General features: G+C 71.7%; 52 protein-coding genes and 1 pseudogene. 34 read left to right on the top strand and 19 right to left on the bottom strand.

Annotation, left to right across the window (positions count from 1 at the left end; translation table 11 throughout):
- Nucleotides 1–52: 52 nt before the first annotated feature.
- The 3 genes and pseudogenes from AB0H64_RS41060 to AB0H64_RS41050 all read right to left on the bottom strand — a co-directional run.
- Nucleotides 53–259, bottom strand: a pseudogene (locus AB0H64_RS41060) (transposase); the annotation flags it as partial.
- Nucleotides 260–394: 135 nt separating this feature from the next.
- A complete protein-coding gene (locus AB0H64_RS41055) occupies nucleotides 395–592 on the bottom strand; it encodes a hypothetical protein (RefSeq protein WP_357636255.1) in 198 nt (65 codons plus the stop codon).
- Between the two features lie 90 nt (nucleotides 593–682).
- Nucleotides 683–1,555, bottom strand: coding sequence for a helix-turn-helix transcriptional regulator (locus AB0H64_RS41050; RefSeq protein WP_357636260.1), 873 nt, complete (start codon nucleotides 1,553–1,555; stop codon nucleotides 683–685).
- Nucleotides 1,556–1,696: 141 nt separating this feature from the next.
- On the opposite strand from AB0H64_RS41050, the gene AB0H64_RS41045 reads away from it, so the two are divergent.
- A complete protein-coding gene (locus AB0H64_RS41045) occupies nucleotides 1,697–2,461 on the top strand; it encodes an SDR family oxidoreductase (RefSeq protein ID WP_357636252.1) in 765 nt (254 codons plus the stop codon).
- Between the two features lie 5 nt (nucleotides 2,462–2,466).
- Here AB0H64_RS41045 and AB0H64_RS41040 read toward each other — a convergent pair whose 3' ends face one another.
- Nucleotides 2,467–4,317, bottom strand: a complete 1,851-nt coding sequence (locus tag AB0H64_RS41040; RefSeq protein WP_357636250.1) for a serine hydrolase domain-containing protein — start codon at nucleotides 4,315–4,317, stop codon at nucleotides 2,467–2,469.
- Between the two features lie 133 nt (nucleotides 4,318–4,450).
- Nucleotides 4,451–5,068, bottom strand: a complete 618-nt coding sequence (locus tag AB0H64_RS41035) for a DinB family protein (RefSeq protein ID WP_357636248.1) — start codon at nucleotides 5,066–5,068, stop codon at nucleotides 4,451–4,453.
- A gap of 62 nt (nucleotides 5,069–5,130) precedes the next feature.
- Here AB0H64_RS41035 and AB0H64_RS41030 point away from each other — a divergent pair, with 62 nt between their 5' ends.
- Nucleotides 5,131–6,147, top strand: a complete 1,017-nt coding sequence (locus tag AB0H64_RS41030) for a WYL domain-containing protein (RefSeq protein ID WP_357636246.1) — start codon at nucleotides 5,131–5,133, stop codon at nucleotides 6,145–6,147.
- Nucleotides 6,148–6,158: 11 nt separating this feature from the next.
- On the top strand, nucleotides 6,159–6,293 hold the full coding sequence (locus tag AB0H64_RS41025) for a hypothetical protein (RefSeq protein WP_357636244.1): 135 nt from the start codon (nucleotides 6,159–6,161) through the stop codon (nucleotides 6,291–6,293).
- A 31-nt stretch (nucleotides 6,294–6,324) separates the two neighbouring features.
- On the opposite strand, the gene AB0H64_RS41020 is transcribed toward AB0H64_RS41025, so the two are convergent.
- Both AB0H64_RS41020 and AB0H64_RS41015 read right to left on the bottom strand, forming a co-directional pair.
- Complete coding sequence (locus tag AB0H64_RS41020; protein ID WP_357636242.1) at nucleotides 6,325–7,605, bottom strand: MFS transporter; 1,281 nt, start codon at nucleotides 7,603–7,605, stop codon at nucleotides 6,325–6,327.
- The gene (locus tag AB0H64_RS41015) at nucleotides 7,602–8,174 is read right to left on the bottom strand and encodes a helix-turn-helix domain-containing protein (protein ID WP_357636240.1); all 573 of its coding nucleotides are present in this window, start codon (nucleotides 8,172–8,174) and stop codon (nucleotides 7,602–7,604) included. Before AB0H64_RS41015 ends, AB0H64_RS41020 begins: the two co-directional genes overlap by 4 nt.
- A 212-nt stretch (nucleotides 8,175–8,386) precedes the next feature.
- Here AB0H64_RS41015 and AB0H64_RS41010 point away from each other — a divergent pair, with 212 nt between their 5' ends.
- Nucleotides 8,387–9,049 (top strand): tetratricopeptide repeat protein, encoded by a 663-nt coding sequence (locus AB0H64_RS41010; protein ID WP_357636238.1) that lies wholly within the window; start codon nucleotides 8,387–8,389, stop codon nucleotides 9,047–9,049.
- 342 nt (nucleotides 9,050–9,391) lie between these two features.
- On the opposite strand, the gene AB0H64_RS41005 is transcribed toward AB0H64_RS41010, so the two are convergent.
- Nucleotides 9,392–9,955 carry an endonuclease/exonuclease/phosphatase family protein gene (locus AB0H64_RS41005; RefSeq protein ID WP_357636236.1) on the bottom strand — a complete coding sequence of 188 codons (564 nt, stop codon included), beginning with the start codon at nucleotides 9,953–9,955 and terminating at the stop codon, nucleotides 9,392–9,394.
- On the opposite strand from AB0H64_RS41005, the gene AB0H64_RS41000 reads away from it, so the two are divergent.
- The 3 genes from AB0H64_RS41000 to AB0H64_RS40990 all read left to right on the top strand — a co-directional run bounded on the left by AB0H64_RS41000 (nucleotide 9,894) and on the right by AB0H64_RS40990 (nucleotide 13,165).
- Nucleotides 9,894–10,949, top strand: coding sequence for an NADPH:quinone reductase (locus AB0H64_RS41000; RefSeq protein WP_357636234.1), 1,056 nt, complete (start codon nucleotides 9,894–9,896; stop codon nucleotides 10,947–10,949). The genes AB0H64_RS41005 and AB0H64_RS41000 overlap by 62 nt on opposite strands.
- 134 nt (nucleotides 10,950–11,083) lie before the next feature.
- Nucleotides 11,084–11,956 (top strand): RNA polymerase sigma factor SigJ, encoded by an 873-nt coding sequence (gene sigJ, locus AB0H64_RS40995; RefSeq protein ID WP_357636232.1) that lies wholly within the window; start codon nucleotides 11,084–11,086, stop codon nucleotides 11,954–11,956.
- A gap of 54 nt (nucleotides 11,957–12,010) precedes the next feature.
- Nucleotides 12,011–13,165: an FAD-dependent oxidoreductase gene (locus AB0H64_RS40990; protein ID WP_357636229.1), complete on the top strand. Its 1,155-nt coding sequence runs from the start codon at nucleotides 12,011–12,013 to the stop codon at nucleotides 13,163–13,165.
- On the opposite strand, the gene AB0H64_RS40985 is transcribed toward AB0H64_RS40990, so the two are convergent.
- The gene (locus tag AB0H64_RS40985; RefSeq protein WP_357636226.1) at nucleotides 13,108–13,548 is read right to left on the bottom strand and encodes a helix-turn-helix domain-containing protein; all 441 of its coding nucleotides are present in this window, start codon (nucleotides 13,546–13,548) and stop codon (nucleotides 13,108–13,110) included. The genes AB0H64_RS40990 and AB0H64_RS40985 overlap by 58 nt on opposite strands.
- 131 nt (nucleotides 13,549–13,679) lie before the next feature.
- On the opposite strand from AB0H64_RS40985, the gene AB0H64_RS40980 reads away from it, so the two are divergent.
- Both AB0H64_RS40980 and AB0H64_RS40975 read left to right on the top strand, forming a co-directional pair.
- Entirely contained in the window at nucleotides 13,680–14,045 is a 366-nt protein-coding gene (locus tag AB0H64_RS40980) for a DoxX family protein (RefSeq protein WP_357636224.1), read from the top strand.
- Between the two features lie 127 nt (nucleotides 14,046–14,172).
- Complete coding sequence (locus tag AB0H64_RS40975; protein WP_357636221.1) at nucleotides 14,173–14,610, top strand: hypothetical protein; 438 nt, start codon at nucleotides 14,173–14,175, stop codon at nucleotides 14,608–14,610.
- A gap of 70 nt (nucleotides 14,611–14,680) precedes the next feature.
- Here AB0H64_RS40975 and AB0H64_RS40970 read toward each other — a convergent pair whose 3' ends face one another.
- Together AB0H64_RS40970 and AB0H64_RS40965 are read right to left on the bottom strand one after the other, a co-directional pair.
- Entirely contained in the window at nucleotides 14,681–16,288 is a 1,608-nt protein-coding gene (locus AB0H64_RS40970; protein ID WP_357636219.1) for a multicopper oxidase family protein, read from the bottom strand.
- Complete coding sequence (locus AB0H64_RS40965; RefSeq protein ID WP_357636216.1) at nucleotides 16,281–16,688, bottom strand: hypothetical protein; 408 nt, start codon at nucleotides 16,686–16,688, stop codon at nucleotides 16,281–16,283. Before AB0H64_RS40965 ends, AB0H64_RS40970 begins: the two co-directional genes overlap by 8 nt.
- Nucleotides 16,689–16,795: 107 nt before the next feature.
- On the opposite strand from AB0H64_RS40965, the gene AB0H64_RS40960 reads away from it, so the two are divergent.
- Nucleotides 16,796–17,695, top strand: coding sequence for a LysR substrate-binding domain-containing protein (locus AB0H64_RS40960; protein ID WP_357636214.1), 900 nt, complete (start codon nucleotides 16,796–16,798; stop codon nucleotides 17,693–17,695).
- A gap of 130 nt (nucleotides 17,696–17,825) precedes the next feature.
- Nucleotides 17,826–18,260: an ester cyclase gene (locus AB0H64_RS40955; protein ID WP_357636211.1), complete on the top strand. Its 435-nt coding sequence runs from the start codon at nucleotides 17,826–17,828 to the stop codon at nucleotides 18,258–18,260.
- Nucleotides 18,261–18,378: 118 nt separating this feature from the next.
- On the opposite strand, the gene AB0H64_RS40950 is transcribed toward AB0H64_RS40955, so the two are convergent.
- Nucleotides 18,379–18,858 (bottom strand): MarR family transcriptional regulator, encoded by a 480-nt coding sequence (locus tag AB0H64_RS40950; RefSeq protein WP_357636208.1) that lies wholly within the window; start codon nucleotides 18,856–18,858, stop codon nucleotides 18,379–18,381.
- A 103-nt stretch (nucleotides 18,859–18,961) separates the two neighbouring features.
- Between AB0H64_RS40950 and AB0H64_RS40945 the strand changes: the two genes are divergently transcribed.
- The 3 genes from AB0H64_RS40945 (at nucleotide 18,962) to AB0H64_RS40935 (ending at nucleotide 21,816) form a co-directional block, all read left to right on the top strand.
- Nucleotides 18,962–19,843 (top strand): NmrA/HSCARG family protein, encoded by an 882-nt coding sequence (locus tag AB0H64_RS40945; RefSeq protein ID WP_357636206.1) that lies wholly within the window; start codon nucleotides 18,962–18,964, stop codon nucleotides 19,841–19,843.
- Between the two features lie 28 nt (nucleotides 19,844–19,871).
- Nucleotides 19,872–20,339, top strand: coding sequence for a MarR family winged helix-turn-helix transcriptional regulator (locus AB0H64_RS40940; RefSeq protein WP_357636203.1), 468 nt, complete (start codon nucleotides 19,872–19,874; stop codon nucleotides 20,337–20,339).
- Between the two features lie 139 nt (nucleotides 20,340–20,478).
- Nucleotides 20,479–21,816, top strand: coding sequence for an FAD-binding oxidoreductase (locus AB0H64_RS40935; protein WP_357636201.1), 1,338 nt, complete (start codon nucleotides 20,479–20,481; stop codon nucleotides 21,814–21,816).
- A 65-nt stretch (nucleotides 21,817–21,881) separates the two neighbouring features.
- On the opposite strand, the gene larC is transcribed toward AB0H64_RS40935, so the two are convergent.
- Genes larC through AB0H64_RS40920 form a run of 3 tightly spaced genes read right to left on the bottom strand, consistent with a single transcriptional unit; the run spans nucleotide 21,882 to nucleotide 25,846 of the window.
- The gene (gene larC / locus AB0H64_RS40930; RefSeq protein ID WP_357636198.1) at nucleotides 21,882–23,108 is read right to left on the bottom strand and encodes a nickel pincer cofactor biosynthesis protein LarC; all 1,227 of its coding nucleotides are present in this window, start codon (nucleotides 23,106–23,108) and stop codon (nucleotides 21,882–21,884) included.
- Nucleotides 23,105–24,334: a lactate racemase domain-containing protein gene (locus AB0H64_RS40925; RefSeq protein ID WP_357636195.1), complete on the bottom strand. Its 1,230-nt coding sequence runs from the start codon at nucleotides 24,332–24,334 to the stop codon at nucleotides 23,105–23,107. Before AB0H64_RS40925 ends, larC begins: the two co-directional genes overlap by 4 nt.
- Nucleotides 24,335–24,385: 51 nt before the next feature.
- Nucleotides 24,386–25,846 (bottom strand): serine hydrolase domain-containing protein, encoded by a 1,461-nt coding sequence (locus AB0H64_RS40920; RefSeq protein ID WP_357636192.1) that lies wholly within the window; start codon nucleotides 25,844–25,846, stop codon nucleotides 24,386–24,388.
- Between the two features lie 221 nt (nucleotides 25,847–26,067).
- Here AB0H64_RS40920 and AB0H64_RS40915 point away from each other — a divergent pair, with 221 nt between their 5' ends.
- The 4 genes from AB0H64_RS40915 to AB0H64_RS40900 all read left to right on the top strand — a co-directional run bounded on the left by AB0H64_RS40915 (nucleotide 26,068) and on the right by AB0H64_RS40900 (nucleotide 28,687).
- On the top strand, nucleotides 26,068–26,205 hold the full coding sequence (locus AB0H64_RS40915; RefSeq protein WP_357636189.1) for an HTH domain-containing protein: 138 nt from the start codon (nucleotides 26,068–26,070) through the stop codon (nucleotides 26,203–26,205).
- Nucleotides 26,206–26,387: 182 nt separating this feature from the next.
- Nucleotides 26,388–26,951, top strand: coding sequence for an RNA polymerase sigma factor (locus tag AB0H64_RS40910; RefSeq protein ID WP_357636187.1), 564 nt, complete (start codon nucleotides 26,388–26,390; stop codon nucleotides 26,949–26,951).
- The gene (locus tag AB0H64_RS40905; protein ID WP_357636184.1) at nucleotides 26,951–27,901 is read left to right on the top strand and encodes a CU044_5270 family protein; all 951 of its coding nucleotides are present in this window, start codon (nucleotides 26,951–26,953) and stop codon (nucleotides 27,899–27,901) included. The genes AB0H64_RS40910 and AB0H64_RS40905 overlap by 1 nt, the downstream gene beginning before the upstream one ends.
- A gap of 255 nt (nucleotides 27,902–28,156) precedes the next feature.
- Entirely contained in the window at nucleotides 28,157–28,687 is a 531-nt protein-coding gene (locus AB0H64_RS40900; protein ID WP_357636181.1) for a hypothetical protein, read from the top strand.
- Nucleotides 28,688–28,913: 226 nt separating this feature from the next.
- On the opposite strand, the gene AB0H64_RS40895 is transcribed toward AB0H64_RS40900, so the two are convergent.
- Complete coding sequence (locus AB0H64_RS40895; RefSeq protein ID WP_357636178.1) at nucleotides 28,914–29,930, bottom strand: LacI family DNA-binding transcriptional regulator; 1,017 nt, start codon at nucleotides 29,928–29,930, stop codon at nucleotides 28,914–28,916.
- A 271-nt stretch (nucleotides 29,931–30,201) separates the two neighbouring features.
- Between AB0H64_RS40895 and AB0H64_RS40890 the strand changes: the two genes are divergently transcribed.
- The 6 genes from AB0H64_RS40890 (at nucleotide 30,202) to AB0H64_RS40865 (ending at nucleotide 37,456) form a co-directional block, all read left to right on the top strand.
- A complete protein-coding gene (locus AB0H64_RS40890; protein ID WP_357636174.1) occupies nucleotides 30,202–31,446 on the top strand; it encodes an extracellular solute-binding protein in 1,245 nt (414 codons plus the stop codon).
- A 5-nt stretch (nucleotides 31,447–31,451) separates the two neighbouring features.
- Nucleotides 31,452–32,396: a sugar ABC transporter permease gene (locus tag AB0H64_RS40885; protein WP_357636172.1), complete on the top strand. Its 945-nt coding sequence runs from the start codon at nucleotides 31,452–31,454 to the stop codon at nucleotides 32,394–32,396.
- A 26-nt stretch (nucleotides 32,397–32,422) separates the two neighbouring features.
- Entirely contained in the window at nucleotides 32,423–33,229 is an 807-nt protein-coding gene (locus AB0H64_RS40880) for a carbohydrate ABC transporter permease (RefSeq protein ID WP_357636170.1), read from the top strand.
- Nucleotides 33,230–33,232: 3 nt separating this feature from the next.
- Nucleotides 33,233–34,933, top strand: a complete 1,701-nt coding sequence (locus AB0H64_RS40875; protein ID WP_357636168.1) for a hypothetical protein — start codon at nucleotides 33,233–33,235, stop codon at nucleotides 34,931–34,933.
- A 67-nt stretch (nucleotides 34,934–35,000) separates the two neighbouring features.
- On the top strand, nucleotides 35,001–35,129 hold the full coding sequence (locus tag AB0H64_RS40870) for a hypothetical protein (RefSeq protein WP_357636165.1): 129 nt from the start codon (nucleotides 35,001–35,003) through the stop codon (nucleotides 35,127–35,129).
- 50 nt (nucleotides 35,130–35,179) lie between these two features.
- The gene (locus AB0H64_RS40865) at nucleotides 35,180–37,456 is read left to right on the top strand and encodes a DMT family transporter (protein WP_357636163.1); all 2,277 of its coding nucleotides are present in this window, start codon (nucleotides 35,180–35,182) and stop codon (nucleotides 37,454–37,456) included.
- Here the strand turns inward: AB0H64_RS40865 and AB0H64_RS40860 are convergent.
- A complete protein-coding gene (locus AB0H64_RS40860; RefSeq protein WP_357636160.1) occupies nucleotides 37,425–40,691 on the bottom strand; it encodes a BTAD domain-containing putative transcriptional regulator in 3,267 nt (1,088 codons plus the stop codon). The genes AB0H64_RS40865 and AB0H64_RS40860 overlap by 32 nt on opposite strands.
- 102 nt (nucleotides 40,692–40,793) lie before the next feature.
- Between AB0H64_RS40860 and AB0H64_RS40855 the strand changes: the two genes are divergently transcribed.
- The 6 genes from AB0H64_RS40855 (at nucleotide 40,794) to AB0H64_RS40830 (ending at nucleotide 46,869) form a co-directional block, all read left to right on the top strand.
- Nucleotides 40,794–41,432, top strand: coding sequence for a hemerythrin domain-containing protein (locus AB0H64_RS40855; RefSeq protein WP_357636158.1), 639 nt, complete (start codon nucleotides 40,794–40,796; stop codon nucleotides 41,430–41,432).
- Between the two features lie 34 nt (nucleotides 41,433–41,466).
- Entirely contained in the window at nucleotides 41,467–41,871 is a 405-nt protein-coding gene (locus tag AB0H64_RS40850) for a DUF4267 domain-containing protein (protein ID WP_357636156.1), read from the top strand.
- 38 nt (nucleotides 41,872–41,909) lie between these two features.
- The gene (locus AB0H64_RS40845) at nucleotides 41,910–43,220 is read left to right on the top strand and encodes an FAD-binding protein (protein ID WP_357636155.1); all 1,311 of its coding nucleotides are present in this window, start codon (nucleotides 41,910–41,912) and stop codon (nucleotides 43,218–43,220) included.
- 263 nt (nucleotides 43,221–43,483) lie between these two features.
- Nucleotides 43,484–44,269, top strand: coding sequence for a helix-turn-helix domain-containing protein (locus AB0H64_RS40840; protein WP_357636152.1), 786 nt, complete (start codon nucleotides 43,484–43,486; stop codon nucleotides 44,267–44,269).
- A gap of 423 nt (nucleotides 44,270–44,692) precedes the next feature.
- Complete coding sequence (locus AB0H64_RS40835) at nucleotides 44,693–45,868, top strand: macrolide family glycosyltransferase (protein ID WP_357636149.1); 1,176 nt, start codon at nucleotides 44,693–44,695, stop codon at nucleotides 45,866–45,868.
- A gap of 86 nt (nucleotides 45,869–45,954) precedes the next feature.
- Nucleotides 45,955–46,869, top strand: a complete 915-nt coding sequence (locus tag AB0H64_RS40830) for an acyl-CoA thioester hydrolase/BAAT C-terminal domain-containing protein (RefSeq protein ID WP_357636146.1) — start codon at nucleotides 45,955–45,957, stop codon at nucleotides 46,867–46,869.
- Between the two features lie 5 nt (nucleotides 46,870–46,874).
- Here AB0H64_RS40830 and AB0H64_RS40825 read toward each other — a convergent pair whose 3' ends face one another.
- Nucleotides 46,875–47,276, bottom strand: coding sequence for a LysR substrate-binding domain-containing protein (locus AB0H64_RS40825; protein ID WP_357636257.1), 402 nt, complete (start codon nucleotides 47,274–47,276; stop codon nucleotides 46,875–46,877).
- Nucleotides 47,185–47,643 (bottom strand): LysR family transcriptional regulator, encoded by a 459-nt coding sequence (locus tag AB0H64_RS40820; RefSeq protein WP_357636143.1) that lies wholly within the window; start codon nucleotides 47,641–47,643, stop codon nucleotides 47,185–47,187. The genes AB0H64_RS40825 and AB0H64_RS40820 overlap by 92 nt, the downstream gene beginning before the upstream one ends.
- Before the next feature lie 121 nt (nucleotides 47,644–47,764).
- Between AB0H64_RS40820 and AB0H64_RS40815 the strand changes: the two genes are divergently transcribed.
- The 4 genes from AB0H64_RS40815 (at nucleotide 47,765) to AB0H64_RS40800 (ending at nucleotide 52,423) form a co-directional block, all read left to right on the top strand.
- A complete protein-coding gene (locus tag AB0H64_RS40815) occupies nucleotides 47,765–48,913 on the top strand; it encodes an FAD-dependent monooxygenase (RefSeq protein ID WP_357636141.1) in 1,149 nt (382 codons plus the stop codon).
- 135 nt (nucleotides 48,914–49,048) lie between these two features.
- Nucleotides 49,049–50,278 carry a serine hydrolase domain-containing protein gene (locus tag AB0H64_RS40810; RefSeq protein WP_357636139.1) on the top strand — a complete coding sequence of 410 codons (1,230 nt, stop codon included), beginning with the start codon at nucleotides 49,049–49,051 and terminating at the stop codon, nucleotides 50,276–50,278.
- A 212-nt stretch (nucleotides 50,279–50,490) separates the two neighbouring features.
- Nucleotides 50,491–52,014, top strand: coding sequence for an FAD-dependent monooxygenase (locus AB0H64_RS40805; protein WP_357636136.1), 1,524 nt, complete (start codon nucleotides 50,491–50,493; stop codon nucleotides 52,012–52,014).
- A 7-nt stretch (nucleotides 52,015–52,021) separates the two neighbouring features.
- Nucleotides 52,022–52,423, top strand: coding sequence for a VOC family protein (locus AB0H64_RS40800; protein ID WP_357636133.1), 402 nt, complete (start codon nucleotides 52,022–52,024; stop codon nucleotides 52,421–52,423).
- The last annotated feature ends 429 nt before the right edge of the window (nucleotides 52,424–52,852 follow it).

The following is a 52,852-nucleotide window of genomic DNA, read 5'->3' as shown; positions in this document are numbered from 1 at the left end:
CGTCAGCGTGATCTCCTGGTGCCGGGTCGGCCGCAGCAGGAACTTGAACGACCTACGCATCCTCGCCCCCGCTCTTGGCCTTGGGGGCGCGCTCGTACTGGGTCTGGATGTAGCGCTGGACCGTGGCCGCGCCGACTGCGCCCACACTCGCCACAAAGTACGAGCGCGACCACAAGGTCGGCAGCCGGGAGGGCAGGTGCGCAAACTCGGCCCGCAGGTGGTGGGAGGTACAGCCCTTGAACTGGTTGGCCACGTATGACACCTGACCAGACACACGATCAGTATGACCATCGAGTTCTCAGAACACCCAGTATTCGCCGGAACCCGCACGAGCCTGCGACTTAAGGCACACTCAGGCGCTGGAGCGCCTTCCCGCTCGGCATTCCCCCGCTCCCTAAAGGGAGCGGTCCCCTGCCTTCGACCTGATGGACGACGGCTGCGGCAGGTGCACCGTGGACGACGGCTGTTGCGGGGATGCCGTTGGCTGGGGCGCGCTGACGAGCGACACCCGGTCGGCGGCCGGATCGGAGCACCCGGCGACCAGGACGGCCAGGACCAAGCCCGCCAGCGTGGCGGACGCGCGGGAGGACATGCAGCGATCATCGTATGAAACAGCCGCTGCGGCGACCCCGGCTGAGGTCAGGACCCTCGTCGACGTACAGCACCTTCGGCGAGGAACCCCTCAGCTCCCAGCCGACCTCGTCACCGGGCTCTCCGATGGTGCCGGGTGCTCGCCGTGCCAGCTGGCCAGGAAGCGGAGTGCCGCGTCGCTGGGCGAGTCCGGCTCCGCCAGGTAGGTCACCAGCACCTGGTCGGGATCGTCGCCGACCCGCAGGCTCTCGTAGTCCAGGACGAGCTCGCCGACGAGCGGGTGATCCAGGTGGACCCTGCCGTTCGAGCGTTCCCTGACGTCGTGCTCCGCCCACAGGCGGCGGAAGTCGGAGCTGCGCATCGACAGCTCGCCGATCAGCGTGGCGAGCTCCTGGTCGTCGGGGTGGCGGCCGGCGTCGAGCCGCAGGAAGGCCACCGTCTCGCGTGCCTTGTCCTCCCAGTTGAGGTACAGGGCTCGCACGGCGTCGTCGAGGAACACCAGGCGCGCGCAGTTGAGACCCTCCTCCGCCGTACCGCGGTCGCCGAACAGGAGCAGGGCGGCCAGACGGTTGGCGGCCAGCAGCTCGCTGCGGCGGCCGATGAGGAACGCGGGACACCCGTGCGCGTCGAGGAGCCGCTGGATCGTGGGCCGCACACGCTGCGACGGCCTTCGCACCGTACGGGGCCGGCGCACCGGGCGGGCCACGTTGCGCAGGTGAGCCTGCTCGGCCTCGTCCAGCCGCAACGCGCGGGCGATCGCGTCGAGGATCTCGTCGGAGACGTTGGTGGCACGCCCCTGCTCCAGGCGCACGTAGTACGGCACACTCACCCCGGCGAGCAGGGCCACCTCCTCGCGGCGAAGGCCCGCGACCCTGCGGCGCTCCCCGTAGATGGGAAGCCCGGCGTCCTCGGGCCGCACGCGTGCCCGGCGCGAGCGGAGGAACCCGCCCAACTCTCGATCCATGTCCACGCCCCCAGTATCGGACATTTCACTCGGGTTGCCCTGACCCTGCCAGTACCACCCTCACCAAGGTCCTGGCTGTCCCCGTACGGAGGCCGGAGCATTGTGCCGAACACAGGAGATGTCGAGCACTGGAGTAAAGCAATGACTGTTCTGTCCCCCCTCGCCGGTCGGCGCGCGGTCGTGACCGGGGCCTCGTCCGGCATCGGAGCCGCCACCGCCACGCTGCTGGCGGCGCAGGGCGCGCGGGTCGCCCTGGTCGCCCGCCGCCGGGACCGGCTCGACGCCCTGCGCGAGGAGATCGAGAACGCGGGCGGCCGGGCCGTGCCGATCCCCCTCGACCTGGCCGGAGCCGAGCCGGACGCGATCGAGGCCGGCGCCCGGCTGGCCGCCAGGGAGCTGGGCGGCGTGGACCTGGTGGTGAACGCGGCGGGAATCCTGTCGCCCGGCACGCTGACGGACGGCCCGGTGGACGAGGGGGAGCGCCAGATCGAGCTGAACCTCACCGGACTGCTCCGCCTCTCCCGTGCCTTGCTGCCGGACCTGCTCGAAGCCGCGTCCGCCGGCGGCGCCGCCGACCTCGTCAACGTCTCGTCCGTCGCGGCGAGCCGGGTGGAGTTCGGCACCGCCGTGTACGCGGCCACGAAGGCGGCCGTCACCCACCTGTCCAGGCACCTCAGGCTGGAGCTCGCGCCGCACAACGTGCGGGTCACCGACGTCCAGCCGGGGATGGTCGTCACCGAGCTGCTGTCCGGCTCCGAGCTGGGGACCGCCTGGGCCGAGGACATGAAGACGCGGATCGACCCGCTCGCCCCCGAGGACGTGGCGCAGATCATCGCCTTCACCGTCGGCCGGCCACGCCACGTCAACCTCCCCGAGATCATCGTGATGCCGGCCAAGCAGCCCTGAACCGGTCAGGCCCAGCCGTAGACCGATCTGATGGCCGAGGCGATCTCGTTGACCAGGCTCATGTTGTTGCCGTTGGCCAGGACGGCGTAGCCGGCGCCGAGCTCCGGATAGCCCTTGACGACGGACTTGAAGCCGTAGTTGGAGCCGTCGTGGGTGTAGGAGAAGCTCTTCGTGCCGGCGCCGGCGATGAAGAACCCCCGGCCCATGGTGGGCTCGGGCCCCGCGCTGAGCAGCGTGCGCACGGAGGCCCTGCTGAGCGGGCCGGCGATGTCGCCGGAGGCGGTCCACGCCCGGTTGAGGTAGGACACGAGACGGCACAGGTCGAGAACGTTCGTGTAGAGGCCCGCGGCGGCCGACTCGGGGTAGCGGTTGCGCCTGCCGGGGATCACCGCGCCGGCGGCGGTGTGCCCGGCGGCCAGCTCGAACCCGGGCGACAGCGCGTACGAGCTGGTCTTCATGCCGAGCGGCGCGAACACCTCCTTGTCCATGTACTGCGCCAGCGGCAGGCCGCTCTGCTGCTCCACCATCCGCTGGAGCAGCACGAAGCCCGCGCCGGAGTAGTGGAACCCGGCCCCGGGGGCGGTGGTGAGCTCGATCGCCGGCGAGTTGCCCTCGCCGTTCATGACCTGGAGCAGGGACGGGACGGTCGCGCCGGGGCCGTACCCGGCGAACCCGCCCCCGCCGGCGTCGAAGCCGGAGCACACCCCCGCCGGGGAGGTGGAGCCGCGCCCGATGACACCGGCCCGATGCGTCAGTACGCGGTCGACCGTCGGCACCCCGGTCGCCGGGACGCACGAGCGGCGCGGCAGGGTCCATCCCAGGTAGGGGCGGATGTCGCTGGTCAGGGGCCGCTTGAGCGTCTGCATGAGCCGCATGACGCCGACGGAGGCCACGGCCTTGCTGATCGAGGCGGCCTGGAACGCGGTCTCGGGATGGGCGGCGGCGCCGCTGCCCGCCTCCAGCCAGCCGTACCCGGTGGACCAGGCGATCTTGTTGCCGACCACCACCGCGATCGCCACTCCGGGCGTCTTCCACGCGCTCATCCGCTGCCAGATGGTCGCGCCGCCCACCGCGTTCTCGACCTGGCGGACCCGGTCCGCGGGCAGCACCGGCACCTTGCCACGCGAGCTCACCGACCAGCCGCCGGTGGGGGAGAAGGCCAGGTTGTGCAGCTGCCAGCCGTTCCCGGCGAGGTCGTTCAGCTGCTGGAAGCAGGCGTCGTCGATGCCGCGCGCGTGGAACTCGTCCTGCGCGACCACCACCCACCCGCCCGCCTTGGGGAAGGCGACGCGGGTCACGCGGCGCCCGCCCTGCGTGAGGTTGCGCATCATCTGGTAGCACTCGTCGTCGATGCCCCGGGCGTAGTGGCCCTTGGTGTCGGCCACCACCCAGCGGTTGCCGCCCGCGGGCGGGAAGGCGACGTCGACGACCTGGAGTCCGGCGTCGTAGCAGGCGGTGAGGCGCTGGTGACACTCGTCGGGGAGCCCTCGGGCGGACATCCCCTTGTCGCCGGTGATGACCCACCTGTCGCCGCCCTCGGGCGGGAACGCCACGCAGTGGATCTTCGTGCCGTTGCCGATCATCCGGCCGAGCTCGGCGAAGCAGGCGTCCGGGATGCCGCGGGCGAAGTAACGGCCGTCCTGGGTGACGACCACCCAGCCGTTGGCCGGCGTGAACGCGAACGCCGTGATGCCGTACGGCGCCAGCTCGCCCGTCTTCGTGTGCGCCTCGGCGGGGACGCCGCCGTCGGCGACCGGGTAACCGGCGGCCTGCGCCGCGGAGCCGAGGTCCACAGTGGCCAGACCGGCGCCTACCGCGGCGGCGCCGGTCAGGGCGAGAAAACGTCTCCGGTCCATGGGCGAAACTCCTCGATGATCACCATGTGCGGTTGCATCATGGCAGATCGCCGAGGGGCTCGCGGCGGCACGTCAGAGTGACTGGAGCGCGGCCCGCTCCTGCCGGCCGGCAATCCCCGCAGGGCGGCGCCGCTCAGCTGGATCTCTGACCGTCGAGCGTCTCGCGCAGGATGTCGGCGTGACCGGCGTGCTGGGCGGTCTCGGCGATGACGTGCATCAGCACCCGGCGCACGCTGCGCACCGCTCCCGGCTCGTTCCAGGGGGCCTCCGGCATCGGGTGCGTCGCCGACAGGTCGGGGACGGCGGCGATGATCTCCTCGCTGCGGGCGGCGACCCGCTCGTAACGCGCGAGGATCCCGGCCGACGTCTCGCCGGGCAGCATCCGGAGGTCGTTCTGGTGGTCGATCGCCCACTGCGGGACCTCGCGTGCGGTACCGGCCGCGAGGTCGGCCCAGGTGACGCCCTCGGGCAGGTCGAAGCGCATCCCCGACGGGCCCTCGACCACGAACCGCATCCACCCTTCCTCCATGGACGCGACGTGCTTGATCAGCCCGCCCAGGCACAGCTCGCTGACCGTCGGCCGCTCGCCGAGCTGCTCGTCGCCGAGCCCGCGGACGGTGTGGACGAGGGCGGCGCGCGCGGCCGCCAGGGCGGCGAGCAGGTCGGCCCGCTCGGCGTCGAGAGCGGACGGGGGCGTGGTGGTGGCGGTCACGTCGTTCGGGCCCTTCAGGTTGTTGTCGTTGACTGGCACGCGACCACAGTCACAGGTGAAGAGGCCAGGGAGTGGCCGCTTCTCAGGGCAACATGGGCATCATGCCGAAGACCTCAGCGCGACTCCTGGCGCTGCTCTCGCTGCTCCAGGCGCGCCGCGACTGGCCGGGGGCGCTGCTGGCCGAGCGGCTGGACATCAGCCCACGCACCGTACGCCGTGACGTCGACCGCCTGCGTGAGCTCGGCTATCCCATCGTGGCCTTCAAGGGGCCGGACGGCGGGTACCGGCTCGACGCCGGAACGGAGCTGCCCCCGTTGCTGTTCGACGACGAGCAGGCCGTCGCCCTGGCCATCGCGCTCCAGATCGCCACCACCACCGGTGCCGGCATCGAGGAAGCCGCGGCGCGGGCGCTGAACACCGTCCGGCAGGTCATGCCGGCACGGCTGCGCCGCCGGATCGACACCCTCCAGGTCACCGCGGTCGAGCGGCCCGCGGTCCGGCCGGACGCACAGGCCGACAGCGGCGTGCTCACGGCACTCGGCGCCGCCGTCCACGCCCGCGAGGTGCTGCGCTTCGACTACGCCCCCGCGTCCCCGCCGGGGCCGGACGGCAACGGCGTGCCGGCCCCGGCGCGCCGGGTGCAGCCGCATCATCTCGTCACCTGGGGCGGGCGCTGGTACCTCGTCGCCTGGGACCTCGACCGCGAGGACTGGCGCACCTTCCGCGCCGACCGGATCGCCCCGCGCACCCCTACCGGTCCCCGCTTCACCCCGCGCGAGCTGCCCGGAGGCGAGGTGGCCGCCTTCGTGGCCGCCCGGTTCCGGGGCTCCGACGGCTCCGGCGACTGGCCCTGCCGCGGCGAGGTGATCCTCCACCTGCCCGCCGCCGAAGTGTCCCGCCACACCCGCGACGGCGTCGTCGAGGAGCTCGGCCCGAACCGCTGCCGGCTCGTCCTCGGCTCGTGGTCCTGGCCCGGCCTGGCCGCCGCCATCGGCAGGTACGACGCCGACATCGAGGTCGTCGGCCCGCCCGAGCTCAAGGACGCCTTCGCCCACCTGGCCCGCCGCTACGCCGACGCGGCGACCGGGCGGGCTTGCATCCCCGGCTCCGCCGGGTGATCATCCCTCCGATGAGCGTCACGAACAGCGGGCCCCCGGCCCCGCGCCTCGCCGGCCGCGCCACAACGGCCCTCGCGGCACCAGGGCGGTCAGCGGACACGGTCCGGATCATCGAGTACCTCGACCTCGTGGCGGAAACCCTCTGACGGGGTGGCCCGGCTGACTCGGGGCCCGGGCTCACACGCCCAGGAGGTCCTCGCGGCCCGCGGTGTCCAGCCGGCCGGAGGGCAGGTCGCGCAGGTGGCGCAGAGGGCTTGCGAGCAGGATCAGGCCGCTCAGCGCGAACCCGATCAGCATCACCCACAGCGCTGTGCGCACCCCGAGCGCACCGGCCAGTGCCCCGGCCAGGACGCCGCCCAGCGGCATCGCGCCGAAGTTGACCATCTGCACGCTGGACGTCACCCGCCCCATCAGCTCGCCCGGCACGTACGTCTGGACGAAACCGGAGAAGACCACGTTGCCCGCCACGACCCCCGCGACGATCATCACGCCACCCAGGACGAACAGCGCCAGCCCGGCGCCGCGATCCGCCAGCGGGATCAGCAGGCCGGTGGGGGCCAGGCCGGCTTTGCCGAGCAGGACGGCCCGCGCGCTGCCGAACCGCGCCGCCATCGGGCGCGCGACCATGGCGCCCACGATGCCGCCCAGGCTGGTGGCCGCGATCAGCAGGCCGGTCTGGCCCGCGCCCATCCCGACGTCGTCGACCAGGAAGAGCACGGTCAACGACGTGTAACCGGTCAGGGCCAGGTTGGCCGCGCAGCCGTACAACGTGTTGCCGCGGAGCAGCGGATCGCGGGCGACCAGGAGCAGGCCGTCGCGGATCTCGGCGCGCAGGCGCCGGCGGGGCCTGCGGACGGGGGTCTCGCGGCGTTCGATGCGCAGGAGGCAGATGGCGGAGACGGCGAAGCTGGCGGCGTCGGCGATCAGGCCGCTGACGGCCGAGAAGAGCTGGGCGAGCAGCCCGGCGAGGCCGGGGCCGGCCAGGTTCGCCACCTGCTCGCTGCCCTGGAGCTTGGCGTTGGCCTCCAGCAGGTCCGGCCCGTCCACCAGGAACGGCAGGTACGCGCGGTAGGCGGTCGCGAAGAACACCTTGGCGGTCCCCGCGGCCAGCGCGACCACGATCAGCTGGCCGATCGTCAGCCGGCCGAGGGCGGCGGCGATCGGAACGCTGAGGAAGGCCGCCAGCGACGCCCAGTCGGCGGCCAGCATCACGTGGCGGCGGGGGAGGCGGTCCACCCAGACACCCGCCGGCAGGCCGATGAGCAGCCAGGGCAGCCAGGCGGCCGCCGCCAGCACACCCACCGCCAACGGCGGCGCGTCCAGCACGGTCACCGCGACCAGGGGCAGCGCGACGCCGGTGACGGAGCTGCCCAGGCTGCTGACGCTTTCCCCGACCCACAGCAGCCGGAAGTCGCGCCGGCGCAGCAGCCCGAACCGGGTCTTCTCGGTGATCGTCACGGCCGGCCCGGAACCGCGCGGGCGAAGGTGAAGACGGTGCCGCGTTCCCGGCCGTCGTCCGGCAGCTCGCGCTCCGCCCACCTGTTCATCACGGCTTTGAGCTCGGCGGCGTATTCGGCCAGCTCTTCGTCGGTGACACGGATCCAGGCCTCGGCCGAGAACGGCCCGAGCGGCCAGCGTTCCTGCTCGGACTGGGGCTGGTCCGCCCAGCGGCGCACGTGGCCGGTCTGCCGCTCCAGGTTGAGCGATTCGACGGCCCGCGCCACCGCCTCACCCGCGGCGTCGTCGGCGAAGTCGGTGGAGGACCAGCAGAGCGTGGGAGTGGTCCGGCGCCACCAGCGTTCGCGCCGGTCGCGGGCCAGCTCCGGCGCCTCCTCGATCAGTCCGGCGGCTGCCAGGGCGCGCAGGTGGTGGCTGACGTTGCCGACCGCTTCCCCGGTCTGTTCGGACAGGGTGCTGGCGGTGCAGGGGCCGTTGAGTTTCAGCAGGTCGAGGAGGCGACGGCGCACGGGGTGCGCCATGGCCGCCAGGACCCGGGAGTCGGTGATCGCATGGTTGTCGTCGGGCACAGCGAGGAGCGTAGATGTACAAGAATCATTGCACAACGACTCTTGTACATATACCGGCTCCCAGCGGCGTTCGGTGTGACCGGGCGGGTACGCACGTCGAGGAGCGGCGGCGAGCAGGCGCCTGATCTCCGGGACGTCCACATGGCGATCGTGGGCCGGAGTACTCTACTGCCGATCCAGCGCGTAGTGGCGATGCCAGGGCGGGGGCGGCGATGAGCGCCGAAGACCGGATCGAACGGGCCAGGACGCTCTATGAACAGGCAGTGTTCAGCGGCGACGCCGGCGTGCTGACCGAGGCCGAACGGGGCCTGGACGCGGTGGAGGCCGATGTCGCGTTGGCCCGTGGGCGGATCCTGCATGCGCGGTTTCTCGACGAGCGCGCCGGCGCCGGCTCGTCACCCGTCGAGGACCCGGCTGAACTGCCGTTGTTCCAGCGCGCGATCGAGCTGTACCGGGCGCTGGGCGACGCGCGCGGCGAGGCCGAGGCGTTGTTCTGGATCGGCTGCTTGCATCAGGTCATCCGGCGTGACAACGAGACCGCGGTTCCGGAACTGGAGCAGTCCTGCCGGCTGGCGGCGCAGGTCGGCGACAAGCCGACCCAGTCCGAGGCTCTGCGGCACTTGGGCATCGCGGCACACATGGCCGGTCGGCTGGATGAGGCGCGCGAGCGGCTGGAGGAGTCGTCGCGGCTGTTCCGGGAGGTCGGGGCCCTGCCGGGCGTGGCCGCCAACATGGTCGGGCTGGCCTACATCGCCGCCGCCCAGGACCGCCGGGCGGACGCGCTCGCGACACTCGACGAGGCGTACGCCATCGCACAGGCGCATGGTGCCCATGCCATCGTGCGGCAGATCGAGCAGGCGAGAACGGCGATCTAGACCGGTACGGCGGCGGGCGGGTGCGGCGATGGAAGCGGCGGGGACTTGCGCGAACCCGAGCGGGGTCTCCATGGCGGATTGCTCGTTGATCGGCAGGTGCTGCGGCCAGGGTGGTCTTCCACGGAGCTCACGACACAGGCCGGCGCCTGGCCCGGCCGGTCGCGGGCAGTTGGGCCCCCGGTGAGGGCCAGGCGCGGGTCTGCCGTCAGAGCGGGATGCGGACCGGGACCGTGCCGATCGTCACGCGGTGGTCGGAACACGGTCCGTCGCAGGCCGTGCCGTTCCCCAGCGCGTCACCGGTGTACGGGCCGGCGATGGCGCTCTCCCGGACGAAGAGCAGGTCTATCTTGGGGCGCTGGTCGCAGGGGGGGGCTTGGTTTCGATCGGCTCGCCGTCGCCGTTGACCTCATTGACCGTGGTCTCGCCGATGCCGACGCATACCGGGTCCTGGTCGTCAAGCTCCCGGTACGCACCGGTGTTGCCGCTGTTGTTCGGCACGTTGAGACTTGACGAGTACCAGCTGTTGAGCCGCACATCGTCCGGTCGTGCGTTGAAGTCGCCGGCGATGAGCACGGTGTCGCCATTGTTGTGGAGCTCCTGGAGGTGGCCCCGCACCGCCGCCAGTTGCTGCTCCTTGATGTTGCTCCCGCCGATCACCGCCTCCGAGCCGGTGATGTGCGTGGTGCAGAACCGCAGATGCGGCCGGGCGGCCAGTGGGGCGCAGAGGAGTTTGTGCACCCCACCTCGCTGATCTTCCGGCAGGTCGTATTTCTGGGCGGTGTCGAGCTGTCGCCGGCTGAAGAGGGCGATGCCGAACGGCTCACCGTTGCAGGTCGTCTCCCGGATGGTGGCGAAGCGGGCGAAGCTGTCACCTTCGGGCCACCCGTCCGCCTTCAGACGCGACAACGGCGACCCCGACGTTCTCCAGCTCGTCGAGCGTGACCTGCCCGCGCCCGGCCCCGGCGAGGTTCGCGTCCGGGTCGCCGTGTCCGGGGTCAACCCGGCCGACTGGCAGGCGCGCTCCGGCGCCGGCCACCCCAAGCACTTCTCCGAGGTCACCCCGCACCTCGACGGCGCCGGCACGATCGACGCCGTCGGTGAGGGTGTCGACCGGAGCCGGGTCGGTCAGCGGGTCTGGCTGTTCATGGCCGCTGCCGGGCGGCCCACCGGTACCGCCGCCGAGTTCACCGTCGTGCCCGCCGATCTCGCCGTGCCGCTGCCCGACGAGGCCGGTTTCGACGTCGGCGCCTCACTCGGCGTCCCCGCGCTGACCGCGCACCGCGCGCTCACCGTCGCCGAGGACGGGCCGCGCCGGCTGCGGCCCGGGGCGCTCGACGGCAGAGTGGTGCTCGCCGCGGGCGGGGCCGGGGCGGTCGGGCACGCGGTGATCCAGCTCGCCCGATGGGCCGGCGCCACCGTGATCACCACGGTCAGCGGCCCGGAGAAAGCCCGGCTGGCCACCGCCGCCGGGGCCCACCACGTGATCAACTATCGCCGGGGCGACCCGGCCGCCGAGATCCGCGAGATCGCCCCGGACGGCGTCGACATCGTCGCCGAGGTGGCGCTGGGCGCGAACCTCGCACTGGACCTCGCCGTCCTGCGGACGCGCGGCACGATCTCGACCTACGCCAACGACGGTGGCAACCCGGTCGAACTGGACGTGGTGCGGAACATGGTGCTGAACACGCGCTTCCAGTTCCTGGTGCTCTACACGGCTGGTCAGGAGGCGCGCGCCGCGGCCGTCGAGGACGTCGCCGCCGCCGTCCGCGACGGCGCGCTGCCGGTCGGCGAGGAGCACGGCCTGCCGCTGGTCCGCTTTCCGCTCGACCGCACCGCCGACGCGCACCGGGCGGTGGAGGGCGGCGCGGTCGGCAAGGTCCTGGTGGACGTCACGGCGTGACGCCGCCGGTGGGGCGGGCAGAGCGGTAGCACACGCGGAAAATCACTTCCTGATGATCATCAGGAAGGGAGCGGCAGGGATCTGCCTAGGATCGGAGGTCGACCACTGATCCGAGGGAGGGCGGGAGGCACGGGGTGGAGCTGAGCGGCACGCTGGCGGAGGCCGACTGGGAATCGCATCGCGCCGCGGTCTTCGGGGCGGCCTACCGGATCCTTGGCACCGTGGCCGAGGCCGAGGACGTGACGCAGGACGTCTGGTTGCGCGCCGCCGCCGCCGACCTGTCCGAGGTGCGGGATCTGCGGGCCTGGCTGGTGACCCTGTCCGCCCGGACGTCGTACAACGTGCTCAAGTCGGCGCGGGTCCGGCGCGAGTCCTACGTCGGCCCCTGGCTGCCCGAACCGCTGCTGACCGGGCCCGACGCCGCCGCCCGGGTGCTCCTGGACGAGTCGGTGAGCACCGCGATGCTGGTGGTCATGGAGCGGCTCACCCCCGCCGAACGCGTCGCGCTGGTGCTGCACGACGTCTTCGACTTCCCGTTCGGCCGGATCGCCGAGGTGCTCGGCGGCACGCCCGCCGCGAGCCGCAAGCTCGCCTCCCGCGCACGGGCGCGGGTCGCCGCGGCCGAGGAGCCGCCCCGGCCGTCCAGGGCCGAGACCGAACGCGTGCTCAAGGCGTTCAAGGCGGCCGCCGACGCGGGCGACCTGGCCGGGCTCGTCGAGCTGCTGCACCCCGAGGCCGTCTACATCGCCGACGGCGGCGGCAAGGTGACCGCCGCGCGCAGGCCGGTCCGGGGCGCGGAGCGCGTCGCCCTGCTGGCGGTCAGGCAGATCGAGCTCAGGCGCCCGGACGCGTTCCAGGTCATCGAGGTGAACGGGCACCCGGCGCTGGCGACCTACAGCGGTGGCGAGCTGGTCTGGCTCGACACCGTGGAGATCGCCGACGGGCGCATCACGGTGTTCAGGAGACTGGCCAATCCGGAGAAGTTCGCTCACCTCGGTCACATCTGAACCCGCTGTCTTGTCTCCCTGCCGAACCATCCCAGGTGAAGGAAGGACGAGACAGTGGCACACGTTGTGATCATCGGAGGCGGTTTCGCGGGCGTGTGGAGCGCGGCGGGAGCGGCGCTGGCCCGCGGCGAGGCGGACCTGCGCATCACGCTCATCGCGCCGAACGAGCACCTGGTGCTGCGGCCCCGCCTGTACGAGCCGGAGCCGGACCTGGCCAAGGTGGAGCTCGGCAGGATCCTCGAACCGATCGGCGTCGAGCACCTGCGGGCCTCGGTGAGCACGATCGACACCGGCCGCCGCGTGGTGGTGGCCGACGGTGAGGAGATCGGCTATGACCGCCTCGTGCTGGCGGCGGGCAGCGAGCTCGTTCATCCCGAGGGCCTGCCCGGCGCCGAGCGGCTCTTCGACATCGACACCCTGGACGGGGCCCGGCGGCTCACCGACCATCTGCGCGAGCGGGAGGACTGCTCCGCCGTGGTCGTCGGCGCCGGGTTCGTCGGCCTGGAGGCCGCGACCGCGCTGGCCGCGAGGGGCCGGGTGCTGCTGGTGGACCGGTCGGAGGTGGTCGGAGACCAGCTCGGACCGGGCCCGCGCGAGGCGATCGAGGCGGCGCTGGGCGAGGTGGGCGTCGACCGCCGCCTCGGCACGACGGTGACGGAGGTCGGCGAGGGATACGCCGTCCTGTCCGACGGCACCAGGGTCGAGGCGGACGCGGTCGTCTGGTCCGCGGGGATCAGGGCCAGCGAGCTCACCCGGCAGATCTCCGACGAGCTCGACCACCTCGGCCGCGTGCCGGTGGACCAGTGGCTGCGCGCCCTTCCCGAGGTGTTCGTCGCCGGGGACACGGCCGCGGCGGCGTTCGACGCCGAGCACACGGTCATGCAGGCCTGCCAGCACGCCACCCCGCTCGGCAAGGTCGCCGGGTACAACGCGGCGGCCGACCTGCTCGGCATGCCGCCGCGCGAGTTCACCCCCGGCCCGTACGTCACCTGCCTGGACCTGGGCGGCGCCGGTGCGATCTTCACCCGGGGCTGGGACCGCAGGGTGATGGCCTCGGGCGCCGACGGCGCGGACATCAAGAAGCGGATCAACCAGCACATCCACCCGCCGGTCGACGACGCCTCGCAGATCCTCGCCGCCGCCGACCGCGTCTACCTGGAGCTGCCCTTCTTCCCTCTCGACGAGGAGAAGGCCGCCCCCGCCGCCTGATCGGGCCGTTGGTCTCGGGTCTGGTAGGCCTCCCGGCTGGCCTCGATGTGCGGGACGTGCTCGATGGCCCAGCCGGCGAGGGCCAGCGCGGGGGGAATGAGGCTCTTGCCGGTGGGGGTCAGTTCGTATTCGACCCGGGGCGGGACCTCTGCGTGCACCGTCCGGGAGACCAGGCCGTCGCGTTCCAGGTTCCGCAGCGTCAGGGTCAGCATGCGCTGGGAGATCCCAGGAACCTGCTGGTGCAGGTCGGTGAAGCGCAGGCGTCCCTGATCGAGGGTCGCCACGATCAGCAACGTCCACTTGTTGCAGATGCGATCGAGGATGGCGCGGATCGTCCGTCCTCCGTCTCCTCTGATCATGCAGGTGTGCTCGTACTCCGACACGACAGTCCTCTGTCTGTAACGCACATGCATGTGCCTTTTGTAAGGCTTTCAATAGTGACGCATCATGAGGCTACTTACGACTGGTAACCATCGTCGCCAGCGCCACGTCACCAACCCCCGAGGTGTCCCTCATGGAGATCGTCTATTGGATCGTCGCGGCCCTCCTGGCCGTCTTCTACCTCTACGCCGGAGGCAAGAAGATCGTCCAGAGCCAGGAGCGGCTCCAGCCGATGATGGGCTGGGTCGACACCGTTCCCATGCCGCTCGTCCGCCTGATCGGAGTCCTGGAAGTCCTCGGCGCGGCCGGCCTCGTCCTGCCGCCGCTCACCGGGATCGCGCCCTGGCTCGCCGTCGCCGCGGCGATCGGCCTCGTCCTGATCCAGGTCGGCGGCATCGCGGTCCACCTGAGCCGCGGCGAGGCCCGGCAGATCGGACTCAACATCGCCCTGCTGGCAGCCGCCGCGGCGACGGCCTGGCTCGGCACCGGCCGGCTCTGAACCGTCCGCCCGGCGCCGAAGGCACGTTGTCCGTCCGGCGGGCGGCCACGTTCACACGGAACTCGGCCGTCGGTTGAGCCATTCGCCGTTCTGGTACGTCAGAGTAAGCATGAAGATGTGGCGGATCATGCTTACTCCGGTGCTCGCCCTGGCCGTGGGGGCCTCGGGAGCCCCGGCCGCGCACGCGGACGGACGACAGGCGCAAGCGGACGTGCGCGAGCGGGTGGAGGCGCAGCGCAGGACGCTGGTCGACTTCCGCGAGCAGGGCGGTTTCGCGGGGCTCGACAACCGGGTGCGGATGTTCACCGACGGGTGCGGCCAGTTCAGCCGCCGCACCGGTCCCACCGTGAACGCGTGTGTGACCGGCAAGGAGCTGCGCCGGCTGCGGGGCTATCTGAAGAAGCTGAAGGTCGGCACGTCGGAGCCGCGGCCGCAGGGGGCCGACTTCCTCAGGTACACGCTCACCTACAAGGGCCGCCGGGCCAGCCGTTACACGCCACCCGCCACCTGGAAGCCGGTGGTGCAGCATCTGGAGAAGCTGCTCACCAAGTACTGGTCGCCCTGACTCGCTTCGAGGCGACGACCTGATCACCTTCCGCGCCGCCGTGCATGACCGCACGCCGAAGGTGATGCTCCTAGATGATCTCGAGGTTGGCCATCATGCCCATGTCCTCGTGCTCGGCGTTGTGGCAGTGGAAGAGGTAGCGGCCGCGGTAGCCGTCGAAACGGGTGATGATCTCCACGGCCTCGCCGGGCCGTAGTGAGACGGTGTCCTTGAGGCCCGCGTCGTGGGGCAGCGGGGGCCGGCCGCTGCGTGAGAGCACCCGGAAGCCGACCAGGTGCAGGTGGACGGGGTGGTGGACGTCGGCGATGAGCCGCCAGACCTCGACGTCGCCGAGCCGGGCGGTGACGTCGGTCCGGGCGGGGTCGAACGGCAGGCCGCCGATGAGCCAGCCGTGGCCCGCGTTCATCTGCCCGGCGCGGAAGGAGAACTCGCGCACCCTGACGGCGTCCGAGCGCCGCCAGGCCGGCAGGTCGGTGGACAGGATGCGGGGGACGCGGCTGTCGTCGGCGGCCTTGCGCGCGACCCGGAAGGCCATCACGTCGCGGGTACGGCCGGAGCCGAGCCGGTTGACCACCCTGACGAGGCCGCCGACCGGGACGCCGGAGAAGTCGACGACCACGTCGTGGCGCTCCGCGGGTGCGATCGGCAGTAGCCGGTGGGTGACCGGCGCGGCGAGGAGTCCCTGGTCGGCGCCGATCTGGACGAGGTCGAGCCGGCGCCCGTCGTCGGTGACGGCCTCGAGTTCGTAGTGGCGGGCGTTGGAGGCGTTCAGGACGCGCAGCCGGTGGCGGGCCGCGTCGACCTCGTGCACGGGCCACGGCGCGCCGTTGACCAGGATGACGTCGCCGAGGACCCCGGCCAGGTACGGCTCGCGGACGCCGGGCCGTACGCGCAGAGTGGGGTCGAGGGCGGGGTAGGCGAGGCTGCCGTCGGCGGCGAACGCGCGGTCGGCGATCATGAGGGGCAGCTCGCGCGGCCCGGCGGGCAGACCGAGCGCCTCCTCGGCGTCGTCGCGCACGAGGTGCAACCCGGCCAGGCCGCGCCAGATCGCGGGGGCGGTGAAGTCCATCCGGTGGTCGTGGTACCACAGCAGCGTCGGCCGCTGGTCCAGCGGGAAGGTGTAGTCCCGCGTCAGCCTGGTCACCGCCGCCCGCGGATCGCGCATGTCGTCCTCGGAGCCGTGCCCGGAGCCGTGTTCCATGCGCATGGGGGCGTCGTGCCAGCCTTCGGGCAGGACGAGGTCCGTCGGGTAACCGTCGGAGGCCGCCGGGGTCCGTCCGCCGTGCAGGTGCACGACCGTCGGGACGGGCAGCTCGTTGCGGTGCGTCACGGTGATCGGCCGCCCGCGGCGCGACTCGATCGTCGGCCCGGGGAAAGTGCCCTCATACGTCCACAGCGGCGTCTTCACACCGGGCAGGATCTCCGCGCTCGCCTCGCGCTGGGTGATCTCGTAACGGTCGGCGCCGCCCGAGGCGCCGACCGGCTTCAGCACGGCGGGAATCGGCAACGGCAGCTGGAAGGGCGGCGGTAGCGGCACGGCGCTGCGCAGCTCGGCACCGGTGGTCGCCGGCCGTCGGGCCAGCGCGGCCGAGGCCGACAGCCCGATGGCCGCCGTCAACCCGAGCGCCCCGCCGATGCCCAGCGCCCGCCGTCTGGTCACGCCACGGCTGTCACGCACTCCGGGCCTCCTCACGCAGGAGAGGCCGGCGCCATACGTCGATGAACTGCACCACGACCGCGACGACGGTCGTCACCCCCAATGGGAGGTGCAGCCACAGCGCGCCGTTGAGTCCGGCGAAGTACTGCACCGTCTCGGCCGCCACCACCGCCATCGTGGCGAGGAACGGCCAGACCTGGCGCAGCCGGACCCAGACCGCGATCCCGACGATCGCCTGCAGGTACCCGATGGAGGTGACGACGTCGGCACCGGCCGCATGCAAGCTCAAACCGGCGTAGTCGCCGGTCAGATACACCCCGGCGAACACCGGCTGACCGGCGATCGCCATGACGTGCGCGCTGACGACGGTCCGCAGCATCCATCCCGTGGGTGTGGTCCGGGGTGCGGCCACGGTGAGCATGGGGCTTCCTCCTCACTCCGTTCTCGATTCGTGAACGACCCGACAGTATGACTGTGGAGTTATCTTGTCTAAGAGCAATATTGCTATGCTGTTATGTCTCGGGAGTCATGATGGACCTGAACACGCTCAGGCAGTTCATGGTGGTGGCGCGACTGGAGCACCTCAGCCGGGCGGCCGACGAGCTTCGCATCGCCCAGCCGTCGCTGAGCCGGAGCATCGCCCGGCTGGAGAGAGAGCTGGGCGCACCGCTGTTCGACCGCAGCGGCCGGCTCCGGCTCAACGACGCGGGCAAGCTCTTCCGTGATCACGTCGAACGCTCCCTCGGCGAGCTGGAGGCCGGACGGCGCGCCGTCGCCGAGGCCACCAGCGAGGGCCTGGGCACTGTGAGGCTGGCGTCGGAGACCTTCCTCACCCTCGCCGGGCCGCTGGCGGCCTACAAGCGGGCCCATCCCTCCGTCGAGATCGAGCTCCACTGGTCCCTGGCCGAGGACATGGCCCGCCGCCTGCGGGCCCAGGACGTCGACCTGTGTGTCGCCTCGCAGCCGGTCCACGCCGAGGGCCTGGAGTCGGCGCTGCTGTTCGACGAGGCTGTGGGGGTGGGCGTGCCACTCGATCACCCGTTCGCGGGCCGTACGTCCGTGAGCGTCGACGAACTCGCCGGCCAGCCCTTCATCACCGCCCGCAGGGGACACTGGATACGCCGGCTGCTCGACCGGGTCTTCGCCGCACGAGGCCTCACACCGAAGATCATCTGCGAGAGCGACGAGCCCGCCGCCATCGCGGAGCTGATCAGCGCAGGACTCGGCATCGGTCTCGTGCCCGCCTTCGCCCGCCGCAGCGCCATGCGCGCTCCCGCCGCCTGGATCGCCGTCGACAGCCCCGACTGCCGCCGCAGCGTCACCCTGCACTGGGGCGCCGGCAACCACCTGTCGGCCGCCGCCCGCCTGATGCGCACCACGATCACCGGCTGGGACTGGCTCGCCGGCGAACCCCGGGAGAGCCGCTGAACTCGGTCGCGAGCCGGCCCGTGAGCTGTGAGGTTGGCGCGTCGCCTCACATTTCGCGGTGCTGTGGTGTCGTACTTCTCGGAGGGGGCGCATCCCAGGACCCCATCATCCCGATCCAAGGAGAGACGACATGTCGACAGCTCAGGAAGCACGCAACAAGGAGACGTACCACCGCTTCCACGAGGCCGTCAACAGCGGCGATCTGGAGGTCATCGCGAAGGCGGTCGACGAGTTCATCCACCCGGACGCGCGGTTTCACACGGCGGAGCTGACGGACATGACCGCGGTGCAGGCACAGAAGCGCATATGGGAGGTCCTCCTGCGCGCGTTCCCTGACATTCACGTGACGGTCGAGGACCTGCTCGCCGACGGAGACAAGATCGTCGCTCGGCAGACGGTCACCGGGACCAACTCCGGTGAATACCGAGGCATGCCCCCGACCGGCAGGTCCGTCACCTACAACGAGATCTTCATCGCCCGCTTCGCCGACGGCCGGATCACCGACCTCTGGGGAGTCGTCGACGTCTACTCACAGCTGCGGCAACTCGGGCTCGTCCGGGCGTAGGGCCTCCGCCCACCGCGCGGCGGACTGTCCGGCCCGGAGCCGACCGGTCCGGCGCTGGGGGCGGCGTTGGATGCGCTGGAGCCGGCCGAGCAGGTGCCGTCCGACTCGGTCGCCAGGGTCAGGCCGGCTTCGGCATGGACCGCAGGCGTCGCATCTGGGCCTGGCTGAGAACGTTCGCCCGTCGCATGTGCCGGGTGATCACCTCGAGCTCGTCCTCGGTGTGGTCGTCGAGAAGCGTCTGCCAGGTCTGTCCGAGGTCGTCCCACAGCGCGGTGACGCGGGCGAGGCGGTCCGGCACCGGGGTGACCAGCACCCGGCGGCGGTCCTCCTGGTCGGGCGCGCGGACCACGTAACCCCCTCTTTCGAGCCGGTCCACCAGGCGGGTGGCCGAGCCGGTGGTGAGGCCCGTCATGTCGGCGACCTGCTTGACGGTGAGTGGTCCGGGCTCGGCCGTCAGCAGGCTCAGACACTGCACGTCGGTCGGGTGCAGACCGAGGTGATCGGCGACGGCCTGGTTGAACAGGACGTACGCCGCCAGGTAGCGGCGGGACTCCATCGACAGCTCCTCGTACAGCCGGGTCCGGCGCTGGTCCGTCATGTGGATCACACCCCAAATAGTTGCGTGACGCAGTGAACTGGTCCTATTCTGCTGCGTGGCGCAGTTAATGTGCTGCGCAGTTAATTCTATCCCGTGGAGAACCATGCTCACCATCGCCGTCACCGGAGCCACCGGCGCGCAGGGCGGAGCCACCGCCCGCGCCCTGCTGGCCGCCGGCCACCGGGTCCGAGCCCTCACCCGCCGCCCGGACTCACCCGCCGCCGACGCTCTGCGGGGCCTCGGAGCCGACGTGCGCCATGCCGACTTCGACGACCGCGCGTCCCTCGACTCGGCCCTGGCCGGCGCCGATTCGCTCTTCGCGGTCACCACCCCGTTCGGCGCCGACACCGACGCCGAGACCCGGCAGGGCAGGGCACTCGTCGACGCCGCGGCAGCCGCCCGCCTCGGACACGTCGTGCTCACCTCCGTCGCCCACGCCGACCGCGGCACCGGCGTCCCGCACTACGAGAGCAAGCACATGATCGAGCAGTACCTGCGCGGAGCCGGCCTGCCGTGGACGGTGATCGCCCCGGCGGCGTTCATGGACAACTACGCCGGCGGCTGGACCCTCGACGGGCTGCGCGACGGCACCTTCGCCTGGCCCATGCCCGCCGACCGGCCACTCACCCTCATCCCCGCCGTCGACATCGGCGCATTCGCCGCGTCGGCTCTCCAGCGCCGCGACGAGTTCGCCGGCCGCCGTATCGACATCGCCTCCGACGAGTGCACCCCACAGCAGATCGCGGACATCCTCGCAGCCGCCATCGGCCGCCCGATCGCCCACCAGGAGGTGCCGCTGCGCTACGTCCGGACCCGATCCGAGGACCTGGCGGCCATGTTCGAGTACTTCACGACCTCCGGTCTCGACGTCGACGTCGCCAAGCTGCGACGCGACCACCCCGAGGTCGGCTGGCACAGCTTCAGCGACTGGGCCGCCCGCCAGGACTGGCCCGCGCTGCTGCGGCCCGCGCCCGCGAAGCCCTGACATCACCCGTTCGCGAAGGAACCTCCCCATGAAGCCCATCGGCTACTGGCTCAACCGCACCGACCAGGCCCTCACCCGCTCCATGAACGACATGCTGTCGGAGTTCGGCCTCACCCGGATCGCCTGGCAGGTCCTCAACGTGATCGACGACACCCCCGAGACCACCGACTCCGACGTCCTGTCGGCCCTCGCCGCCAACGCCGACGTCCACACGCTGACGGCCGCCGTCGACGCCGTGCTCACCGATGGCTGGGCGGCCCGTCCCGCACCGGACCGGCTCGCCCTCACCGCACGTGGACGTCAGCGTCTGGCCGGCGTCGCCGAGCGCGTCGACGCGTTCCGCGAGCTGTCCATGACCGGCATCTCGCCGGACGAGTACCGCACCGCCGTCCGCGTCCTGGAACGCATAACCCACACCCTCGAAACGGCGACGAGCGCCGGCCGGCCATCAGAGGCGGGCTCAGCGGCTCACCGTGACCTCCCGCCCCATGTGTGACAGCTCCTCCGGGTTGCGCACGGCGTGAGCCCCGGAACCGGCGTGCCTGTGGCGTACGTCACGAAGCCGCGCTGTCACAAGGATCGGGTCGTCGGCATCTTGTGCTCGTTCGGACAGTTCGCACAACGACAGGAACGTCATGAGTTCAGCGCTTGAAACCCTCCGCCGTGACTTCGGCGGCGACATCATCGAGCCGGGGGGAGCGGAGTACGAGTCGGCCAGCCGCTCGGTACTGGCCTCGGGCAGTCCGGCGTACGTTCTGCGGCCCAGGAACGTCGGGGACGTGCGAGCGGGTGTCGGATTCGCCGCCGCCACGGGGCTCGTGCTGTCCGTGCGAGGCGGCGGCCATGCCTTCGCGGGCTTCGGCACCAACGACGACGGCGTCGTGATCGACCTCCGCGGCCTCGCGGACGTGGAGGTCGTCGACAAGGAACGTCACCTCGTGCGGATCGGCGGCGGCGCCACCTGGGGCCAGGTCGCGGCCGCACTGGCCCCGCACGGCCTGGCGATCTCCTCGGGCGACACCAGGAGCGTCGGCGTCGGCGGGCTGACGTTGACCGGCGGCATGGGCTGGAAGGTCAGGAAGTACGGTCTGGCCCTGGACAATCTGGTCGCCGCGGAGGTGGTCACCGCCGGCGGACAGGTCGTGGAGGCGAGCGCGCAGGAGAACCCGGAGCTGTTCTGGGCGATTCGCGGTGGCGGGGGCAATTTCGGGATCGTGACCGCCTTCGAGTTCGCGGCGCACCCGACGACAGACGTCTTCTACGGCAGAATCGTCTTCCCGGCGTCGGAGGCGGCCGGCGTGCTCCAGGGGTGGGCGGACCACCTCCGCACCGCCCCCGAGGAGCTCACCTCCATCGTGAGCTTCGCCAACCCTTTCGCGGGCGGCCCCGAGGCGCCGGTCGAGATCCAGGTCGCCTTCGACGGCGATGACCCGGCTGTCGCGGCCCGGTCCATCGACCCGATCCGCCGGCTCGGCACGGTGATCGACGACGATGTCGCGCTGAAGCCCTATGCGGACACGCTCGTGGACGGCGTGACGCCGCCGCCCGGCATCCGGCTCGTCACCCGGAGCGCGTTCGTCGGCGAGGAGTCGGTGCCCGAGGTCCTGCGGATCCTCGCCGAGACCGGGGCGTCGCAGGGATCGCCGTTCATCGCCGTTCGCAGCGTCGGCGGCGCGGTGTCCCGAGTCCCCGACGACGCCACCGCCTACGCGCATCGCCGGGCGGAGCTGATGGTCGTGACCACCAGCGCCGGCCCGGAGCCGGTCGTCGAGGCCGCGCGTCCTGCCCTGGACGCGATCTGGGGGAGACTCGCACCGCACGTCGACGGCGCCTACGCGAACTTCCTCGCCTCCGCCACCGAGGAGGACGTCGCCGCGGTCTATCCGACGCGGACCTACCAGCGGCTCGCGGCGGTCAAGCGCCGGTACGACCCCGGCAACCTGTTCGCCGGCAACCACAACATCCGGCCTTGACCAGGGTGCGGCGGCGGACCGTCGCCGAGGCGTCGCCACGTGCCGACTCCGGCGTCGCCGGCGGGTCACCGGGCCGGATGCGGGCGCAGGTCGTGGGGGACCGACCGGCCGGGGGCGAGCCCCGCCGTCCAGGCCGCGGCCACGGCGGCGTCGAGCACCGTCCGCACCGGCAGGCCGCGTTCGGCCGCCAGCCGGGCGGCGGGCTCGTACTCCGGCGTGGCCTGCACCACGACGCCGTCCTGGTGGCCCACCTTGACCGGCAGCCGAGCGCCGAGCACGTCCACGGGCACCCACCCGCGTTCGAGCGCGGTCTTGCGGACCGTCCGCTCCCGGACGCCCAGGGTGGTGGTCAGGCGGAACATCGCCGCCCGGAGCTCGTCCGCGTGCCCGGGAGGGGACAGCACGCTCAGCGTGTGGGCGGGGCGGCCCTTCTTCATGAGGATGGGCACCAGCCAGGCGTCCGACGCGCCCGCCTCCATGAGGGCCGACAGGACGCCCGGCCACACGCGCGGGTCCAGGTCGTCCACGTTGGCCTCCAGGACCACGGCCTCGGCGGGATCGGCCCCGGAGGCGCCGACGAGCACCCGTCCGACGAGCACCCGTACGACGTTGGCCCGGCCGGGCGTGTCGCGGGCGCCCGCGCCGACGCCCGTGGCTTCCAGCCGCATGGGCGGCAGCTCCGTGCACGCGCGGGCCAGCGTGGTGACCAGCGCCATGCCGGTGGGCGTGGCCAGCTCGCCCTGGCCACCGGCGTGGATCCGCCAGCCGGCGGCGAGCTCGGCGACCGCCGGGACGGGCACGGGCAGCTCCCCGTGCGCCGTCACCACCCGTCCCGAGCCCACCGCCACCGGACCGGCGGTCACCTCGCTCACGTCCAGGTCGTGGAGGGCCGCGCAGACGCCGACCACGTCCGCGATGGAGTCCCAGGCGCCCACCTCGTGGAAGTGCACCTCGTCGGCCTCGACGCCGTGGACGCGCGCCTCGGCCCGGGCGAGCCGGGCGAAGACCGCCAGCGCGCTCTCCCGCACCGGCTCCGCCAGCTCGGCCCGGGTGAGAAGCAGGCGGATGTCCCGCCAGGTGCGGTGATGCTCGTGGCCGGCCGGCGTGACCTGTGCCCGCGTCGCGCGCAGTCCCGCACGGCTGACCTGTTCCCGGCCCAGACGCACCTGTCCCGGGACGACGGCCTCGACGGCGGCCCGTACCGTCTCCAGGCCGGCGCCGGCGTCGAGCAGCGCGCCCAGCAGCATGTCCCCGGCGACGCCCGCCGAGGCGTCGATCCACGCGTGCCTCATCGGCGCAGCCGGTGGAGGACCTCGCCCGCCTGGGGCACGACCAGGGTCTGCGGGTCGGCGGCGAACGCCTCGACGTCGACCTCCGCCGGGTCGAGGTGGCCGAGGTTCGCCCGTCGCACGACGTCCTCGGGGATGCCGGTGGCCAGGGTGACGGTCACGCGGCAGCGCTCGCCGTGCTCCTCGTCGTAGGTGCCCGCGCCGCGCAGGTGCGTGGAGTGGGCCAGCACCCCCCAGTGCAGGTGCTTGAAGCGGTCCCACTGCCGGGTGAAGTAGTCGCGGCAGTGGTAGCCGATCTGCTCGATCTCGGGGTGCATCGCGGAGATCGTCGTGACGTGGGGCGCGTACAGGACGACCTCGCCGCCGTCGGCGACGACGGGCTCCAGCTTATAGAAGCCCTTGGCGGCGGTCCACATGTCGTCGTACTTGGCCGGGATCAGCGACAGCACCCTGCGCATGGGCGCGTCCAGGTAGCGCACGTGGACCTCGGAGGACACCTCGGCGGCCGCCGCCCACGCCCGCTGCGGCGGCCCGTACGCCATGGCGTGCAGCTCGTCGGAGCCGGACCGCACGACGACGCACAGCGCCCGCCGGCGGGCGGGGATGAGCGAGGCCGCCTCGTGGATGAGCGCGCGCACCGGGGTGACGCCGCGCGTGCCGATGATGTCGGCGCTGGTGATGAGGGCGCCCAGCCAGTGCGACAGGTCGATGATGTCGGCCCCCGCCACGCCGGGGAAGAAGTACTTGTCGCCGCCGGAGAACCCCACCACCTCGTGCGGGAAGACCGGCCCGATCACCAGCGCCACGTCGTGCTCCACGACCGCCCGGTTCAGCCGCACGTCCACCTCGTGACGCAGCAGCCCGCCGGACAGCTCGCCGACCCGGTCGGCGCCGATCGTGCCGAGCGAGACGAACGTGGACGGCTCCCACCACGCGTGGTTGAGCACCGTCATCCCCGGCAACGGCGGAACGTGCGCGGCCAGCTCGGCCTCGCCCATCGGCGCGTGCGTGCCGAGCGCGACCAGCACGGTCAGCCGGGAGACCCGGCCGTGCAGCGCCTCGTGCACCGCCGACAGCAACAACGGCAGCGGGCAGCTCCGGGTGCCGTCGGGCACCACCAGGCACACACTGCGGCCGTCCAGATCCTCCTCCGCCAGCCGCTCGGCGACGAAGCTCCTGATCTGCGCCTCGGTGAGGACGGCGTCAGCCCCGCCGATCCGGTACGTCATGGAGGCCAGACGACCACGCCCGCCCCCGCGGGCGCAAGCCGGCGAGGCGACTCACGGCAACCGATTGCCATCGCCGCCGCCGTGCTGCTGGCGGCGTCGTGGCCGCGCGACGCCCCAGACGCGTGCGGCGACGACCGTGAGACCCGCGGCGGCGGCCGTCACCAGGCAGAGCATGAACGTCGGGTAGAGGTAGGCCAGCTGGATCCAGCTCGCGTCGCGGCCGCGTGCCAGCACGCGATGGATCGGGGCGATCGTCACGCACAACATGAGCGGGACCAGGTACGGCGCCAGCCGCCACAGGTGCCGTCCGGTGCGGCGCGTGGCCCACCGCCGAGCACGTACGGTGCCCCGCGCCGCGAGCCCGATGGTCACCAGGGCCAGCAGCGCGAAGAGCACGTCGATGAGGATCAGGGACCGCATGGAGGGCGGCCGCGGGGTCCCGCCCTCGATGATGGAGACGATGCCGGTCATGAGGGTGTGCGCGTCGGAGAAGGCCATGCCGGTGTTGGCCATGACGGCGATGCCGTAGCCGGAGTCCGGCATCAGCAGCTGGTGAGCGGTGGAGGTGAACAGGTCTCCGCCGTGCTCGAGGACGGGGGTGCCGCGTTCGGTCCTGCCGATCTCCCAGCCGAGGGCGTACTCCCCGTTCTGCTTCGACGGAGTGCGCATCTCCCGGACGGACTGCGGGGACAGGAGACCCGTGAGACCGGTGTTCTGCGCGATCAGCCATCTGGCCATGTCGTTGGCGGTGCTGATGACCCCGCCCGAGCCGTTTCCGAATCCGGTCGGCTCGGGCAGAGCGAGGGCCCGGCCGAGGACGTACAGGTGGCCGCGGGCGCTGCCGGGCAGGTCACGATCGGTGTCGGCGGTCGTGCTGCGGCCCATGCCGAGAGGCTCGAACACGTGCGCGTCGAGCCAGACCGCGAACGGCCGGCCGCTGACCACTTCGACGAGCCGCGCGGCGACCTGGTAGTTGGTGTTGTGGTAGCTGAAGGCGGTCCCGGGGTCCGTGGCGAGCTTCGCCGTCCTGAGCCGGGCCACGGCGCCTTGGAGCGTTTCCGGCTGAGGCAGGCTCTTTTCGCGGAAGGCCGAGTCCGCCATGCCCGAGGTCTGGTCGAGCAGCTGCCGTACGGTGATCTTCGCGGCCCGCGGGTCGGCCATCGTGAACTCGGGCAGGTAGCGGCGCACCGGCTGGTCGAGGGCGATCTTGCCCTGCTCGGCCAGTCGCATGACGGCCAGGGCGGTGAAGGACTTGCTGACCGAGGCCACCGCCATGGGGGTGTCGGCCGTGACGGCGTCACCGGTGGCGGTCCGGCCGTATCCGGTGGCGTGGACGACCCTGTTCCCTCGCGTGATCGCCACCGCGACGCCTGGCAGGCCTGTGGCCGCGCGGTACCGCTCGACGTAGGCGTCGACCGACGCGGGGACCGACGCGGGGACCGACGCGGGCGCAGACGCGGGCATGGAGGGGACCAGGGCGAGACAGATGGTGACAATTGCGGTTCTGAGCACCTCCCGAAGCTACTGAGGCCCCCAGGCGTCCACCATTGCGGCGACCCTCCTCGTCCGTTACGGGAAACCGCTACGAACCCGCAGGTGGAGCGGGCACGGAGCGCCTCGACGAGTTCCTCCGGGAGTTCATCGTCGAGGGCACCCTCGAAGGGCTCGCCTCGGCTCGAGCGCGCGGCCGCGTCCGTGGGCGCCCACCGGCCCTGGACGCCCATGGTGTGGGGATGGCTCGCGCGTTGTACGAGATGACGGGTGACGACGGCAGGCGCCGCTACACCGTCCAGCAGCTCGCCGACGGGCTCGGCGTCAGCCGCGCGACCATCTACCGCCACCTCGGTTCCGACAAGCCGGTCTCGGCGTAGGACGAGCATGGTGGGGCCCCCACCACCTACGACGGTGGCAAGGTTCACGCGGCGTAGCCAGGCCTGTGAAGCTGCTCGACTGGGGTCGTGCCTGTGGCGTCCGTCACTCTTCTGCCGGGTCGAGAACCTTGTCATGGGGTGCGGGAGACAGCAGGGTGACCGACCGACCTTAAGGAGGGCCGTTGACCGTTGAGACGGCCGAGATCGACGACGCCGAGCTGATCCGGCGATCCGTCGGTGACCCGGAGCAGTTCGCCGCGCTGTTCGACCGGTACGCACGGCAGATCCACCTGTACGCCGCGCGGCGCGTCGGCACGCAGGCCGCCGACGACATCGTGGCCGAGACGTTCCTGGCCGCGTTCCGGCGGCGCGGCTCGTATGACATGTCGTTTCCGCTGGCACGCCCCTGGCTGTACGGCATCGCCACGACGCTGGTGGCCAGGCACAGGCGACAGGAGGAGCGGATGCTGCGGGCGCTGGCGCGTACCGGCGTGGATCCCTTGCCCGAACCGATCGCCGACGCCGTGGTGCGGCGGGTCGCCGCGCGGGACAAGGAGCGCGAGCTGGCGCTAGCGCTGGCGTCGCTGTCGCGCGGCGATCGTGACGTGCTGCTGCTGGTGGCGTGGGAGGGCCTCAGCTACGAGGAGGTGGCCCAGGCGCTCGGCATCCCGCCGGGGACCGTGCGGTCGCGGCTGCACCGGGCCAGGAGGAAGACGCGGGCCGTATTGGGAGACGAGGAGCTGTGATGAGCACGATCAAGGACTTCCGTCGGGACACCCCGCCGATGACGGCACAGGCCGAAAGCGCTGCCCGGGGCCGGCTGCTGGCCGCGGCGCGCGAGCCCGAGCCACATCGTGAACCTCGGCGCGGGCCGCGGCTCGGCCGGCGGCTGGTGCTCGCGGGCGCGCTGGCCGTGGCGATCGGCGCCGGCGTGGTGGTGGCGAACGACCATCCGCGCGTGGTTCCGGTGGCCAGTGTGCGGGAACTCGGCGAGCGGGCCGCGCAGGCCGCCTATGACTACGACGACCGCGGACAGGTGCCGAACCCCGGCCAGTGGCTGTACATCAAGCAGCTCCAGGCCCCGCGGTCCGCGGACGGCGGCTACGGCGTCGACCTGTCCAGACGCGAGGTGCGGGAGGGGTGGTACAGCGTGGACGGCCTGCAGACGGCGGACCTGTTCCCCAACGGCAAGCTGCTGGTACAGGGTAACCACCCGGGACTGAGCGCGGACGAGTTGGCCCGCCAACCGGTCACTCCCGAGGGGCTACTCGCGAAGATCCGCCAGAAACTGGCGGACATGCACATCACGTGGACGGGAACCGTTGCGCCGCCCTCGATGGATGAGCGGCTCTTCCAGGCCGTCTACCAGATCATGGGCACGCAGGCGCTACCGCCAGAGGTGCGCGCGGCACTGTTCCGCGGCCTCGCCACCATCCCCGGGGTGACCGTCAACCAGAACGCGGTGGACGCCGACGGCAGGCACGGGGTCGCGTTCAGCTACACCGGCGGATGGACCCGCTACGACCTCATCCTGGATCCCATCGATTTCCGCTTTCTCGGCACATACGGAGTAACTGTGCAGGACCGGACCACGGACTACACCGACAGCCCCAATTACGTCGTCAAGGCCGGCACGCCGCTGACCCTGACGGCCCGATTGGAGGCCAAGGTGGTGGACGGCCCCGGCCAGAAATGAGCCGCACCGGGCGTCGTGCCATCGTGCTGGGGCGCGTACTGCGTGTCCGGATAAGTGATTCCGAACGAGATCCGGCGGCAAGGATCGGGGGTTCGGTGAAACCCATGCCGGCCTTCGTTCCAGCCGCCGCGTCGAATGTGCCGGTATCCGGTACCTTCTCCGGCGTTCGATGGCCCCCCTCCGCTGCCCGCAGGATGCGCAAGCACAAGACGCTCGTCTGGCCGGTGCCGCGATGAACATGGACAATCGCCTGTCGTGATGGGTATATCCGGCTTCGAGCCGAACTTTCTCGTCGGACTCCACGTTGTCCGCGATGAACATGGGCAGGGCTTGGCCGCGCTTGGTGGCCGACGTCTGACTGGCTTCGCGCTCGTGCGTTTTCTCGAAGACGGGCACTGGTATGCCGACTGCCCCGTCGTCTTGGACTTCGACGGCGTCCAGATAGAGATCATGCACTCGAAGTTCGATGAGCTGTCGATCAGCTGGAACACCACCGACACGACGGCTGCGATGACCGGCTGGGAGTGGTTCGAGCTGACTCCGGCGTGGTCCAGCGCCGATGAACGGCTTGAGCCGTTCATCGGCCAGGAACTGCGCGAGGTGGCTCTCCTTGAGTGGCAGCCATCAGGGCCTGACCTGGCGGCCGGCACCCTCGCGGTGGAGTTCGTCTTCGACAAGAGCCGCTTCCACATCGCCAACGCTCTTGATGAGAACAGCATCGAGGTCGGCGACGCCCATCCAGAATGGCTGCGGCACCGGCTGGGCTGTGGCAAGCAGTCCGACTAGGTCGGCCTCCGGTTGATCTCGATGACGGGCGGCAGGGTCGCCCCTTTTCCTCTTCGGGAAGTGCGGGGGAGGGGTCGAATCGATTCGACTGGACGATAGGCGTCATGCCGCGCGATGGTCAAGAGCCGGAACGCCGCCGGGACGCCACGCCACGCCAGGCCACGCCACGTCGCCGTCGCGCACGGCCGTGTGTCCGGCCCTGGAGTCGGTCCGCCGCGCTCCCCGGTCAGGTGCGGTGCCGGGCGGGTCCGGTGGTGCCGCGCAGCGAGATCGGCGGGGTCAGCAGCAGACGGCGATGCGGGGCGAGCGGGTCGGCGATGCGCTGGAGGAGCAGCTCGACCGCGTGCGCGCCCATGTCGTCGGCGGGCACGTCGGCGGCGGTCAGCGGCGGGTGCAGGTTCTCGGCCCAGTGCCGGGCGGCGACGCCGGCGACGGAGAAGTGCGCGGGCACGGCCAGCCCCGCCGCGGCCAGCGCCCGGTACATGCCGGCGACGGCGGCCTCGTTGATGGTGGCGATGGCGGTCAGCTCCGGGTGCTCGGCCAGCAGCCGCTCGACGCATGCCTGCCCGGCCTGGGCGTCGTCCCCGGAGCAGACCCGTACGCCGTGCAGCCCGCGCTCGGCGAGCGCGCGGTCGAAACCGGCCTGGGCGCGGTGGCCGGGGCCGTAGCCGGCGGCGACCAGCTCGGCGTTGCGGTTGACCAGGGCGACGTGCCGGTGGCCGAGGTCGGCCAGGTGGTGCACGCAGGAGGCGATGAGCGTTTCGTAGTCGAGGTCCACCCAGGACATCTCCTCCGGGTGGCTGGTGTGGCCGATGCCGACGAACGGCACGCCGGCGCCGTTGAGGCGGGCGACGCGGTCGTCCTCTAGCCGGATCTCCATGAGGATGACGCCGTCCACGCGCCGGCCGGTGACGACGCGCTCGAAGGAGCGCTCGTGCTCGCCGCCCGAGGGCGACAGCAGGACGTCGAGGTCGGCGCGGGCGGCGGCGTCGACCACGCTGGACACGAAGCCCAGCTGCATGTCGGTCAGGCGCCGGCTCGCGGGCGGGATGACCAGGCCGATCGTGCGGGTGCGGCCTTCCTTCAGCGCCCTGGCGGCGGCGTTGGGCCGGTAGCCCAGCTCGTCGATCACCGCCTGGATGCGCCGCTTGGTCCCCTCGGACACGGGACGCTTGCCGGTGAGCGCGTACGACACGGTGCTGCGTGACACACCTGCCCGCTTGGCGATCTCCCCGATGTTCACCTGCGCGCTCCTCGGTCTGGCAGTCGGCCGGAGACCATCGTAGGTCGAATCGTTTCAGGGTGAGGCCGTCGCCTCCCGAGTCCGTGACGAGGATGTGTCACGGACCGCACACCACGCCTTCCAGCCCATTGACGCATACGACAGGCCGGGCCTATGTTCGGTCGAACCGATTCGCCGAATCGATTCGACTGCGGCCCGCAAACGCCGCGTAACGCTGTCAGCGGAGGTCACGTCAATGAGTTCAGCGTCAAGGGGCCGGCGCGCGGCCGGCATGAGTCTGGCGGTCCTGGCCGCCGCCGCCGGGCTGGCGGCCTGCTCGTCCTCGTCATCGTCCGACGGCGGAGGCTCGGCAAGCGCCGGCCGGACCCCCGCGGGCGGCGGCGCCTACACGATCTGGGACCCCTATCCGCAGTACGACAAGAGCTCGGAGTGGGTGAAGCTGCTCCAGGCGTGCGGCACCCAGGCCGGGGTGACGGTCGAACGGACCGGCTACGACACCAGCGACCTGACCAACAAGGCCCTGCTGGCGGCCCAGCAGGGCAACTCGCCGGACGTGCTGATCGTGGACAACCCGGTCGTCTCCACGCTGGCCGAGGCCGGGGTGCTGACGACGACCGAGGAGAACAAGCTGGACGTCTCCGCACTGGCGCCCAACCTGCTGGCGGCCGGGCAGAGCGGCGGCAAGACCTACGGCGTGCCGATCGGCGCCAACACCCTGGCGCTGTACTACAACAAGGACGTCCTGACGAAGGCCGGGGTGGACCCCGCCGGCGTCAAGGACTGGGCGTCGCTGACCGCCGCGCTGGAGAAGGTGAAGGCGGCCGGGAAGAAGGGCATCACGTTCTCGGCGATCGGCACCGAGGAGGGCAGCTTCCAGTTCCTGCCCTGGTTCTGGGGCTCCGGAGCGACCCTCACCAAGCTCGACTCGCCCGAGGGCGTCGCGGCGGTGACCCTGTGGAGCGACTGGCTGAAGAAGGGCTACGCCCCCAATTCCGTCATCAACAACACGCAGACCACCAGCTGGCAGGAGTTCGCCGGCGGTGATTTCGCCTTCGCCGAGAACGGCACCTGGCAACTGGCCAACGCCAAGAAGACCGGCTTCGCGTACGGCATCATCCCCATCCCGGGCAAGGACGGCGGCACCGCGCCCGCGCCGACCGGCGGCGAGTTCGTCAGCATCCCGGTGCAGTCCGACACCGCCCGCTACGCCGCCTCGCAGAAGCTGGTGGCCTGCCTGACCAGCACCGACAACTCACTGAGCACCACGACCACCCTGTCCTACATCGCGCCCACCGAGGCGGTGCAGGCCAAGCAGGTCGCCGCCACCCCGGAGCTGCGGGTGTGGGTGGACGCGGTCAAGGCGGCCAAGGGCCGCACCAGCGACGACCTGGGCACCAGGTACCCGAAGATCTCCGAGCCGATGTGGGGCGCGGTGCAGGCCGCGCTGAGCGGCTCGAAGCCTCCGCGGGAGGCGATGGCCTCGGCACAGACGGCCGCGGCGAGCGCGACCCAGTAACCCGCATGAACCGACTCACACAGCCGCAGGTCCGCCCCGCCCGCGCCGCCGTCCCGGCGACGGGGCGGGGCCGGTCGGGTCAGTGGGCGGCGTGGGCGTTCCTCGCCCCGGTCGTCGTCTACCTGCTGGTCTTCTACGCCTACCCGCTCTGTCGCAACGTCGAGCTGAGCCTGCGCCACTACACCGTGCGCTCATTCGTGCAGGGGGACGCGCCGTTCGCCGGGTTCGCCAACTACGCCAAGGTCTTCGCCGACGCGACCTTCGGCCCGGCACTGTGGCACACCGTGCTCTTCACCGTGGTGTCGCTGGCCTTCCAGTTCACCATCGGGCTGGCCCTGGCGTTGTTCTTCATCAGGAACTTCCGGCTGTCGGCCACGCTGCGCGCGCTGTTCCTGGTGCCGTGGCTGCTGCCGCTGATCGTGTCGGCCTCGACCTGGTCATGGATGCTCAACAGCGACTCCGGCGTGGTCAACGCCGTGCTGGGCCGGCTCGGGGCAGGGCCGGTGAACTGGCTGACCTCGCCCGACTGGTCGCTGTGGTCGGTCATCATCGCCAACGTCTGGATCGGCATCCCGTTCAACCTCGTGGTGCTGTACTCCGGGCTGCAGGGCATCTCGCCGGCCGTCTACGAGGCGGCCGCGCTCGACGGCGCGAACGGCTGGCAGCGCTTCTGGCGGGTGACCTTCCCGCTGCTGCGCCCCGTCTCGGCGATCACGCTGCTGCTCGGCCTGGTCTACACGCTGAAGGTGTTCGACATCATCTGGATCATGACGAAGGGCGGGCCGAGCGGGGCCTCCACCACGTTCGCCACCTGGTCCTACCGGCTCGGGTTCGGCAACCTGGTGCCCTCCTTCGGCCCCGGCGCCGCGGTGGGCAACCTGCTGATCGTGATGGCGCTGGTGTTCGGGCTGGTCTACATCCGCGCGCAGCGAAGGCAGTCCCTGGCATGAGACACCTCAGCATGAGACACCTCAGCATGAGACACCTCAGAACGTGCATCGGTCTGGTGCTGACCGGCGTGATGCTGTTCCCGGTCTACTGGATGATCAACGTGTCGTTCACCCGCGACACCGACATGCGCAAGAGCCCGCCGAACTTCTTCCCCCTCAACGGCACCCTGGACGGCTACCGCGCGGTCCTCGACCAGCAGCTCCCGTACCTGGGCGTGAGCCTCGTCGTCGGGCTCGGCACGGTGGCGCTGACCCTGCTGCTCGCGGCGCCCGCCGCGTACTCCCTGGCCAAGCTGCGACCGCGCGGCGGGGGAGCGCTGAGCTTCGTGCTGCTCATCGCGCAGATGATCCCCGGCATCATCATGGCGATGGGCTTCTACGCCATCTTCCTCACCACCGGCGTGCTCAACACCGTCCCGGGGCTCATCGTGGCCGACTCCACCCTCGCCGTGCCGTTCGCGGTGCTGATCCTGACCACGTTCATGTCCGGCATCCCCGAGGAGCTGCTGCAGGCCGCCCGCACCGACGGCGCCGGGGTGGTGCGCACGTTCGTCTCGATCGTGCTGCCCGTCTCCCGCAACTCGCTCATCACCGTGTCGCTGTTCGCGTTCCTGTGGGCGTGGTCGGACTTCGTCTTCGCCTCCACCCTGGACCAGGGCGGCGACCACCAGCCGATCACGCTCGGCATCTACCACTACATCGGCAACAACAACCAGGAGTGGAACGCCATCATGGCCACCGCCGTCGTGGCCTCCGTCCCGGCCACCCTCCTGCTCATCGTCGCCCAGCGCTACGTCGCCGCCGGCGTCACCGCGGGCGCCGTCAAGGACTGACCTGTGAAAAGAAGGGACTCCCTCTTCATGACCGTCGCCGCCTCAGGCCCGGTGTTCTCCCTGCGGGACATCCCGTTCAGCCATCGGGGCTCCTGGTTCGGCTTCTCGCCCGTGATCGCCGAACACACCTATGCCCAGGACGTGCATCTGGTCTCCCACCAGACCGGCATGCACCCGATCCTGCGGCTGGCCCCCACCGCCGAGAGCGACGTCACCGCCACCCCGCACCAGCTCACCTGGAGCAGCGACGACGGCCGGATCGACCTCGCCTACGACACCGCGGACACGGTGCGGCTGCGCGGACAGGGGCTCGGGCTGCGGCTGCTGGCCGCCGACCCCGTGCTGACGCCGTTCAGCGGCCCGTACTTCTACAGCGATCCCGTCGACGGATCGTTCGTCTTCACCGTCTACCAGACCGGACGCCGCTACCGAGTCACCGTGCTCAGCGGACAGGCCGAGGCGCTCGGCGCGCAGGCGCTCGGCACCGCCGAACGCGGCGTCACGCTGCTGGGCGACTGGGAGATCGCCATCGAGGAGTACGAGACCGCCCGCACCCCCTACGCCGGTACCGACACCTTCGAGCAGGTGGTCAAGGCGGCGCGCGCCGAGTTCGACGTCTTCGCCGCGGCGGTCGCCCCCTGGCGCAGCGACGCCACGCCCGCCGCCGAACTGGCCGCCTACGTCCTGTGGTCGGCCACGGTACGGCCGGCCGGATTCGTCACCCGGCCGGCCGTGCTGATGTCCAAGCACTGGATGGACAAGGTGTGGAGCTGGGACCACTGCTTCAACGCCATCGCCCTGGGGGATGGGCTGCCCGAGATGGCGTGGGACCAGTTCCGGCTGCCCTTCGACCATCAGGACGCCGCCGGCGCGCTGCCCGACTCCGTCACCCACTCCGAGATCCTCTACAACTTCGTCAAGCCCCCCATCCACGGCTGGGCCCTGGGCCACCTCCCGCCGGCGGCCGAGCCGGAGGAGACCTACCGGCTCCTCGAACGCTGGACCGCCTTCTGGCTGGAGGCCCGCCGCGTCCCCGGCCACGAGCTGCCGCACTACCAGCACGGCAACGACAGCGGCTGGGACAACGCCACCACCTTCGACCCCGAGCGCGTCGTCGAGACCGCCGACCTGGCCGCCTTCCTCGTCCTGCAACTGCGCGAGCTGGCCCGGCGCGCGCCGGATCCGGCCGCGGCGGCCCACTGGTCCGGCGCAGCCGACCGGATGCGCGACGCGCTGCTCGCGGAGCTGTGGACGGGGGAGCGGTTCGTCGCCCGCGGCGCGCAGTCCGGAAGGACCTGGACCAGTTCGAGCCTGCTCGACCTCATGCCGATCGTGCTCGGCGACGAGCTCCCGGAGGCCGTGCACACGGCGCTCGCCGCCCGGATCGAGGAGCACCTGACCGCGTTCGGGCCCGCGACCGAGCACCCCTCGTCGGAGCACTATCAGGACGACGGCTACTGGCGCGGCCCGATCTGGGCGCCCTCGACCGTCCTCATCGAGGACGGGCTGCGCCGGGCCGGCCACACCGCGCTGGCCGACGAGGTCAGCGCCCGCTTCCGCAGACTCTGCGAGCGGTCCGGGTTCGCCGAGAACTTCGACGCCCGCACCGGCGAAGGGCTCCGCGACCGTGCCTACACGTGGACGGCCGGCGCCTACCTCATCCTCGCCGCCGCCCACGAGCAGCGCCGCCGTCGCCTGGCCTGACCGGCGAGGTGGAGGGGATCCGCGGGGCGGACCGGGCCGATGCCGGTGGAGTGAAAAGGATCGAGACATGAGCGACCACGCCGGCAATGCGGCGACCGAGACCTTCGTCGCCTACCGCGACCTGCTGTTCACCGTCGCCTACGAGATGCTCGGCTCGGCGGCTCGGACCTTGATCGTTTCGGTGGCGGCCCGCTAGGGTTGGGCGCCTTTGTTCGGATCCTGTCCGCTCCTGCCCGAGGATCGTTCGTGCGCCGCTATCGTCTCGGCCGAATCGCCGCGCTGTTCGCCGCCGTCTACGTGGCCGCGGTCGTCGTGTCCGGCGTCCTCGCGCTGGCCACCGGCGACCCCGGGCTACTGCGTGAGATCGTCACCGGCGGGTGGGACCCGGACTTCGTGCCCTACACCTGGTGGGTGGAGCTCCTCATGGTCGCGGGCGGGGTCCTGCAGGGCTGGGCCTACTGGCAGGTGCTGCGCGGGCGGCCGGCCGGCACGGCGGCGGTCAACGACAGGCCGGTCCGGCTGTTACGGGCGGCCCTGTACCTCAGCGTCGCCTGCACGCTGCTGTACCGGCTTCCGATCCCGTACCGCTGGTGGTCGGGCCTGCCCTCCGACCTGCTCAGCTTCGCCGTCGTGGGGCTGTTCTTCGTGGTCCTCGCCGGGGCACTGCCTCGATGGCTGCGGCTGGTCGGGCTGGTGGCCGGGCTGGCGAGCGCCGCCATAGGCGTGACCTCCACCGTCGCCCACGGCCTCGGCCAGTACTCCGTCGCGCGGTTCGTCTCTCCGTACCAGCTCGGCAACGCCGTCTACCTGCTGTGGCTGGTGTCGGTCCTGGTCGGCCAGGCCAGGGACGCACGCTGGCGGCGAGGCACCGTGCGGATGGGCGGGGCCTCGGCGGTGCTGTCGCTGCTGTCGTCGGGAGGTACTTCGATCGTCGCCTTCGGCGGTTGGGGCGTCGACTACGAGCTGGTGCTGCTCATGGTCCTGAGCGTCCTGGGTGTCTTCGGGACAGTGTGGCAGGCCCGCTCCGCCCACGACCTGGGCGGCCCGGCCCCGGTACCGGCTCCGGCGCCTCCGGTCCGGGTGGCACCCGCGCGGGCGTGGCCCCTCGCGGCCGTGGCCGTGGTGCCCCCACTCATCCCCGCGGCCGTCAACCTCGCGGACGGCATGCCTGTGTGGATCGGCCCCAGAGGCGCGGTCGACGACCTCTTCCACGAGTACGTCAGCTACCCGGCGACGGTGCTCTGGGTCGCCGTGGACATGCTCGTCGGAGTCGGCGCCCCCGCCGTACTGGTCCTGATCGCGATCGTCCGCAGGACCAGGCGGCTGCTGCGGGTCACGATGCTGGTCCTGACTCTCGCCGCGGCGGCAGGCGTCGTCACCGCGCTCACCACGAAGTCCGAGGCGGACTGGCGACTCATCCCCGAGATGGCCGAACATCGGCTGGCTCTGTACCCGGATGGGCTGTTCGACCGGAACGAGCAGGGCGACCTCCTCTTCGGGCTCTCCCCGCTGTGGTACAGCGCCGCGCTCGCCGCCTCCGCCCTCGCCCTGCTCGTCCTCTACGGCGCCCCACCGGCCGCCCGCCTGCGCCACCACGTGCTCGTGACGGCGCTGGCCACCTCCGTGGCCCTGTGCTTCCTGCCGGCCGCCGACGAGTCACGCGGCCCGGTCACCACGGCCGAGGACTGCTCGCCTCCCGAGCCCTGGGAGACGGACGGCAAGCCCGTGGAACCCCCGCCGCCGACCGGCTCGCGCGCCTTCATCTGCGCTGTACGCCGGCAGAATGCGCTCACGTTCTCCGCCACCACGCCCGACCAGGTGCTGCTCGCCCACGGCCGTCGCCTGTGCGCCGTCTACACCCGCAACGACGCACGCGAGCTGGCCCGCCTGCGGGAGGTGGAAGGGGTGGACGTCGGCAACCTGAGCTGGGTGCTCGCCGGGATCTGCCCGGCCGCGAAGGCGAAGGTCACGGCGAAAGCAGCCGCCGACAATCGCGAATTCGAGGAGTTCATGGCCGAGGAGCAGAGCAAATGCGACGCCACCCCGCGTCACCGTCCCCTCATCAAGGCCGCCAGGGCGATCCGCCTCAGGGAGCCGGAGTGGCCCGAGGCGGGGTTGGAGCTGTACGACGAGTTCGCCGGCGAGGGCAGGAGCACGTCCGCCGGCCCGGTCACCGCCGGGCCCGGCGGCGTGACGGTGGACACGCATTCCGACTTCCACGTCTGTGTCACGCTGGAGACCTACACCCGGCGCCCACCGGTCGAGACCAAGGGCTGGGACGACGTCGTCGAGGTCGGCTACGCCAACCAGAGCGGCGAGATGAGCTTCATGGACAGCCTGAGCGGCACCGAACTGCCCGACGTGTCGCTCAACGGCCGCAAGGGGCACTACCGCATCCGCGTGCACTTCGCCTGGTTTCCCTGGAAGGGCGAGGAGTACGGCACCCAGCGGCTGCTGATCATGGCGTACCCGGGACCGGGCGACGAAGTCGTCACCTACCGCAGACCGCCGAAGCGACGTTGACGAAGTCCCGAGTTCGCGACCGGGCCTCGGCGGCCCAGTGGGGTGCGTTCCATCGGTCGGCGATGGTGGCGGCCTGGGTGAAGTGGGCGGCGGCCTCGTCGGTGCGGCCGAGGAGGACGGCCAGCTCGCCGAGGGTGTGGGCGACCGGGCGCAGCGCCACCGACAGGCTCGTGGCGCCCGCCGGGGGACCGTCGCGGTGCGGAAGCAGCGTCGCGTAGATCTCCTCGGCGGCGTCGCGGTCGTTCAGGGCGACGATGACCATCGCGCGCAACGTTGTGAGGAAGGTGAAGAAGAAGTCGGGGCGGATCGGGCTGGGTGACGCGCGGAGCTCGCGGGCTTCGGCGTCCATGCCGTTGGCGTGGAGGGCGAGCGCGAGCAGGTCGGAGACCATGGGGCCGAGCACAGTGTGCAGGGCGCGCACGTCGTCCAGGTGCGCACCGAGCGTGCCGGCGTTCAGCCGGATCACGGCCAGGGCGAGTGGGAGAAATCCCGCGGCGTGCACCGATCCGGCGCGCCGCATGCCCTCGTCGGCCTTGACGTAGCGGAGCTCGGCGTCGGCGAACCGGCCTTCGATGAGCGCCAGGGTCGCCAGCGTGATCTCGGTGACGGCGATCGCCTCGCGCATCCGGTAGGTGCGCGCGAGGTCCAGGGCCTCGGTGATCACCTGGTGCATGGTCACCGGGTCATTGGCGGCGGCGGCGCCGGTGGCCTGGTTGAGCAGCCCGGTGACGCGGTAGACCGGCAGGTCGTGCTCGGTGCCGATCCCCACGAGCTCCCCGCAGAGCTCGGCGTCGCCGTGGACTCCGGCCAGGATCTCGAGTGCCGCGGCCCGCAACCGGGGTTCGGTGGCGAGGTCGAGTGCCTCCTGCGCTGCCTCTACAACCGTCGGGTCGTCCTCGCCGACCAGTTCTTGCGCGTACGCCGTCAGGAGCCGGGACCGCACCGAAGGGGTCAGGTCACGCTTCAGCAGGCGGCTAAGGCGGTCGACGATGGGCCGGTCCACGGTGCCGTACGTACGGGCCTGCCAGGCGGTCGGCTCTGTCCACGCGGTGAATGCGGCGATCATCAGGTCGTCGCGGCCCAGAGACTCTGCGTACTCCACGGCTTCACGACGCGTCTCGCGGGCGGCTGCGACGGCTCCCGCCCGGATCTGCGCGCGCAGCAGCCTGCCGAGCAATTCGACCCGTTCGTCCGGTCCGGTCGAGTTGGTGACGGCGTCGGTGAGGAGGTCGGCCGCCACGTCGTGGGCGTAGCGGGCCTCGGCAAGCTCGGCGGCCTGGACGCAGTAGCCGACGGCCTTCGGTGAGCCGGCGCGCGCGTAGTGGTGGGCCAGCGCCGCGATGTCGTCGGTTCCTTCAAGAGCGGCGGCGATCCGGGCGTGCATCCGGGTAGCACGCAATCTGCTGACGTCGGCGATGAGCGTGTCCCTGACGAGGGCGTGGACGAAGCGGATGAGGCCTGGGCCGGGCTCGTCGAGGAGCCCGGCGATGACGCCCGCGTCCAGCGCATCCATCACCCCGTCCTCGTCGGTGTCGGCGGCCTTGACGAGGACGTCCACTGAGCTTTCCCGGCCTGCGACCGCGGCCAGCCGGAGGACGGACACGCCTCCCTCGGGCAGGCGCGCGAGCCGCCGGCGCAGGACGTCCCGTACGCCTTCCGGGACCTCGGAGAGGGCGACCAGCGCGCCTTCGCCGTTCAGCAGCCGGGCGCTTTCGCGCACGTAGAACGGGTTGCCGCCGGTGCGCTCGGCGATCCCTGCGATGGTCTCCTCGTCGGCCTCGCATTCGGCCCGTACGAGCTCCGCGACGGCCTCGTCGTTCAGCCCAGGCAGCGCCAGGCGGAGGGGCGTGGCGCGAGCGAGGGAGGCCAGCGTTTCGGTGAGGTGCCCGCTCTCGTCCGCGCGGTACGCGGCGACGGCCAGGATCGGTGCCCGCATGCCGAGGACGCCGCCGAGCAGTTCCAGCGTGGTGGCGTCCGCCCAGTGCAGGTCGTCCAGTACGACGGCGACCGGGCGTTCCGTGGCGACCGCCGCGAGCCACTTCCACACGGCTTGGCGCAGGCGGAACCGTCCAGCGGTGGCGTCGGCGTTCACCGGCCCGGTGTCGGTGAGCAGCGGCGCGAGGTCGTCGGCGAACTCGCCCGGGGACCTGGACGCGGCGACGGCTCTGAGTGCCTCAGTCCAGGCCCACGCGGGCGGCGCGCTGTCGACCTCGGGGCAGCGGCCGACGGCGACCAGCCATCCGTCACGTTCGAGCCGCCTGCCGAGGTGTTCCAGCAGCGTCGACTTGCCGAGCCCGGCCTCGCCGGTGACAAGGGCGATACGGGCTCCGTCGGTGGCGGCCTCGGTGGCGGCTGTGACCAGTGCCGACAGCTGTGCCTCGCGTCCGACGAACGGCGCCTCGATGATCGGAGCCGTCCCCCGGAGAGGGGCCACCTGCGGCAGCGGGGCGGTCAGCGGGGGCGGGGGCACGGCCGCGCGTAGGACGTCCGTGCGCTGGGTGAGGATCGCCTCCTCCAACGCCGTCAGGTCCGGGCCAGGATCGAGCCCGAGCTCCTCGGCGAGGATGCCGCGGGCGCGGCGGAGCGTCGCCAGCGCGTCGGCCTGGCGGCCGCTGCTCCACAGTGCCAGGGCGTGCAGCCGCCAGCCCTCCTCGCGGAGGGGCTCGTCGCGGGTGAGCCGCTCGGCCTCGGGAACCACCGCGGCGGGGTCGCCGATGCGCAGGCCCGCCGCGACGTGCAGCTCGCGGGCGACCAGGCGCAGCTCGTTCAGCCGGGCCGTCTCGGCGGCGGCCCACGGCTCGTCGGCGACCTCGGCGAACGCCGGTCCCTGCCACAGCCCCAGCGCCTCGGCGAGCCGAGCCTGCGCGGCGCGTAGGTCGGTGTCCGTACGCGCTTGGCCCAGCAGGCCCTCGAACCGCCACGCGTCCACCGCCTCCGGTGGCAGCCGCAGCGCATAACCCGGCGCCGCGCTCACCAGCAGCCGGGCCGGCGTGCGCGGCGGGCGTCCAGGCTCCAGCAGCCGGCGCAGGTTGGACACGTACGCCTGCAGGGACATCAGCGCCCGCGCGGGCGGCTCCCCGCGCCACAGATCCTCGATCATCCGGTCGACCGGCACGACCTGCCCACGCGCCGCCACCAGCAACGCCAGCACGCCCCGCTGCCGCGGCCCGCCCAAGGGAACGGGCTCGCCGCCGACCTCGGCCACGAAAGAGCCCAGCACCCGGATGAAGACCATGATCCGCACATCTTACGTGGCCGTTCCAAGTGCCCTCCAAATCCCCTCCAAACGCCCAGGAGCAGCCTGAACACATCGCAACCGATGAAGGGGCGGGAACAGATGAGCGTCAACACCCGGGACATGGAGATCGTCCACCGCGTGCTCCGCCGTGAGTCAAGGCTGCTGGTGGAGCTCGTGGCGGCCGTCGCCCCGGGTGACACTGCTCGCGCCAGGGTGATCGCCGACCACTTCCGCGACTACCGGCTGGGACTGAAGAACCACCACGAGGGCGAGGACGAGCTGCTGTGGCCGCCGCTGCTGTCCCGGGTCGATCTGGAGGCCGACATCGTGCTGCGCATGGAGGCCCAGCACGAGCGCGTCGCGGCCACACTGACCAGGCTGGACGCGGCGGTCCCGGCGTGGGAGGCCGCCGCCGGCGCGGACGAGCGCGACACGCTCGTGGCCGCCCTGGCCGACCACCGGGCCGTGCTTCTGGAGCACCTCGACGACGAGGAGGCCACTCTCCTCCCGCTCGCGGCCGAGCACATCACCGAAAAGGAATGGGCCTCCCTGGGCGACCACCTGGTGGCCAACACGCCCAAGCTCACCCTGCTCACCCTCTTCGGCCTCGTCCTGGAGGATGCGAACCCGGCCGAGCGCGCCACGCTCCTGTCCGCCCTTCCCGCTCCGGTACGCGGCGTCTGGCACATCATCGGCCGCCCCCGCTACGCCCGCCACATCAGCCGCGTCCGCGGCTGAACCCTGCCCGTCCGTACATACAAGGAGAACGACCATGTCGCTGAAGAAGCTCAACACCGTCCTGGCCGCCGTCGTCGTCCTGTTCACCCTCTACCTCGGGTTGTCCTTCGTCCTGCCCCTCGGGACCACCTTCCCGGGGCTGGCGAACTGGCCCTCTGACGGCAGCGGCTTCTCCATCGTGAAGGGCAGCCGCGAGATCGCGATGGGCCTGGCCATGGGCATCCTGCTAATGACGGGCCACCGCCGCCCGTTGGGCTGGGTCCTGCTGATGGTGGCCGTCGCCCCGTTCGGCGACATGGTCAATGTCCTGGCCCACCACGGATCCACGGCCGCCGGGCTCGGCATCCACGGCCTGACCGCGGCGCTGATCGCGGTCACGGGGTTGCTGACCCTCCGCGAGACCAGCACCACCCCGGCGACCGCCGCGCAGCCCGCCTGACGTCCGCATTCTCTGACAACTCGAAAAGGGAGACGACAATGACCATCAACGATTTGCGCGGTGTCCTCAGGGGGCGCGTGCTGCTGCCCGATGACGACGGCTTTGAGCAGGCGGCCACCGCGTGGAGCCTGACCGTCAGGCAGCCGGTGGCGGCCGTGGCGGAGGCCGCGGATGCCGATGACGTGGCGGCGCTCGTGCGTTACGCGCGGCGGGCGGGTCTGACGGTGACCGCGCAGCCGAGCGGGCATGGCGCCTCGGGTGATGTGGAAGGCCTGATCCTGCTGCGCACCGGCCTGCTCAACCAGGTGGAGGTACGCGCGGAGGAGCGCCTGGTCCGGGTGGGCGCGGGTGTGAGATGGGGGCAGGTGCTGGCGGCGGCCGGCCCGCTGGGTCTGACCGGCCTGGTCGGCAGCGCGCCGGGGGTCAGCGTGACCGGCTACACCCTGGGCGGTGGGGTCGGCTGGTTCAGCCGCAAGTACGGCTTCGCCTCCGACAGCGTGCGGGCCATCGACATCGTGGACGCCGATGGCCGGCCGGGCCGGGTGACCGCCGAGTCCGATCCCGAGCTGTTCTGGGCGCTACGCGGCGGTGGCGGGGACTTCGCGATGGTGACCGCCCTCGAACTCGAGCTGTATCCCGCGCCAGTCCTGTACGGCGGGCGCGTGATCTGGCCGGAGCACCGGACCAGGGAGGTGTACGACGCCTTCCTGGAGATCACCGCCGAGGCACCGCGTGAACTCAGTGTCTGGATCAACCGGCTCCAGCCCCCCGGCGCGCCGCCGATGGTGACGCTGGATCTCGCCTACCTGGGTGAGGCGGCTCAGGGGGAGGACCTGCTGATGCGTATCGACAAGATCGAGGGCGCGATCTCCGACAGCCGCGGCATCGTCCCGGTTGCCGACCTGGGTGACATCGCCGCCGAGCCCACCGATCCGGCCCCGTCCATCGCTCGTGCTGAGCTGCTCACCGGCCTGGACGCGGACGCGGTGGAGCTCCTGCTGGCCAAGCCGGTCGAACCGCTGATCAACATGCAGATCAGGCACCTGGGCGGGGCGCTCGCCGAGCCGGGCGGCGGGGCCGGTGCGAGCGGCGCGGTGGCTGAGCCTTACCTGCTCGGCCTGCTGGGTCTCGGCCTGCCGCACGCGGCCGATGCGACGCGCGCCAAGCAGGCCGAGGTAGTGGCGGACCTGGAGGCCTACATCAGCGGCCGCAAGCCGTACACCGTGCTGTCCCCCGGTGACACGGCGGCGAAGTCCTTCTCCGGCAGCGCGCTCGCCCGGCTGCGGGAGATCAAGCGGGCCCGCGACCCGCACAACGTGTTCCGCGCCAACTACCCGGTGCTCGGATAGATCGGTGCCCAGCAGGTCACGGCCCCTCCGCCCACCGGGGCGGCGAGTCGTACGGCCAAGCTCCGAGGCCGGCACCACCTGCCGAGCGACGCGCCGGCACGATGCCGATCCAGCCGGTGACCTCGGTCACCGGTGACCTGGACACCGGCCTCGTCCCGCTCGCCTAGCATGGGATCATGCGGGCCACCGTGGACGAGCGTGACGATGCCGCTATCTGGGACATCGCCCGCCCAGCGCGGGCCGGTCGGGTGCCAGGTGTCACGATGGCCGGATTTCGTGACCGTGGCAGGACCCCGGCCGGTCTCCGGCTGATCCCGCACCCGGCCGTGACGCTGGCCCTGGTGTTCGGCGCCGGCACCGTCACCGTGGACGACGCCACCGGGCGGCGGCAGGGCGGAAGTCTCGTCGCCGGGCTCGGGCTCGGGTACGGAGCGGTCCGGGTGCGGTGGGCGAAGAACGTCGAGTGCGTGCAGGTGCGCCTGTCCCCGGTGGTCGCCCGTGCGGTTCTGGGCGTCCAGCCGGTCGACCTGGACGGCGCCGTCGTGGCCCTGGACGACCTGTGGGGCCGGGAGGCGTCCCGGATCAGTGAGCGGCTGGGTGAGGTCTCCTCCTGGGAGGACCGCTTCGCGTTGACCGACGCGTTGCTCGCCCGCCGGTGCGAGGGGGAGGCGCCGGTGGACCGGGAGGTGGCCTGGGCCTGGCATCGGATCGTCGCCGGCCGCGGCCGGGTCCGGGTCGACCGGCTGGCGGCCGAACTCGGATGGAGCCGTAAGCGCCTGTGGTCCCGGTTCCACGCGCAGATCGGCCTGCCGCCCAAGCGCGCCGCGACGCTGGTCCGCTTCGACCATGCCGCACACCGCCTGGCCGCGGGTCAGGAAGCGGCCCGCGTCGCGGCCGACGGCGGCTACACCGACCAGTCCCACCTGCATCGGGACGTCATGTCGTTCACCGGGACAACCCCCGCGACCGTGGCCGTCGAGCCGTTCCTGGCGGTCGACGACATCGCATGGCCCGGCCGGGAAACACCCACCCGAGCCCCACGCCGGTAGTCCGCGCGCTTCATGATCACCCAGACCTCGGCCGTGTTACGCTGCGAGCCGGCTTCTCCCCGTTGGGCTTTCCTCCTCGCCAACCAGCTTCACCCGGGTCCCGATGACGCGGGGAAGGTGGAAGTCACTCATCACATCCCGGAAAAGGGTGTTCTGTGATGGTGGCGACGCGTGTCGACCCTTCAGTTCCTTACCGAGCTCCCATCGACGGCTACCTGCTCGTCTTCTCGGTGCTGCTGATCACCACCGGCGCGTCGCCCGGCTGCTGGCCGTGGCCTGGTGGGACTGGCCGGTGCAGCACATCACCGAGCATGTGCGGACCATCATGTCGGGCAGCGTCACCGACCTGGAAGCCGCCGCCCCGGACAGCCGTCGCGCGTGACGCCGCGTCCCTTTCGCCGTACCCGAAATGAGTGATCTTCCATGACCCGCCGCCGTGCCCACATCGCGATGGTCGGCATCCCCGCCGTCAGTCACGTCCTGCCCAGCCTTGAGGTCCTCCGGGAGCTGGTGGCCCGCGGCCATCGGGTGACCTACGCCAACGACCCGGCGGTCGGCGACCTGATCGCGGCCACCGGCGCCGAACTCGTCCCCTGCACCTCCTTGCTGCCGGTCGCCGACAACAACTGGCCCGACGATCCCATCGCGGCGATGACCCTCTTCCTCGACGACGCCGTTCAGGCCCTCCCGCAGTTGCGCGCCGCCTACGACCACGACCGCGCGGACCTCTACCTGTACGACATCGGCGCCTACGCCGCGCGGGCCCTCGCCGAGACGCAGGACCGCCCGACCCTGCAGTTGTCCCCGACGTTCGTGGCCTGGAAGGGCTACGACCAGGAGGTGGCGGCGCACCTGTGGCAACTGCCGGGCGCCGACGCCTACCGGGCGAAGTTCGCGCAGTGGCTCATCGACTCCGGGGCGTCCACCACCGACGTGGACACCTTCTCCGGCCTCCCGGCACGGGTCCTGGCCCTGATCCCCCGAGCGATGCAACCGCACGCCGACCAGGTCGACGCCGACAGGGTGACCTTCGTCGGCCCCTGCTACGGTCCGCGCGGGGAGGAGGACGGCTGGACGCGTCCCGCCGACGCCGAGAACGTCCTGCTGATCTCCCTGGGCTCGGCGTACACACGTCAGCCGGAGTTCTACCGCCAGTGCCTGGCGGCCTTCGGCGACCTGCCCGGCTGGCACGTCGTCCTGCAGATCGGCAGGCACACCGACGCGCGGGAGCTGGGCCCCGTCCCGTCCAACGTCGAGGTGCATTCCTGGGTCCCCCAGCGAGCGATCCTGGAGCAGGCCGACGCCTTCGTCACCCATGCCGGCATGGGCGGTTGCGGGGAAGGGCTGCTGGCCGGTGTCCCGATGATCGCCGTTCCGCAGGCCGCCGAGCAGTTCCTCAACGCCGACCGGCTCGTGGAGCTGGGCGTCGCCCGCCGCATCGACACCCCGGACGCCACGGCCGAGACGCTGCGGACCGCCCTGACCGAGCTCGTCGCCGACACGGAGGTCGCCCGCCGCTCGGCGGCACTCCAAGCCGACGCGCGAGCCGAGGGCGGCACCACGCGGGCCGCCGACCTCATCGAGCACCTGCTGACCTGATCCCCACCCACCGGGTTGTCCGGCACTGAAGGCGTTCCGGCGGGCCTTCGCCGCGGCTCACACCCTGGTCCTTGTAGGTTGGCGCCATGGCCGTCGAGATCGTCGAGCGCGAGCTGACCATGCCCTGGGAGGGCTTTCTCGCCGAACCGGCCGCGGGCGGCGGCGGTGCGGGGGTCCTCGCGCTGTCCGGGTCGAGCGGCCGGATCGAGCGCGAGCGGTGCCGGCTCTTCGCCCGTGCCGGCGTCACCGCGGTGTCGGTCCGCTGGTTCGGCGGACCCGGGCAGCCGCCCGGCATCTGCGAGATCCCGCTGGAGACCTGTGTCGCCGCGACCGGGCTGCTGCGCGAGCGCGGCGCCGGGCGCGTCAGCATCCTCGGTACCTCCAAGAGCGCCGAGGCGGCGCTGCTCGTCTCCACCCTCTCGGACTGCGCCGACGCCGTGATCGCGCTCGCCCCCACATCCGTCACCTGGGCCAACGTCGGCCCGGGCGTTGACGGCCGGGACCGCCCGTACCGCTCAAGCTGGACCTGGCAGGGCCGGCCGCTGCCCTACGTCCCCTACGACGACGGCTGGATGCCGGCGGAGTCGGCAGGCGCGCCGGTCGCCGTGCTCGGTTGGTACGAGCGCAGCCTCTCGACGTACGCGGACCGGTTGCCCGCCGCGGCCATCCCGGTGGAGAAGACGGGCGCCGACCTCGTGCTGGTCGCGGGGGGCGCCGACCGGATGTGGCCGTCCCTGCGCTTCGCCCGCGAACTCGCGGCCCGGCGCTCGGCGGCCGAGCGCGAGGCGGTGCTCGTCACCCGGGCCGACGCGGGCCACCGGATCGTCTTCCCGGGCGAGGTGGCACCGCCCCCGTCCACCCGGTTCGACCACGGCGGCACCCCGGAGGCCGACGCGGCGCTGGGCGCGGCCGCCTGGCCGCACGTGCTGGCGGCCGTCCGCGGCGTCCGAGCGGTACGGCGCGGGTCGAATGGCGTGAGCCTGCCCAGGCGCTCGGCGTGAGGCGGTCAGCAGGGGAGCGGCTCGGAGGTGTGGCGCTGCCACGCGCGGCGCGAGGCGTGGTCAGCTCGTGGGCGTCGTGCCCGGGGAGAGTTCGACCCCGCGTCCCGGACCACGGGGCCGCGCTCGATCTGACGTCCGCGCCGGGTGAGGCGAGGGATGTAGGCGTCGAACCAGTAGCCGGGGCCGGTGTCGGAGTTCGGGTGCTGGAAGTCGGAGATCATCTCCAGCGAGACCGACGCGCGCGCGACGAGCTGGTGGTCGGTGGCGACGGCCAGCACGCGTTGCTCGGCGAACAGGACCGGCCCCACGGTGAGGTCAGGTTCGTCGATGGGGAGCCAGCTCACCAGGACGTCGATGTCCCCGCGCCGCAGCGCGGCGAAGGCCCCGCCGACCTGGGCGCTGTGGATGCGCAGCTTCCACTGCGGGTGGCGGAGACGGAAAGACGTCCCAGTAGGGGCGCAGGTCGTAGGCGTTGAGGGGGAGCATGCCGACGCGCAGCGTGCCGGTGATGCCCTGGCCGGCGAGCTGGGCGCGTTCCACGCTCTCCTTCAGCCCCGCGTAGAGCGGCCGGAGGTCGTCCCGGAGCTGCCGCCCGACCTGGGTCAGCCGGACCGTGCGGTTGGAGCGCTCGAACAGCGGCGCGCCGACCTGCCGTTCCTGCTTCTGGATCGCCTGGGTGACGCGAGCGGGCGACAGGCATAACCGGGCGGCGGTCCGGCCGAAGTGCAGCTCCTCGGCCAGGGTCAGGAAGATCTCGATGTCCCGCAGTTCCACGCCTGACCTGCTCCGTTCACTCCCACTGAAGGTGATCTTTCGGGGTTTGTCGTTGTTCCGGGCGTTCACCGTACTTGATCCTCGATTCGTAGGATTAGCCGCTGGTCGAGGGAGCACGTGGATGGACGTCCTTGTTTGCGGTGCCGGCGTCGCCGGGGCCGCCCTGGCGTACTGGCTGTGCCACCACGGGTTCACCCCGACCGTGGTGGAGCGCGCCCCGCGGGTGCGCCCGGGCGGGTACGCGACGGGCGTGCGCGGCGAGGCGCTGGACGTGCTGGACCGGATGGCCCTGCTGGACCAGGTCCGAGCGCTGGACCTGCGCCTGGGCGACACGGCGATGCCGCACGAGTACGCCGCCCTGCCCGTGGCGATCTGCGCGACCGACCTGGAGATTCTGAGGGACGACCTGGCCGGCCTGCTGTACCAGGCCACCCGCCGGGAGGTCGAGTACGTCTTCGGCGACTCGATCGCCACCCTGGAGCAGACCGCCGCCGACGTGCGGGTCACCTTCGACCGCGGCCGGCCGCGCCGCTTCCACCTGGTGGCCGGCGCCGACGGGCTGTACTCGCGCACCCGCTCGCTGGCCTTCGGGCCGCACGAGCGCTTCGTCCGGCACCTGGGCCTCTACACGGCGGTCTTCGGCTTACCCGGCCATCTCGGCGCCGAAGACGGCGGCCGGGTCCACCGCGTACCGGGCAAGGCGGCCGGGGTGCTCAACACCCGCGACGGCGCCCGAGCGCGTGCGGCGCTGCACTTCGCCTCCGGGCCGCTGGTCTACGACCGCGATGACGCCGGGCAGCACAAGCGCATCGTGGCCGAGCGGTTCGCCGGCGAAGGCCGGCTGGTCCGGCGCCTGCTGGAGGAGATGCGGGGGGCGGAGGACCTCTTCTTCGAGGCGAACGCCCAGGTCGAGATGGACCGCTGGTTCTCGGGCCGGGTGGTGCTGCTCGGGGACGCCGGTTACTGCGCGGCGCCGGCCTCGGGTCGCGGCGCCTCCCAGGCGTTGATCGGCGCCTACATCCTGGCCGGCGAGCTGGCCGCCGGCGGCGGCCACGCGCAGGCGTTCGCCGCCTACGAGCGGGAGATGCGCGGCTTCGTCGCCGAGCACCAGCACATGGGGCGCGAAGGCGCCGACCAGTTCTTCCTGGGCACGCCTCCGCAGGAGGGGCTCGACCGCACGACAGCGGCCCGCCCGTACCTCGTGCGGCTCAAGGACTACGCTCCCGGCTTCGCCGCGGAGCTGCCGTCACCCGGCCGGGCTGCCCGCTGACCTGGCGCCGCCGTGTCAACGGCGGCGTCAAGGCTGCGACGGCCCGGTGTCGGACCCCTTCGCGAGGGTGAACCCACGAACGCCGAATCGCAACAGAACCGGCGCACCAATCATGACAACAAGGAGACAAGGATTATGACAACCGGCAGGAACGGCTTCTCCGAGCAGGGTCTGCGCAGGCTGCGTGAGGTGCTGGCACGGCACGTCGACTCCGGGAAGATCCCCGGTCTGGTGGCCCTGGTCAGCCGCGGCGGCCAGACCCACGTCGAAACGCTGGGCACGATGCAGCACGACGGCGGCGCGCCGATGCAACGCGACACGATCTTCCGGATGGCCTCCACCTCCAAGCCGGTCACGATCGCCGCCGCGATGGTCCTGCTGGACGAGTGCCGGCTGCGGCTGGATGACGTGGTCGACCCGTGGCTGCCCGAGCTGGCCGACCGCCAGGTGCTCACCCGCATCGACGCCGAGCTGGACGACACCGTGCCGGCCCGCCGCCCGATCACCGTACGGGATGTGCTGACCTCCACCTTCGGCCTCGGCATGGACATGACCGCGCTGGGCACCCCGATCCTGAACGCCGTCTTCGAGCGGGGGCTGACCCCGAACCTGCCGACCGAGGTCCCCGAGCAGGACGAGTGGATGCGCCGCCTCGGCGAGCTGCCGCTGATGCACCAGCCCGGTGAGCAGTGGCAGTACCAGATCAGCAGCGACCTGGTGGGCGTGCTCGTCTCCCGGGTCACCGGCCAGTCGTTCGAGGACTTCCTGCGCGAGCGCATCTTCGAGCCGCTCGGCATGACCGACACGGGCTTCCACGTGCCCGCCGACCAGCTCGACCGGCTGCCCACCCTGTACGCCCCCGACCCGGCCACGGGCGAGTTCCTCGCCTGGGACCAGCCCGAGGACGGTCGCTGGAGCAAGCCGCCGGCGTTCCAGGGCGGCGGTGGCGGCCTGGTCTCGACCGCCGACGACTACCACGCCTACTTCCGGATGCTGCTCAACGGCGGCCTGCACCACGGCAGGCGGATCCTGTCCCGGCCGGCCGTGGAGCTGATGACCACCAACCGGCTCACGGCCGAGCAGAACGCCGCCCGCACCGCCCTGGCCACCAACGCCGTGCACATCTCCTTCGGCCAGGGCCAGCAGGGCGGCTGGGGCCTGGGCATGGCGGTGCGCACCTACCGCGGCGACTACGCGCCGATCGGGCAGTTCGGCTGGGACGGCGGCAGCGGCACCTCCTCCTACGCCGACCCTGCCAACCAGCTCACCGGCATCCTGCTCTGCCAGCTCGGCTACACGGTGCCCAACCCGGCCCACCTGATGAACGACTTCTGGACCACCGTCTACCAGGCCATCGACGACTGATGGAAGCTGCTCGACGACCGATGCGAGGAGCGAGTGTCATGCGTGTCCGGTTCATCACGGGCGCGTCCAGGGGGCTACGACACCGGCCTGTTCACGACCGGCACGACGCGACGAACGACACGAACGAAAGGTCATTGATGATGAAGCACCACGATGCCACCCAGCCCGCGGAAGAAGACCCCCGAGAAGAACGGTCGGCGGGGAATGCCGACGTGATCATCGTGGGGGCCGGCCCGACCGGTCTCATGCTGGCCGCCGAACTCCGGCTGGCCGGGGTCCGGCCGCTGGTGCTGGAACGGCAGCCGCGGCGCCGCGACACCCCCAAGGCCGGCGGTCTGGGCGGGCAGATCCTGGAACTGCTGCGCTACCGAGGCCTGCTGGAACGTTTCCAGGCGGCCTGCCCCGGACCCGCCCCGGCGCCCCGGTTCCCGTTCGGCGGGGTGCATCTGGACTTCACCCACCTGCCGGATCCCCCGATGCACGCCCTGCCGCTGCCGCAGCAACTGCTGGAGCGGCTGCTCGACGAGCGCGCCGGCGAACTCGACATCGATGTCCGGCGCGGGCACGAGGTGACCGGGATCAGCCAGGACGACGCCGCGGTGAGCGTGGACGTGCGCGGCCCGGACGGGCCGTACCAGGTGAGCGCCCGCTACCTCGTGGGGTGCGACGGCGCGCGCAGCCGTGTCCGTGACTGGGCCGGTATCGGCTTCCCCGGCACTGTCTACCCGGAGGTCAACCGGCTGGCCCAGGTCACCCTGCCCGACTCGGTGACCGTCCTCGGCAACGGCGATCTCGACGTCCCCGGCTTCGGCACGATCCGCGCCGGTTTCACCCGCACCGACCAGGGCTTGCTCGGCCTCGGCTCCTCACCCGGCGCCACGAGCGTCTCCCTCTACACCATCGAGGACGAGACCACCGAGTACGACGACGACGTCCCGATGACCCTGACCGAACTGCAGGACAGCATCCACCGCGTGCTCGGCGCCCACCTGCCCCTGGCCGGATCGACCCGGCTGTCGCGCTTCACCTTCAAGGCCCGCCAGGCCGAGCGCTACCGGGCCGGGCGCATCATGGTGGCCGGTGACGCGGCGCACCTGTTCCCCGCCACCGGCGTGGCACTCAACGCCGGCATGCTCGACGCGGTCAACCTGGCCTGGAAACTGGCCGCCGACCTGCACGGCTGGGCACCGCCCGGCCTGCTGGACACCTACCACACCGAACGCCACCACGCCGGGACCCGCACCATGCTGCACACCCGCGCCCAGGTCGCCCTGCGACGTGGGCACGACGCGGCAGCCGAAGCGCTCCGGGAGGTCTTCACCGAACTGCTCACCGACGAGCAGCCGCTGCGCCGCATGGGCGCCCTCGTCGCCGGAACCGACCTCCGCTACCCCATGCCCGGCACCGGCCACCACCCGATGACCGGCACCTTCGCCCCCGACCTCACCCTGCACACCGACCAGGGCGTCACCAGCGTCGCCGAGCTCCTGCACTCCGCCAGGCCCGTCCTCCTCGACCTCGCCGGCCGCCCGGAACTGCGCGAGGCCGCCGGCGGTTGGGAGCAGCGCGTCGACGTCCACACCGCCAAGACCGACGACCGATCGGCCGACGCAATGCTGATCCGCCCGGACGGCCACGTCGCCTGGGCCGCCGACCTCGACGAATCCGCGGACAGCGCCACGCCCCGGCTGCGTGAGGCACTCTCCGCATGGTTCGGAACGCCTCGAAACATGTGAGAGAGACATGACAAGCAGACTCACCGAGCTGACCATCGACTGCCACGATCCGGAGAGACTCGCGGCCTTCTGGTGCGAGGTCCTGGACTTCAAAGTGCTCGACCGGAACGAGGGCAAGGTCGAGATCGGCTCCTGGGAGCCGACCGTCGAGGAGGTCCTGGCCCGCCAGATGCCGCCCACCCTGATGTTCATCCAGGTGCCCGAGGGCAAGACCGTGAAGAACCGGCTCCACCTCGACGTCAGCCCGATCGACGGCAGCACCGACGACGAGGTGACCAGACTGCTCGGCCTCGGCGCCATCAAGAGAGATGTGGGCCAAGGCCCAGACCGAAGCTGGGTGGTCATGGCCGACCCCGAGGGCAACGAGTTCTGCGTCGTGCGCACCCTGGCGGTGACGCGCCACAGTTAGCGTCGCTGTCTGCTCCGGCTGGTACGACAACCCGACAGCGGAACGGAGAGGAAGCCTGTGCCGGCGCGCTGGTGATCGTCGCGGCGACCCCCTGGTTCGCAGACCACCTCATGTACGTGATGATGAACTGTTATCACGTACATGAGGGCCGGCACGCAGCGCGCCGCGCAGCCGATCCCGCCACATCTCCACCGGACAGATCTTGGTGGCCGGCCAGTCGACCAGCTTGTCCTCATCGCCCACCGTCGGCTCACGGAGGCCGTGGAACTCCCGTGTGCTCCTGGGCGTCGCCGTAGTCGGGCTGCCCGCGTCCGCGACGCACACGCGAACGGGCTAGAAGTCCATGTCGCCGCCGCCGGGCATACCGGCGGGAGCGGCGGGGTTCTTCTCGGGCTTCTCGGCGATGACGGCCTCGGTGGTGAGGAAGAG

The sequence above is a fragment of the Nonomuraea sp. NPDC050733 genome, assembly GCF_040654215.1.
Lineage (GTDB): Bacteria > Actinomycetota > Actinomycetes > Streptosporangiales > Streptosporangiaceae > Nonomuraea.
This window is presented reverse-complemented; position numbering and strand designations above follow the sequence as displayed.

Coding starts and splice junctions, on each gene's coding strand:
- AB0H64_RS41055 (WP_357636255.1), bottom strand. CDS start 592: ATGTCCTCCCGCGCGTCCGCCACGCTGGCGGGCTTGGTCCTGGCCGTC.
- AB0H64_RS41050 (WP_357636260.1), bottom strand. CDS start 1,555: ATGGATCGAGAGTTGGGCGGGTTCCTCCGCTCGCGCCGGGCACGCGTG.
- AB0H64_RS41045 (WP_357636252.1), top strand. CDS start 1,697: ATGACTGTTCTGTCCCCCCTCGCCGGTCGGCGCGCGGTCGTGACCGGG.
- AB0H64_RS41040 (WP_357636250.1), bottom strand. CDS start 4,317: ATGGACCGGAGACGTTTTCTCGCCCTGACCGGCGCCGCCGCGGTAGGC.
- AB0H64_RS41030 (WP_357636246.1), top strand. CDS start 5,131: ATGCCGAAGACCTCAGCGCGACTCCTGGCGCTGCTCTCGCTGCTCCAG.
- AB0H64_RS41025 (WP_357636244.1), top strand. CDS start 6,159: ATGAGCGTCACGAACAGCGGGCCCCCGGCCCCGCGCCTCGCCGGCCGC.
- AB0H64_RS41010 (WP_357636238.1), top strand. CDS start 8,387: ATGAGCGCCGAAGACCGGATCGAACGGGCCAGGACGCTCTATGAACAG.
- AB0H64_RS41000 (WP_357636234.1), top strand. CDS start 9,894: ATGGTGGCGAAGCGGGCGAAGCTGTCACCTTCGGGCCACCCGTCCGCC.
- AB0H64_RS40980 (WP_357636224.1), top strand. CDS start 13,680: ATGGAGATCGTCTATTGGATCGTCGCGGCCCTCCTGGCCGTCTTCTAC.
- AB0H64_RS40975 (WP_357636221.1), top strand. CDS start 14,173: ATGCTTACTCCGGTGCTCGCCCTGGCCGTGGGGGCCTCGGGAGCCCCG.
- AB0H64_RS40965 (WP_357636216.1), bottom strand. CDS start 16,688: ATGCTCACCGTGGCCGCACCCCGGACCACACCCACGGGATGGATGCTG.
- AB0H64_RS40960 (WP_357636214.1), top strand. CDS start 16,796: ATGATGGACCTGAACACGCTCAGGCAGTTCATGGTGGTGGCGCGACTG.
- AB0H64_RS40955 (WP_357636211.1), top strand. CDS start 17,826: ATGTCGACAGCTCAGGAAGCACGCAACAAGGAGACGTACCACCGCTTC.
- AB0H64_RS40950 (WP_357636208.1), bottom strand. CDS start 18,858: ATGACGGACCAGCGCCGGACCCGGCTGTACGAGGAGCTGTCGATGGAG.
- AB0H64_RS40945 (WP_357636206.1), top strand. CDS start 18,962: ATGCTCACCATCGCCGTCACCGGAGCCACCGGCGCGCAGGGCGGAGCC.
- AB0H64_RS40940 (WP_357636203.1), top strand. CDS start 19,872: ATGAAGCCCATCGGCTACTGGCTCAACCGCACCGACCAGGCCCTCACC.
- AB0H64_RS40935 (WP_357636201.1), top strand. CDS start 20,479: ATGAGTTCAGCGCTTGAAACCCTCCGCCGTGACTTCGGCGGCGACATC.
- larC (WP_357636198.1), bottom strand. CDS start 23,108: ATGAGGCACGCGTGGATCGACGCCTCGGCGGGCGTCGCCGGGGACATG.
- AB0H64_RS40925 (WP_357636195.1), bottom strand. CDS start 24,334: ATGACGTACCGGATCGGCGGGGCTGACGCCGTCCTCACCGAGGCGCAG.
- AB0H64_RS40915 (WP_357636189.1), top strand. CDS start 26,068: ATGGCTCGCGCGTTGTACGAGATGACGGGTGACGACGGCAGGCGCCGC.
- AB0H64_RS40905 (WP_357636184.1), top strand. CDS start 26,951: ATGAGCACGATCAAGGACTTCCGTCGGGACACCCCGCCGATGACGGCA.
- AB0H64_RS40890 (WP_357636174.1), top strand. CDS start 30,202: ATGAGTCTGGCGGTCCTGGCCGCCGCCGCCGGGCTGGCGGCCTGCTCG.
- AB0H64_RS40885 (WP_357636172.1), top strand. CDS start 31,452: ATGAACCGACTCACACAGCCGCAGGTCCGCCCCGCCCGCGCCGCCGTC.
- AB0H64_RS40880 (WP_357636170.1), top strand. CDS start 32,423: ATGAGACACCTCAGAACGTGCATCGGTCTGGTGCTGACCGGCGTGATG.
- AB0H64_RS40870 (WP_357636165.1), top strand. CDS start 35,001: ATGAGCGACCACGCCGGCAATGCGGCGACCGAGACCTTCGTCGCCTAC.
- AB0H64_RS40860 (WP_357636160.1), bottom strand. CDS start 40,691: ATGGTCTTCATCCGGGTGCTGGGCTCTTTCGTGGCCGAGGTCGGCGGC.
- AB0H64_RS40855 (WP_357636158.1), top strand. CDS start 40,794: ATGAGCGTCAACACCCGGGACATGGAGATCGTCCACCGCGTGCTCCGC.
- AB0H64_RS40850 (WP_357636156.1), top strand. CDS start 41,467: ATGTCGCTGAAGAAGCTCAACACCGTCCTGGCCGCCGTCGTCGTCCTG.
- AB0H64_RS40845 (WP_357636155.1), top strand. CDS start 41,910: ATGACCATCAACGATTTGCGCGGTGTCCTCAGGGGGCGCGTGCTGCTG.
- AB0H64_RS40840 (WP_357636152.1), top strand. CDS start 43,484: ATGGCCGGATTTCGTGACCGTGGCAGGACCCCGGCCGGTCTCCGGCTG.
- AB0H64_RS40835 (WP_357636149.1), top strand. CDS start 44,693: ATGACCCGCCGCCGTGCCCACATCGCGATGGTCGGCATCCCCGCCGTC.
- AB0H64_RS40830 (WP_357636146.1), top strand. CDS start 45,955: ATGGCCGTCGAGATCGTCGAGCGCGAGCTGACCATGCCCTGGGAGGGC.
- AB0H64_RS40815 (WP_357636141.1), top strand. CDS start 47,765: ATGGACGTCCTTGTTTGCGGTGCCGGCGTCGCCGGGGCCGCCCTGGCG.
- AB0H64_RS40810 (WP_357636139.1), top strand. CDS start 49,049: ATGACAACCGGCAGGAACGGCTTCTCCGAGCAGGGTCTGCGCAGGCTG.
- AB0H64_RS40800 (WP_357636133.1), top strand. CDS start 52,022: ATGACAAGCAGACTCACCGAGCTGACCATCGACTGCCACGATCCGGAG.